Below are 57,671 nucleotides of genomic sequence, written 5' to 3'. Positions count from 1 at the left end.
CAACAATTAACCCGGTTTCTTCAGCAACAGGAATAAACTCAACAGGACTCACTAACCCGTTAACCGGGTGGTGCCAACGTACCAAAGCTTCGAAACCTTCAATCTTGCGAGAGTCAAGATTCACTAAGGGCTGATACACCAAATACAGCTGGTGATTGTCAACCGCATCACGTAAATCCCGCTCCATTTTCATTCGTTGGGTCACCAACATTTTTATGGTGGCATCAAAAAAGCAATAACGATTTTTACCTTGATTTTTCGCTTGATACATTGCGGCATCGGCATCACTCATAATCGTTTCTGCTGAGTTTTCACCGAGTGAGGCCAGTCGAACGCCTATACTGGCACTGGAAATTAACGAGTGTTTAGCAACAACAATGGGCTTTTTTAGCTCTTTTAAAATTCTTGAACATAAGTTCAATGCCACGCTATCACGTTGAATATCATACATTAAAATACAAAACTCATCGCCACCAAGACGAGCAATCAAATCATTTGCACGTAAACTTGTTTGGAGTTTTTTAGCCACTTCAATTAAAAACAAATCGCCAATATGATGACCCAGACTATCATTAATGACTTTAAATCGATCCAAATCTAAAAATAATAACGCCAGTTTTTTATCCGCTTTGTCAGGTTGATTGATCATGCGGTTCAGGTTTTTTATCAGATTCAAGCGATTAGGTAATCCGGTCAAAGCATCGTGTAAAGATTCATGCGCCAGTTTTTGCTCGACAACTTTGCGTCTTTCAATCGTATCTTCAAGCTCAGATGTTCGCTCACGTACTCTTTTTTCCAGCAACTCATGCGCCGCTCTTAAAGAATCAGCATCTTTTTTGCGTAAAATTGCAGTTGCAACCTGATGACCAATTGTTAGCAAAACATTTTGGTCATCATGGGTGTATAATTGATCCGGCTCATAACTTTGAATGGCTAACACACCAAACACATGCTGTTTATCTTTTAAAGGTACACCCAGCCAGCTATAGCATTCCCCCGTCCCGGCAATACCCTCTTCTTCTCGGGGTGACAAGTGTGCTCTGCCAGAAATAATGACTTTCTCGGTAACCCCTTTACAATACTCTCCTTGATTAAATAAGCGGCGTATTGGGGTTTTATCAAATTGATCGACAAAATAAGGAAACTCCAGATATTTTCGATCTTCCGTTAAAATAGCAATGTACTCATTTTTGGCATACATTACTTGCCCAATAATCTCATGCACATGTGCATAAAAATCGTCAAGACTTTCGGTAGTACTGACCAGTTCAGTAATTTGAAAAAGTGCCGATTGAATTTGCTGACTTTTTTTGCGTTCCAAAACTTCAGTTGCCAAAGCAGCATTCATTCGATGTAAATCTCGCGTACGCTCATCGACTCGCTTTTCTAGTGCAGTGTTCGCATCAATAAGAACTTTTTCTGATAGTCGACTCTTAAATACTAATGCAATTTGCCTGGCTACAAATTGCAAAATCCCTTTTTCTTTTTCACCATATTTAATGTCAGGCCGATAACTTTGCACAACAATCCCACCTAAAATTTGATTATCAAAAACCAGTGGAACGCCTAGCCAGTCATAAGCTAAGTGTCCGATTGAGTCTACGATATTTTTGGCAACCAGATTTCGAATACACTCACCAGATAGATGCTGAACTTTACCTGTGCGCAACATATAACCAGTTATCGTTCGGCGTAACTCCTGCTCGGACAGATTTTTAATCGTTGTTGCGATGGCTTCTTGATTATGCTCATCAGCAATATAAATAAAACTCATCGAACTTTGATCTTGTCGATAAAGCGCAACAAAAAAGTTTTCGGCATACATCAATTGTTTAATGATTAGATGGAGTTGTGAGGCGTACTCTTCCATTGAAGAAGTTTTGACTGAGCACTCGGTAATATGAAATAAAGCCGATTCAAGCGGCGTTAAAGCCAGTCCCTCACTAACGGGACCAACAGATTTATCTGGAGGTTGACGACTAGACTTACTCAATGCCTAATACCTGTCGCTCTATTTCCTCTGCCACACTTTGTTTGAGCACAATGATGGCTATTCTGCGATTAATGGGATTATATGGCTGTGTTTTATCAAACAAAATGGACGAAGCAAATCCTTCAACTCGCGCCACTTTAGTTTCTTTGATGCCGCCATAAAGTAGTTCGCGCCGAGCCGAATTGGCGCGGTCAGCAGACAGCTCCCAGTTACCATAATCATCTTTAGCAATATAAGGCGTTGCATCTGTATGACCGGTAATACTCAGTTTGTTAGGTACTTTTTTCAGCACCTCAGCCAGCCGGTGTAAAATAGTTTTGGAGTAGTACTTAGGCTCGGCACTGCCACTGTCAAACATTGGGCGTTTATCTTTATCAACAATTTGAATGCGCAATCCACTTTGAATAATATCGACCATAATTTGATCTTTAAACAGCTTAAATGCCTCACTGGTCTCAATTAAAGATTCCAGATTTTCTTTCAACAGCTCAAGTTGAGCAATTTCTTGTTCTTCAACTATTTTTGCGGCATCTTCTTCAGTGACCTTTGTGTCAACTTCACGCACTTCTGGCTTGACATGCTCCAATGAAATTACGCCTGAATTCACACCTTTATCATCAACAATCGCTTGCGTACTTCCCGTACTTTGCTTTTTACCAGCAGGATCAAGAAAATATCCAGAAATAGCGCGTTTTTGAGGTTCAGAAGTATTACCCATTAACCAAAGTAACAAAAAGAAAGCCATCATAGCCGTCGCAAAATCGGCAAATGCGACTTTCCAACTACCTCCATGCGCTTGATGACGACCGCGTTTTATGCGCTTGATAATAATTGGTTTACTTTTTTCAAACTCTTCAGCCATGATCGTTTTTTGAAAACTCCAGGGAAAACAAACTTAACTAACGGATCCCTTTGACACACTCTTCCAGCTCATAAAAGTCCGGGCGGACATCCGCAAAGAGCGTTTTACGCCCAAACTCAACAGCAACTTGTGGAGGCATACCATTAATTGAAGCCAGAATGCAGGTTTTCATGCATTCATAAAATTTAGCTTCCTCCAGAACCTTATGCTCCAATGCCTGTGATAGAGGAGCAACAAAACCATAAGCCAAGAGAATACCTAAAAATGTTCCGACCAATGCCGCTGCGACATGCAGCCCCAGTTGCTCAGGTGCCCCCCCTAAAAATTGCATCGTTATGACAATGCCCAACACCGCCGCCACTATTCCAAACCCAGGCAGTGCATCCGCAACCTTTCCCAATGCATGCGAAGGTGCCAGTTTTTCCGAAAGCTGTGTTTCCAACTCAATATCCATCAGATTCTCAAGCTCATAAGCGGTCATATCACCAATAACCATCAAGCGCAGATAATCACAAATAAACGCTAATGCTTCTTTATCTCGGGTAATCAAAGGAAAACGAGTAAAAATTTCGCTATCATCCGGGTCATCAATATGGCGTTCAATCGCTATCAACCCTTCACGCCTAATCACATTAAATATCTGAAAAAACAATGACAATAATTCCAGATAAAACGCTTTAGTATGTAAGTGTCTAAACAGTAAGGGTAGTTGCTTAAAGGTGGCCTTACTGACTTTGCCTGGATTAGCAATAATAAATGCGCCGAGCGCAGCGCCTCCAATAATCAGTAACTCAAAAGGTTGCCAAAGCGCAGCAATCTCTCCGTGAGACAAAACATACCCACCTAGAACAGCAGACAATACAATGATTACCCCAATCAATACTGTCATATTACTTTCTCGATCATTATAAGTTTCACTAATAAACTATAGTTAAAAATCAATTAACTCGCTTAAAACCTGACAAGTAATCACAAACTGGGTAAAATGCGCGCTTTTCGTCACCTGAAAGCCTTTATGTCGATCATCGAACAATTGCAAGTTACCGCTCAATATCTCATTCCTCAACATACCGTGTCAGTATTGGCAGGCAAGCTTGCCGAAAGCCAGACACCGTGGTTTAAAAACTGGTTTATTCAGCGATTTGCCAAGGCTTATCAAATTGATATGTCGATTGCGGTCGAACCCGAACTTACTCAGTATGCAAGCTTTAATGAATTTTTCACACGCCCCATTCGGCCCGAAACTCGACCGATTGATGCAGATATAAATAGTTTTTGTTCACCAGTTGATGGTTGTATGAGCCAGTTTGGACCAATTGAAAGCGGTCGCCTGATTCAAGCAAAAAATCATCATTTTACAACGCTGGAAGTATTAGGTGGTGATGAATCTCAAGCCGCGCATTTTGCTGAGGGAGAGTTTTGCACGATTTATCTGGCCCCCAAGGATTATCACCGAATTCATATGCCTTGTGACGGTAAACTGGTGAAAATGTCCCACATTCCAGGTCGATTGTTTTCGGTCAATCCACTAACAGCAAACAATGTGCCACACTTATTTGCACGTAATGAACGAGTGGTCAGTTATTTTGAGACTGATTTTGGCTTAATGGCCATGATCGCTGTTGGTGCAACGATAGTCGGCAGTATTGAAACAGTTTGGCAAGGAACCATAACCCCACCGACCGCCAAAAGTGTTACTCATTGGGACTACGCAGAACAAAATATTCACCTTGAAAAAGGAGCTGAAATGGGCCGCTTTAAGCTAGGTTCAACAGTCATCCTATTGATGCAAAAAGCTTCATGGCAATGGGCAGAAAAAATTGGTTTACAACAAGATATTCGCTTGGGTGAGAAGTTGATAACTCGTAAGCCTGACTAGTTTTTCTAATACCATTAGTGGTAATTTGCACAAGATAAATCGCTCATCACAGAATCAGTACCAATTTTAAATGAACAGAATTTACGTTAAGTAAGGTTGATATTAATTCTGCAAATTATCTTTTAACAAAACTCATTGGTAAAACTTGTTTAATGTCTTTGGCACCAGACTTTAGCATTAACAAGCGATCAAAACCTAATGCAACACCACAGCAGTCTGGCAAACCCTGTTCTAAGGCTTTAATCAATTCAAAATCGATTGTCATCGGCAGATAGCCAAGCTGTTGTCTGATTTGATTTTCTTGCTCAAAACGCAATAACTGCTCATTGGGATCACTAAGTTCATAAAATCCGTTAGCCAGTTCCAGACCTCCACTATAGGCCTCAAAACGACAGGCCACTTCACCGTAACGTGTGTATCTCTTACGCGCAAGGGCAGCCTGTGAGGCTGGAAAATCAGTTACCAAGGTCACTTTATCGGCAGGAAAAAGTGGTTCAATTTGTGTCGCAAATAATAAACTTAAATAATTATCAAATAGCATGTTTTGCGGTAAATCACCGAGCAAACGGTTAGCTTTAACCTCAAGTTCCGCTAAACTCAAATTAAACGGATCAATGGCCAGATATTGGATGAAAGCTTGTCTGTAACTCAGTATTTGATGGGCTAGCGGCCCCACTACCAACTGAATAATGTGCAAAACTTCGCTCATTAGCGCCTCAAGCGAGAAACTGCAGCGATACCATTCCAACATAGTAAATTCATTGCTATGACTGGGGCTATCTTCATCGGCTCGGAATACTTTTCCTAACTGAAAAATATCACCACTCCCCGCACATAACAGCTTTTTCATCGCATATTCGGGAGAAGTTTGTAAATAGCCCTGGGATTGTGCACGCGGGTTAATCACTTGCATTGCAGACATGTAGGGGTCGGTTACCGAGTAATCAGCGAGTAATGGCGTATCAACTTCAAGCACAGACTGATGCTTAAAATAATCACGAATTTGCCTGAGAGCAGTTGCTCGTTGCAGTAAAATATTGTTCACTGGTGCTGGAGATTGCATTCTAGGTGTATATTTCGAATTGATGATTGTTATTAAAACAGGCTGAATGAGTATTTGCCGAATTGTTCGATTTTAAATCTATGCAAAAGGTATATTTCAACAGGCCTCTTATGACAACTTTCTCATGCAAGGCATCGATTTCGTTCAACGAGACTGAGCAGGCTATCAACGAGTAAACAATATCGCATTGCCAAAGCCATTATCTAGGTGCGGGGCATCAAGCCCCAATCACCAATCAAGTTGCTCTGTATGATTGAGCCTTCAATTTATGCGCGAGAGGCATACTCACCAGAACGCGTATCAACTTTAATTTTATCGCCAATTTGAACAAATAAGGGGACACGAACTACCGCACCAGATTCGAGAGTAGCCGGTTTACCGCCGCTGCCAGAAGTATCTCCTTTAAGTCCAGGATCGGTTTCAACTACTTCTTGAACCACAAAATTGGGTGGTGTAATTGAAATTGGTGTGCCATTAAACAATGTAATTGAACATGACTCTTGCTCTTTTAGCCATTTGGCATTTTCACCAACAGCTTTTTCATCCGCAGCGAATTGCTCAAATGAACTAGGATCCATAAAGTGCCAGTATTCACCATCGGTATAGAGATACTCCATGTCAGTTTCCATAACATCAGCCACATCAAACGACTCACCAGACTTGAATGTTTTTTCAACAATTCGACCAGTCAGCAGGTAGTGAACTTTGGTTTTTGCAAAAGCCTGACCTTTTCCGGGTCTGACAAAATTATTTTCAACGATCGATACCGGCTCGCCATCCAGCATAAATTTCATTCCGGGTCGAAAATCGTTAGTTGTGTAACTCGCCATGAAAAATTCTCTCTATGTTTAAACACTAATGGGGTAAAATACCCGCCATGAAAAATACGACGCCAATAATACCCGTTTCCGAGCCTGAATGTCAGGTAAAATCATGGAAAAACCTGCTAAAAAACGCCATTACCACGACTGACGCACTATTAGCAGCAGTCGATCTGCAAGCAAACCAACTGGGCTATGAAATAACTGAGGATTCGGGTTTTAGTCTGCGAGTACCACAACCCTACATCGATAAAATCAAATCGGGCGATCCACTCGACCCTTTATTGCTGCAAGTACTTACCCAAAAGCAAGAGTTAGAGGAAGTAACAGGTTATAATCGGGATCCATTGCAAGAAAATAACAATCAGACACCCGGACTGCTCCACAAATACCAAGGACGAGTATTACTGATTTTGGCTTCAGCTTGTGCAGTTAATTGTCGTTACTGCTTCCGACGTCACTTTCCTTATCAGGATCAAATGGCCAGCGGCGATCAACTTTCTCAATCACTTCAATATATTGCAGCAGATACCAGTATTAGTGAAGTGATTTTAAGTGGTGGTGATCCGCTTATGGTAAGCGACAGAGCATTAGTTTCACTATTTGATCGTCTAGACGCCATTCCTCACTTAAAAAGAGTAAGGATTCACTCTCGTTTACCGGTAGTCATTCCTCAAAGATTAACGCCCACATTCGTTGACAGACTTAGTAGCAGTCGTCTGACAACCTCAATGGTTTTGCATATTAATCATGCAAATGAAATTGATAAATTACTGATTGAGCACCTGGCGCCACTGCGGCTTGCCGGTATTCAACTACTCAACCAGAGCGTTTTGCTCAAACAAGTTAATGATAATTTACCAACCTTGAAAGCACTGAGTGAGTCACTATTTGATGCGGGCATTTTACCCTACTATTTGCATTTACTGGATAAAGTAGCTGGTGCAGCTCACTTTGATGTTTCAACCCAGCAGGCGGTGGCATTAATTCAATCATTGAGAGAACAGCTCCCAGGATATCTAATTCCAAGACTTGCAGTTGAAGAAGCCGGCAAACCGTCAAAAACAGTCATCGCTTGAGTAGTTCGAGAAGTTAAAGCGGTTGGATTGAAATTCACTCAAATGACGAGAATGCCATTACTTGATATTTTAGTATTAATCAGAGTTTTAACATAAAGTTGCATTTTTTAATATCAAGTTGAATTAAGAAATCTCTATTATTATTGAGTTAGTATAAACAATTAGAGTAAAAAATTAACAATGCTCGCTAAGTCAATGACTTTTCAGCAATATCTATTCTATTATACTAAACTGACTTTAGGGTTGTATCAGTTTCGAAGCCAATCATCTTCGAGCTAATTCTCAAGCATTTACTGATACCAACCCCTTTAAAATGGGCAAAAGACCATTTTTGTCTAAATAAAAAATGGTTTTCGCGAGTTAATGTTTTAGAATTCAGAAAATATCATGTATTGTAGATATATTTTCAGAATTAAATTCAGGTTGTTTAGGAAGTAAAGCATGAAGCAAGGCAGCTCTGGATTAACCCTTAGGGAACTCCAGGCATACCACAAGACGGCTTTTGAGCTGACGCCCAAAAAAGTTGCTAACTGGGCGCAAAATCTGCCCATGGCAAATGTTGGGGAGAGCTCAACCAGTGTCTACCGTTTGCTGGTCGATACCAATCAGTCGATTATTGATGCGGACAAACGCCTGCAGATTTTATCATTGATTGAGCCAGTTGCCGGCAAATTAATCAGCTCGCTGGAGAAACAATTTCACAGCAATCATATTGCGCTGACGGACCGTCAAAAAAAAATCGCTGCATTAATTCAAGCCATCCACACAGAACTGGCTATTGGTTTTCATACCATTATTGAAACCATTGTCACTCAAGAGTTTAAACGAGCCAATAAAAAACCTCTAACTACCGCTTTAGTACACGCACTGCATTACCATGCTTTAGTGATGCTTCGATGTTTTCAGTTATATACAGTAATCCCACGCAGAATCTGGAAAGAAGTTTATTGCTTATACCAGATTGCCGCCAAAAATGAATTAGAGCACCTAAAAGTAACCATGGAGTATTTGCAGAGCGAGCAAACTATATTTGACTCCACTTTACGAATTTTATTGTTAAGTGTGGCTAACCCTTATCAACTCCATCAACGTGAAATCGAGTTACTCTGGCTATTACTCCCGGAACTAACAGCGCATGTTTCACTAAAATCTCATGCCTATAATAAACAACATTACGTAATCGATATTGCCGCCGCACTGCCACCAATTCATAAATCGTTGCACAAGTCGACAGAAAAAAAGAATTGTTTAAAACTGACCGTATCTACGGCTATCGACCATCTCAACGCAATGCTGGCTAATATTGACCACCATGGACAACAAAATACTCGCAAAATAATGTTGCTGCGCCACTTAATACAAACCTGGAATCACGGCACTCACCGCGCATTTGCCAGAACACCTTGTGAAGAAAATATCGAAATTTGTATTGGGCTTGGCGCGACACATTATCTATTGATGGAAAAAAATAAAAGTTCAAATGGCTTGTCGATAAATGACACCATCTCAAAAATGGAAGGCAGCTTAAAAGATGCACAACTATTAGATGTTGCCACACGCGAAGACTACCAATTTCAGCCAGGTGCTAACTATTTAAGCTCATCTGGCGTTCCTAAAGATGATGTATGGGACAAACTCTACCAGACAGACAAAGCTAGTTTTAAGCCGGTATTCCATCCACAAATGCGCTCTCGCGATACCATTGTGAGAGACAATTATAAGTTCCAAACCGTCAGCTTGCTGAATATGAGCCCTAATGGCTATTGCATTCAAATACCCGCAAACGAATTGCCTAAACATGCACAAACAGGCGAGATAATTGGATTTCTGGAGTTTGATCACCATCAACGTGAGCACTGGAGCGTTGGTGTGGTGCGCTGGGTCAGAAGGCATGCCAAAGGTGCATTAGTACAAATGGGTATCCAACTGCTCGCTCCCGGTGTAACAGCAATAAATATTAAGCGACGAAATTCAAAGAAAGAAGCAACTGACTTTTATCGTGGTTTATTACTGCCTGAATTAACCGGCATTGGTCAACCCGCCACCATCTTAACCAATCCGTTATACTTTTCATCCGACAATAAGGTTCGAATTGTTGAACCGGCACAAAGTTACAACGCCAGGCTACTCAAAGAAATCGCCACCACCACTAGCTATAGTCAATTTGCATTTGAAAAAACCGGTGAAATTTCTGGGTTAGCCGCAGAAACCAAAAACCCTTCGCTTTTTCCTGGTTCAGGAAAAGACGATGATATTGATGAAATCTGGGACATTTTTTAATCCGCTTGTTAAATAAAAATTTGCCTCAACAATGTCAAATTGCTTTAACCTATCGGAGATAATTTGAATTTGTTCACTTTTGAAAACTCGGAATCTCGGATACAATTAACCTAGAGACCGAGTCAGAATAACAAGCCAGGATAAACGCCACCGATGACTGCAAATATTCAGACAATACATTTGCTCCTGTTAGAACCTTCGTCAAATCAAGCGGAAGTTATTATCAACTCTTTGCGCAATCGCGGTTTTGCGGTTAGAGCCACTCAGGTTTTAACCACCGAAGAACTCGCGCAAGCTCTGGAAAAAGGCGTTTCTGATTTATTATTAGCCAATCTGGCCCACACTTCACTGCCAGCCAAACAGGCAATTGAGCAAATAGTGACTTATGGCCGCGATATTCCCTGCATTGTTATGATGGAAAGTCATGATGATAAAATCCTGACCGATGCGATGGGTTATGGTGCAGTCGATGGTGTTTCAGCGAATAACCTGCAATTGCTATGTCTTAAAGTTGAGCGCGAACTCAATAGTCTGCAAACCCGTCGCAAAAAAACACAGGCTGAACTTGCTTTAAAAGCAACAGAAAAGCGTTGCACCTTACTACTCGATAACTCTCAAGATGCCATTGCCTATGTTCATGATGGTATGCACGTTTATGCCAATAATGCCTATCTTGAATTATTTGGATTCAACGATCATGATGAGCTGATGTGTGTGCCCGCTTTGGATATGATTGCCAGAGAAAGCCAGGATGAATTTCGCCAATATTTAAAAACCATGGCAGCCACCAGCGACAATCAAAGCTTCACCTTCTCAGGTGTAAAGTCAGACATGAGTGAATTTGAAGCGATAATGACTTTATCAACCGCAAATTATGATGAAGAAGTGTGCACCCAATTGCTCATTCGCCCAGCAGCTGACAATGCCGAATTAGAAGAAAAACTCAAAGAATTGAGCGCTCAGGATACACTGACCGACTTATTTAATCGAAATTATTTAAATGAGCAATTGCACCTTGCAATCGAAACAGCTAACGAAAAAGGTGACATCTTTAACGTGCTTTATATTGAATATGATCAATATTCCAAAATACTCAGTGAATACGGTATAGCGGGCGTTGATCAAATCACCATTGATTGCGCCAAGTGGCTCTCGGAGCAAGTTCCTGATGAATTTAAACTGGCTCGAGTTGGCGATCATGCTTTTTGCTTTATCATGCCAAATAATTCACGTATTAAAGCCCGTGAAATGGCGGATAAACTTTGTCGGTCAATCAGTCAAGAACTATTTGATGTTGAAGGTCACACCATAAAAATAACCTTCAGTATTGGTATTTGCCCAATTGGCGAAGGCAGCGATGATGCAGCCCAAATTCTTTCTGATGCACACAGCGCGTGTAACCGCGTTGAAAGTAATGGTGTGAAGGTTTTCAATAAAGCCATTCGAGATGCCGGAAACGAGCAAGATATTAAATTACTGGAAAAAGTACAAGACGCCATTGATACTGGACGTGTTCAACTATTGTTTCAGCCGATTGTTAAGTTACATGGAGAAGAAAAAGCTATCTATCAGGTACAATTACGGCTGAAAGATGAGAACGGCAAAGTTATGGATTCAAGCAAAGTTTTTCCGTTAGCTAAAGCGGCTGGACTTGGAGAAAAACTCGATCGCTGGATAATCAAGCAGTCACTAAAATCAATACTCGTACAAAAAGTTGCCAATAATACACAGCTGATAATCAATTTAAGTAGTGTCTCGTTAATCGATCAAACTTTGGTTAGTTTTATTGAAAAAGCGGTTGCTGCCAGTCAATTACCGCGTTCAAGTATTATTTTCCAAATTGAAGAAAGCGATGCGGCTAATCACTTGAAGCGAGTTATCACTTTATGTGGCGAGCTTCGACAAAAAGGTTACACCTTATGTTTATCTGGCTTTGGTAATAACCCTGAACAACGCACGCTAATCGAACAACTCGATGTAGATTTTGTAAAAATAACAGAGAACAAAGCCAAAGATATTCCAAAAAATTCAGAGGTTGAAGAAGAAGTTATTCAATTGCTCGATGAAATTCATGCCCGAGACAAGCATAGCATTATTCCAATGGTAGAAGAGGCCGCCATGTTAGCTGCACTTTGGCCGATGAATGTAAAATATATTCAAGGATTTTATCTACAACGTCCAAGTGAAAAAATGGACTACGACTTCTCAGCCAGCGGTTTTTAAATTTAATGTAAATTAACACAAGTTATTTCATTTGCGCTGCAATTTTTGCAGCGCGCATTATCAATCACAGCAAAAGTGAAGTCATGCCGTCTTCAATTTTCACTTTGTCGAATTGATAGTATCAACGATTAACATTGATCAAATAGAAACTGAATCACTTGTAATACACTGCTATTTCCAATTAAAGGCCAGTGCCAACCAATTTAAATGGGTTTGGTTCATGCGGCCACTAGCGGCTTGTTGTACTTTTGGTTTTGCCCGATAAGCTAAATTAAATCCAGCCTTGGCCATCATTTTTAAATCATTCGCGCCATCACCAATAGCCATTGCCTGCTCTGGTAAAATATTTAACTGTTCACATAATTCAACTAAAAACTCAGCTTTTGCTTGCGCATCGACAATGTTACCAAGGACTTTACCTGTCAGTTGTTTTTTTTCAATTTCCAATAAATTAGCCTTTACAGCATAGAGCTTTTCTTGCTGTTTTAATTGTTCGACAAAAGGCATAAATCCACCAGAAACAATCGCAACCCGACAGTTATTTTCTTGTGCCACTTTCACTAACTGACTGACTCCTGGTGATAACGGCAAATTCGCTTTTAGTTGATGAATCGCGTTATCACCTAATCCTTGTAAACACGCCACTCTGGCTATCAGGCTTTGTGCAAAGTCCATTTCACCACGCATCGCCTTTTCGGTAACATCCGTCACCTTATCGGCAACGCCATGCAAGCGCGCCAGCTCATCTATCACTTCAATTTCAATAAAAGTAGAATCCATATCAAACAGCAACAGGCGCGGCGCTTGACGATTCTGCGCTGGCCATAACACATAATCAAAGACAGAATCCAGAATGTTTTTTTCAACCCAAAGTTTAAGTGTCTCAGGTTGCGCAAACACGTGCCAGCAGCATTGCTGTTGCGAACCACTTACTTTAATCAAAAGCGGCTGCTCACAGTTAGATGCCATGCGACCAATTAACTGTTGCTGTGATTGAAAATCAGTTGCGGAAAACAAACTAAGTTGACTCAAGTTTTCATCGAAAGTCGTTTGTTTTTGCCAGCGATTTTCTGTTATTTGGTAAACTTGGTTAAACTCAGGGAGGTAGGTATTTTCTGAAGACATCGTAAACAGTCCTCCAAAATTGAATAGCAATATTTTATTCTACCCTGATTTTTATGTGCCCCCTATCAAATATGTGAAAAAATCATCACTTTCACTTTTACACACGCTTTTTTAACTTGCTACAATGTCCTAATGACGACGAAAAAGCAAAAATATAATAAGCCACCTTCTCTACTTGGTGGCCTGTTCAGCCTGACGCTATTACTTACCGGTTTAATTCTGGTTTCTGGCTGGCTGATAATTAATTACCAAATAGAACAACTGGTTGCACAACGCACCAGTGAGTATGCCCATAGTATTGCTCAAATTGCAGCCAACTCTGCAGCCGATCCCTTAATGTCAGATGACAAGATTCAGCTAAAACTGCTGGTTGAAAACGTGGCTAAAGATCCCTACATCAGAAGTGCCACCGTATTTGCTGAAGATGGGCAAGTTGTCGCGCAGTATCCCGAAAATCTATTGCAGCCGATTAGCATTGATGACACATCAACCGAGCCGAGTATTACAACTACATCAGATGCCACCAGCCCTCAAAGTTCAGATAATAGCGAATCATTCAATGGCATCGATAACGCTCAAGAAATTACGAACTTATCCTCTAATTCAACATCAGCAGAAGAAGAATTACTCACAGAGCCCGCGGAAACCTCAGAGACAACAAAAAGGTCAGAGCAACAACTATTGGCAGAGGCAACCAGCGCTTACCTACAATCGCAAACAGATATTCCTTTTGTTGAGAAAATTACTTACCAGCAAGTCACTGCGGGCTGGTTTAAAATTACACTCAATCGTCAATTACTCGAAAGTAACTTTCGTGAAGCATTAACCCGATCACAGCAGATTATTCTGGCAATAGCAGTTGTCTTATTCTGTTTATTATTGTTATTAACGCTTAAGTATACCCGCCGTATCAAACAATTGACTCAGTATTGCCACCGACTCATTCAGATTAATGCGCCGCTTTTGCCTAACAATACGCAGCAATGGCTAGATGCAGTTAAAGCACTGGCAAATAATCATATTCATACTACTCAAGAAAAAATTATATTACCCGAAGCAAATCCCCAATGGTTAACCAGCAGAAGGGCCAAAGGTACATTGTTTTGTTTTTGTCAGTTCTCAATGGTTGAGCAAAACAACGAGCAAACCGCTAAAGCAATATCTTTAGGCGAACAATACTTAAAAGCAGCAATTCAAACTCACGGCTTACAGTCTCAAGGGAATATCCTCTCAGGTTGTCTCATTCCGTTTTTAGACGCAAAAGATAATGATGAAGCACTGGAAGAAGCCATTAATTTGGTCTATTTGATAAAAGAGCTGTTTGCCAGTATCGATGTAGAAATTAAACTACGTGCATTTATTGGCAAAGCGACAATTCTGGTATTGGAAAATGAACGAGCCGTCATTTCAGGTATTTCTTTATCTAACCGAATGCTTGAAAAAATCAATAAACTCTCTCCGCAGGTTGCCTACGGTGACATCATTTGCCTGGGCGTCGAGCAGCAGTCACTTAATCCGTTAGGGCAATTTGTTGAAAAACCACTCCCCAAAGAAGCAACGCCTTCGGTGTTTTACACTTTGCTGAGTGTCGATGAGTCGGTAAAACAGCAGACAGCGCGTCAACTCAACTATATCATCTCTAATTATTGCGCAAGCTGACTGGTAATTTTATAAATAATTGCTATTTTTTAATGTAGATAACGGTAAAAGCAAAATTACTTTGCGAGTTCAAAATTTAGGGCGGTAACACTCACTCAATGGCAATTTCTGTACTGATATGTGATGACTCCAGAATGGCAAGGAACCAGCTCGCACGCTGCTTACCTGAAGACTGGGACATCGAATTACACTTTGCTGAAGATGGCCGCCACTGCCTTGAAGTTGTCAGCGATATTCACCCAGATCTCATCTTTTTAGATCTCAATATGCCAGAGATGGATGGCTATGAAACCCTGGAAGAGTTTAGAGAGCAAGAAATTGACTGTGATGTGATTGTGGTATCGGGTGATATTCAACCTGATGCGCAAACTCGCGTGTTAGGACTAGGCGCAATTGATTTTATTAAAAAACCAATTAGTCGCGAAAAAATGATTCAGACATTAAGTTATCACGACCTTTATCATTCTCAAATAACAACACCGATTGAACCAGAAAGAGTCAAACTCGACAACCTAAATGATCACACCAACTTTATTGATGCCTGCCAAGAAATAGCCAATATTGCCATGGGCAGAGCCGGTGACTCACTGGCGCGATTTTTAGATGTTTTTGTTGAGCTGCCTGTTCCTATCGTCAATGAAATTGAACTCAACGAATTAATTATGGCATTACAGTTTGCCGAGCGAGAATCCACTGTGTCTTCAGTCTGTCAGGGCTTTATTGGTCCTGGCATTGCTGGCGAGGCACTTTTAATATTTAACGATTCGAGCTTTAAGAATATCGCAGAGCTAATGAAATATCATGGCCACATTGATGATAATATCGAACTTGAACTGTTGATGGATATTGCCAATATTTTGTTAGGTGCCTGCCTACAAGGCATTTCTGATCAATTGGATATTAGCCTTAGCCAAGGCCACCCGGTAGTACTTGGGCAACATATAAAAATTCCGGATCTTATTAATCATAATAAGCGCTGGAAAAAAACACTCGCTATAGAAATCAGTTACAGTATTGAAAATAAAGCAATCGATTGTGATTTATTAATTCTGTTAACCGAAGATTGTATCGATACACTAAGACAGCGCATTAGCTATATTATTTAAACTATCAACCTTATCTGGTATTCATGGAAACCAACATAGAACAACTTCGAGAATTTCACTGGATGGCCGATATGCTGCAAAATATCGATGCCGGCCTACTTGTCCTCAATCGTGAAAATGAAGTACAGGTATGGAATGCCTTTATGGAAAACCACAGTGGCATTTTGGCTCACAAAGTCAAAGGCAGAAACATCTTTGAGTTGTTTCCTGAAATTCCAGTGGACTGGTTTCAGCATAAAGTCGAATCGGTGTTTCAATTACACAGCCGGGCTTTCAGTATTTGGGAGCAGCGTCCTTATATTTTCAAATTCAGAAACTATCGCCCAATTACCGGTACCGCTGAGCATATGTACCAGAATATTTCAGTATTTCCGCTAACCTCCTCTTCTGGCGAGGTAACCAACATTTGTATCATTGTTTATGATGTTACTGATATCGCTACCAGTAAGCTGGCCCTTGAAAACGCCAACCAGCAACTGGAATTTCTCAGTCGGACTGACCGGCTCACGAATCTCAATAACCGTGGTTACTGGCAAGAAAGACAAGAGGAAGAGTTTGCCAAATATCAGCGCTATCGAGAAAGCTGCACACTGGTTATATTTGATATCGACCATTTTAAAAAGGTCAATGACACCTATGGACACCAGGCTGGTGACGAAGTAATTCGCGCTTGTGCGCAAACCTTACAAAAGGTTACCCGCGATATCGATGTTTGTGGTCGTTACGGCGGTGAGGAGTTTGTAGTCATGTTGACCAATACGAATATCAATGGCGCATTAAAATTCGCCGAGCGCTTACGCATGGCTATCGAAAAGCAAAGCATTACCTACGAATTACGTGTTATTCAGTTTACTATCAGTCTGGGTATTTGCGAATTATCAAAAAATATTGACTCACCAAAAGAATGGATTGAATTGGCCGATCAGGCACTCTACGCATCAAAAGAAAACGGACGAAATCAAACATCTATTAAAAACAAAACAGATGAACGCTAATCAATAGTCACCGTTGAGGGTGTAATGAACCGCATCCTCAAGATCTTCAAAGTCATATTCAGATAATCCTGAGAATTCCAGTACACGCGGGCTAATTTTTTCCCATTCGAAATCAACATCAGACTGCGCCAGTTTTTCGGGCAAATTCACTATATGTTCCGCCATTTTGAGCACACACAACAAGGTTTTCAAAGTAGGACTTTCAATAGAGCTATCATCTAGCACACGGGCAACCGAATGATGATTTTTGACCGCCAGACAGAGTACTTTAGGTAAATTCCAAACTCGGGCAATCCGATACCCGGCAGCCGCATGGTGTACACCAAAATTAGCAAATTCTTCACTGGTAATACGTCCATCTTCACGGCTATAGGCAAACTCCATCACTTGCTGGTAGTTACTATAGCGGGCGGCCATTACCGGTACTCCGCAGTTATGAAACAACCCCAGCGTATAGGCTTCATCTGCCATTGAAAGATTTAATTGACGACAAATCGTTGAAGCGACGCAAGCGACTGAAACCGAGCTTTGCCAAAAAAGCTGCATATCTAATCGAGAAGTAATATCGGACATCGATTTACGCAGTAACAAAGTTTTCAAAATGCTGGTGACTCTATCGACACCAAGCATGACTACGGCCTGAGGGATTGAGCCAATTTTATTAACTAAGCCGAATACGGGCGAATTGACAATTTTGATAATTGCAGCACTGACGCCAGGATCAATCGATATTACATCAGCAATTTTATCTAAATCTGCACCACATCTTTCCAGTTGTTCAATCAGCCCCGGTTGGGGAGGTATATAGATTCCTTCTAAAACCTGTTTGTCACTTATCGAAGAGTTCAATTGCAATAACCTACTACACATTTAGCCTACTAACCACAAGCCCTCATAAAAATATAGCGCAATTTTTTAACAAGGGCTGGCTTTTGGTAAAATTCCAGTTATTCAATTTGTAATGCGTCGACTTTCTGGAATCCTCTAGGCAATTTATTGCCTCGACGCCCACGTTCACCGCGATAATGTTCTAAATCGGATGGTTTTAAGCGCAAATAGCGCTTACCAGAGTAAACCAAGAGCGATTGCTCCGTTGTCACAACAGCAATGCTTACTACAAACTCCTCACGTGCCTGCAATTTTGCGGCTGGGATACCGATAATTTTATTACCTTTTCCCTTAGCCAATTGCGGCAAATCAGTCAGAGGAAAGACTAGCATTCGCCCTTCATTTGAAACAGCAACACACAACTGATTATTATAATCCTCCACGGCCTGTGGCAATAAAACCCGAGCACCTTTAGGTAAAGTTAACAAGGCTTTACCATTTTTAATGCGTGTCACAAAATCAGCAAATTGTGCAACAAATCCATACCCTGCATCGCTGGCAATCAAGAAGGTTTGTTCATCGCTGCCCATCAATGTACCAATAAAGGTTGCCCCTGCAACCGGATTAAGCTTACCGGTCAGCGGCTCCCCCTGGCCTCTGGCCGAAGGTAAGGTATGCGCAGGTAAAGCGTAACTTCGTCCAGTCGAATCAAGAAAAACAGCATTTTGATTGCTTTTACCTTTAGCTGCGGCGCAAAAATCATCGCCGGCTTTGTAATTTAGCGCTGTTGGATCAACATCGTGACCTTTAGCACAACGAACCCATCCCATTTTCGACAACACAACCGTTACCGCTTCACTTGGCATTAAGTCTGTCTCACTCAGCGCTTTGGCATCTTGTCGCTCGACAATTGGCGAACGTCGTTCATCACCAAACTCTTTAGCGGTATTTTTTATTTCTTTTTTTACTAAAGATTTTAAACGCGTTTTCGAGCCAAGTGTTTTTTCCAGGTCAGCTTTTTCTTTTGCCAGTTCATCCTGCTCACCTTTAATTTTCATTTCTTCCAGTTTCGCCAAATGCCGCAGCTTTAATTCCAGAATGGCTTCTGCTTGTACATCTGTCAGCGAAAACCTTTCCATTAAGACAGGTTTGGGCTTTTCTTCTTCACGAATAATTTTAATGACTTCGTCAATATTCAAATAAGCGATCAATAAACCATCTAAAATATGTAAACGATCATTGACTTTTTGCAATCGATGCTGCAAACGAGAACGGGTTGTTTCTGTACGAAACTCCAACCATTCAAGCAAAAAATTAACCAGACTTTTAACTTGCGGGCGACCATCAATGCCAATCACATTCATATTAACGCGGTAGCTTTTTTCTAAATCAGTCGTCGCGAACAAATGATTCATCACACCTTCAACATCAACCCGATTAGAGCGTGGCACAATTACCAGACGAGTCGGATTTTCATGGTCAGACTCATCACGTAAATCAGCAATCATCGGCAACTTTTTAGCCTGCATTTGTGAAGCAATCTGTTCAAGAACTTTTGCTCCCGATACTTGATGAGGCAACGCATGGACCACAATTTCGCCCTCTTCGCTACGATAAACTGCGCGCATTTTGATACTGCCGCGCCCCGTTTCATAAACCCGTTTAATTTCAGCCTTTGGCGTAATAATTTCAGCATGGGTTGGAAAATCAGGTCCAGGCACAATCGACATTATTTCATCAATGTCTGCTTTGGGGTTGTCTAATAAATGAATACTGGCTTGCGCGATTTCATTGAGATTGTGCGGCGGAATATCGGTTGCCATACCAACAGCGATTCCAGTGGTACCGTTAAGTAACAAATTAGGCAGTCTTGCCGGTAAAACTTTAGGCTCTTTCAAAGTACCATCAAAGTTTGGCACCCACTCTACTGTTCCTTGCCCCAACTCTGACAATAAGACAGCCGAGTATTTCGACAAACGCGACTCGGTATAACGCATTGCTGCAAATGACTTAGGATCATCGGGAGCCCCCCAGTTGCCTTGGCCGTCAATCAAAGGGTACCGATAAGAAAATGGCTGCGCCATCAATACCATGGCTTCATAACATGCACTATCGCCATGCGGATGAAATTTACCTAATACATCCCCGACCGTTCGAGCCGACTTTTTATACTTGGCACTCGCTTTTAAGCCCAACTCGCTCATCGCGTAAATGATTCGTCTTTGTACCGGTTTCAGGCCATCACCAATATGCGGTAACGCTCTATCCATAATGACGTACATGGAATAATTCAGATATGCCTGTTCGGTAAATTCAGAGAGAGTTTGTTGTTCTACACCGTCAAAATTTAATTCCATAGTTCTTTATTAGCTACTCAAAATATTGGTTTTAATTGGACTGGACCGTTAGCTATAGTTGTATTTAACAGAATCAGTCTCGTTGGATTTAAATTTAATTAATTAAACTTAAAGCATTTTATCAAGTGCTAAAGTTAATCAATTTCTGCCAGATTGCCTTTTTCTTCCAGCCAACTTTTACGATCACCAGAACGTTTTTTGGCTAACAGCATATCCATCACTTCATTGGTTGATTCGTGAGAGTCAATTGTCAGCTGCACCAATCGACGGGTTTCTGTTGCCATGGTTGTTTCGCGTAATTGCTTAGGATTCATTTCACCCAATCCTTTAAAACGTTGCACATTCACATTACCTCGTTTTTTCTCAGCCTTAATTCGGTCCAAAACACCGACTTTTTCAGCTTCATCGAGCGCATAGTAAACTTCTTTACCGATATCAATCCGGTATAGCGGCGGCATAGCAACATACACATGACCAGCTTCAACCAACGCGGTAAAATGGCGTACAAACAATGCACATAATAGTGTCGCAATGTGTAAACCGTCGGAGTCTGCATCAGCCAGAATACAAATTTTTCCATATCTTAAATTCGATAAATCAGTCGATCCAGGATCAAGTCCTAGTGCAACCGAAATGTCGTGTACTTCTTGAGAGGCAAGAATTTCACCCGAGTCTACTTCCCAAGTGTTCAAGATTTTTCCGCGTAGCGGCATGATTGCCTGAAACTCTTTATCACGCGCCTGCTTCGCCGATCCCCCCGCAGAATCACCCTCTACCAAAAACAGTTCACTGGCCATTGAATCCTGACCAACACAATCAGCCAATTTACCCGGTAAAGCTGGCCCACTCGTCACCTTTTTACGTACAACTTTTTTATTAGAACGCAAACGTTTATGTGCGTTGGCAATCGTAATCTCAGCCAGCCTATCGCCATAGTTTGGATTTTGATTTAACCATAACGAGAAGGCGTCTTTGACAATGCCAGAAACAAAGGCGGCTGACTGGCGCGATGACAATCGCTCTTTCGTTTGGCCAGAAAACTGTGGATCCTGCATTTTTACCGACAAGACAAATGACAACCCATGCCACAAATCATCTGCCGTTAATTTTACTCCTCGAGGCAGACTATTACGAAACTCACAAAACTCTTTCATCGCATCTAACAGGCCGTTTCTCAGGCCGTTAACATGGGTGCCACCCAAAGGTGTTGGAATCAGATTGACATAGCTCTCATTTAAAACCTCACCACCCTCCGGCAACCAAAACAGTGCCCAGTCAACCGCTTCGGTATCACCAGAAAAATTACCACAAAACGGCTCCTCTGGCAGGCATTCCACATCAACACTGGCGCCTTTTAAATAATCTCGCAACCCATCTTCATAGAGCCACTGTGTTTTTTCGCCATTCGTTTCGACCAGCGTTACACTCAAGCCAGGACATAATACAGCTTTAGCACGCAACAAATACTTAAGTTTGGCAACAGAATATTTTGGTGTATCGAAATATTGTGGATCCGGCCAAAATTTAACCGTTGTACCCGTATTTCGTTTGCCAACTTCACCAATCTCTTTTAGTGACTCACATACATCACCATTGGCAAAACTGATAGCAAACTGTTTGCCATCACGTTTGACATAAACTTCAACCCGAGATGAAAGCGCATTAACCACAGAAATACCAACGCCATGCAACCCACCAGAAAACTGATAGTTTTTATTAGAAAACTTACCGCCAGCATGTAGCTTGGTCAAAATCAATTCGACGCCACTAATACCTTCTTCAGGATGAATATCGACAGGCATACCACGACCATCATCCTGAACTTCGAGCGCCCCATCTTCATGCAGAATTACCTGTAAATTTTTACAATGGCCGGCTAATGCTTCGTCGACACTGTTATCGATAACTTCCTGGGCCAAATGATTTGGTCTGGCGGTATCGGTATACATTCCAGGACGTTTTTTAACAGGATCTAATCCACTGAGAACTTCTATTGAATCGGAATTATAAGAACTAGACATCGAATTCCTAAGCTTAAGTTAAGGTTGATCGGAGTAATTTGTTAACGGTGTATAATCGCGTCATTTAATTTTAAACGCAACACCTGTTGTTAAAATATTGAAAATACTGGTGATTATTTATTCAGCAACAACAAATAAACACCAGTCTGATGAGTGATACTTTTGCCCAGATAAGCTAGTAGCCTTTAATAGAATAGTCAACTTCAAATTCGACATTATTGATTCGGTGAACAACCGACTCAATACGTCCATCGGCATAAAGATTCAGATATCGATAGCCTGGCGCTTCGACACCAGCACTGAAATCAATCGATCCCGGCTCAAACTGAACACAACTAGAAGGTGTAGCAATCCATTGAACTCCATTAATTGAACGTTGAAACTCCTGGTGGATATGCCCCCACAACACCCCTTTGACCTGGTTGTGGCGAGCAATTAACGCAGCTAACTCATCGGCGTTATGCAAACCAATTTGATCCAGCCACTCACATCCCACATCCACGGGTTGATGATGTAGACAAATAAGGGCATGTTTTTCGGGGTAACGTTTTAACGCACGCGCCAAAAATGCCATCTGATAATTAGACAAGTGACCGTGCACCTTGCCTTTTACCGACGAATCCAGCATTAAGATTTGCCAGTCACCAATTAAAATCTGTTTTGCAGGAAAAACACTACTGTTGCTTAAGTACATTTCCATGGTATCGGAGTCGTCATGATTACCAGCAAGCCAAAAAGTCGCCAGTTGCATCGACTTAAAATAATCAGCTAAATATTTATAAGCTTGTGGAGATGCATCTTGTGATAAGTCACCTGTGGCAAGCAGGGCATCTGGACGCCATTCTTCGCGCTTAAGGCGATCGCAGACAGCTTCAAAACTATCGCGAGTATTCAAACCTAGCAGGCATCCCTCAGGATCAGCAAAAATATGGCAATCGGTAATTTGTGCCAAACGCACAACATCTGTTTGCGCTGGCTGTATCTCATAAGGGAGCATATCGATTTTATCAGCCATGATAAGGTTGTTCTCCTTGTGGTTGGGTGGTGTTGTGCACTTTCTTTTCAAAGCAGGCTTTCAGGCACTCCCCGACAAATTGATTAACTTGGCGTTTTTCATCAACATTTTTTCGTTGTGCATTTGCAGGGTATATTGCGGCCATAGCTGACGGTCCAGAACCTTCCATAACTTCCATCATTTTAACATCATGATACAGTCGAACAATTAGTGACAGTTCACGTTCAATACCGATTTCAGGTGTATTTATGGTAAGTTTAGTCGTTGTTGTATAAGGAGCCAAATCAGTTATTGTAAATACCAATTGAATTGCGGAAGTCTTCACAATAAAACGTTTTTCACAAACCTTGCTTGCCGATACGCCAGAGTAAGGTTGATTTGCCAATTCTCGGGGCTTATTACAAGCAGTCCCCACTGCTGAGTTTAAAGCACGCTGTTTACCAGACAGAGTTAACTCAGGTATTAATTGATTTAACAACCAGTAATTTATTTCGCACTGCGACAGCATCGCTGTTAAATCAGGCTTATATTGTTCACGTAGCTTATTTTTATTGCTAACGATTAAAGACTCACTCATCCACATTCCAAAACACCAAATACTGCAAGTGTCAGTTACTACATTTCGTTCAAATGACCAGAAACAGCTCAATTAACACAAACAACCTGACTTTTTGTCGGTTAACGGGTTGATTAAACTACTAAGATTATCTCAATAATCTTGTCGTTGTTTTAGTTTAGGTAACTTTTTCTAGTTTTTGTGTTCAATCTCACTATTTTCCCAAATATTTTCTCGGTTTGACCAATTTAATTTGAGCCATTGAATGGCAATTAGCATCATTGCATTATTAAATTCGCCACGGTCAAGACGTTGAAATGCTTCGTCAATAGAAATATTCACAATTCGAATATCTTCATTCTCATCATCTAAACCACCTAATTCCGGCAAAGTTGTGCTATCAATTTCTCCCAGATACAGACATACCGTTTCAGTACAACCACCAGGACTCACCAAATATTTATAAATTTGACGCAGTCGCTTAATCTCACATCCGGCTTCTTCAATTGATTCTCGGCGCACAACATTCCCTGGTGTTTCACCAGTCTCAATAATGCCCGCCACTGGCTCAGTTATCCAAGGATAAGCTTCTGTTTCCATGGCGCCAGGCCTAAATTGCTCTACCAATGCCAATCGTTCTTTCAGTGGATCAAGCAGCAACACGGCTGCGGCATGACCACGCTCAAATAATTCTCGTTGAAATGGTTCACTCCAACCACCGGCAAATAATTGCTGCCGAATAGTATACCGGTTGATTTTAAAATAACCGTTAAACCCGTTTTCAGTCTTTAAAATCTCATATTTTAGTTGCTCGGTATTTTTCATTCGTTGAAACTCGTAACAAGTAATTGAATATTTAATAGGATTTTTATAGCAGATCATTGCTAATATTAAGCTGTGTAGTACAAAATAACCAGAATCAATCACACTGAGAGTTGGCAGTAAATGAATATTGAAAAAGCGCGATTCAATATGATTGAACAGCAAATCAAACCCTGGAAAGTTTTTGATAAAAAACTGCTGGGGGCAATGGCAACGATTCCTCGCGAGCAGTTTGTCCCCGAAGAACATCGTAATTTAGCTTATGCCGATGTTGCAATACCTTTAGGGCATAACCAGTCAATGCTTGCACCACGCGAGTTGGCCCGCATGATCCAGGCTTTAACTCTGGAAGGACAAGAAAAAGTTTTGGAAATTGGCTGCGGTCATGGCTATGCCAGCGCCATACTTGGAAAACTGGCAAAACATGTCTATAGCGTCGATATCATCAGTGAATTCGTTGAGTTTTCACAACAAAAAGTAGGCGCGCTGGCGGTTGAAAATGTCACATTTGAAGAGTTTGATGCAACCGAAGGCTGGCTGGCACATGCGCCATACGATGCAATACTTATCACATCAGCAATGGAAAAACTGCCTGATGTAATGAAAAAAAACCTGTCTCACACCGGCAGAATTGCCGCAATTCTTGGCGATCATTTGGCACAAAATGCTTGTTTATGCAAACTGACAGACAATAAAGAGTGGGATATCGAGATTTTATTTCCAGTTGCAGCGCAACCCATGATAAACGCTGAGCGAGCTAACCGCTTTATCTTTTAACAACACGTTATTTCGCCGGTGAATACTCACTATCTGTAAAATTCATTTACAAATCAAATGATTTACTAATAACTTAAAGCTAAAATTTGGCAACGCAGGTGAGTTACAATGCTAACACACCTAAGTTCTGGCTCGCACAGATAATCGGGAAACTTGGAATATTGACAGGGCATTTCAGTTGGAGACTTTACCCTGATATTCATTGGTATTCTCACGCATAAGAAATTACCGCGTGACCAGGGGAAACTCTAATTTATTTTGACGACTTGCAGGTAAAAAAATGAATAAACCAACCAAAACGGCATTGAGCATTTGTCTACTTTTATCATCAGCGAGTGCTTGGGCTGATAATTTACTCGATATCTATAATCTGGCGAAAGACAATGATCCGGTCTTTCTGGCCAGTGAAGCAGGACGAAAAGCCTCTAATGAGCGCGTCAATCAAAGTCTGGCGGGCTTATTACCCCAATTAACTGCCAGTGCAGGATATGAACTGGCTGATAATGAGTCAACACGAACAACCAAAGGTATTTTTACGCCAATCGGCGACCCCAATAATCCTCAAAATATTGACGTTACTCAAAATAGTGAATCAGAAACTGATGGATATAGCTGGCGTATTCAGCTCAATCAAGAAATCTATAACCACACAACCTGGTTAACACTCTCTCGTTCTGAAAAAGAAGCACTGCGCTCAAATGTACAACACGAAGGTGCCCGGCATGAACTCATTATTCGAGTCGCTGAAGCTTATTTTAATGTATTAGCGGCAAAAGACAGCGTCGCCTTTTCAAAAGCAGAAACCGAAGCCGTATCGAAAGAACTGGCGCAAACCAAACAACGATTTGAAGTAGGTCTGATCGCAATGACCGATGTGCATGAAGCCCAATCTCGTCATGATAGAGCGGTTGCCAATCAGATCAGCGCACAAAACGCACTCGATAACGCACACGAAGCATTGCAACAAATAACCGGTCAATATCATTATGGTTTGCTATCGCTAAAATCTGATATCCCACTCAAAAATCCAGTACCCAGTGATATTAAAGCTTGGGTTAAAGAGTCAGAGTCAAATAACATATCAATTAAAGCATCAAAAATTGCTTTGGAAATTGCCAAGAAGAACATCGACATTTCACAATCAGGTCATTATCCGACAGTTGGACTTCAGGCAACTTACTCCGATTCTGATAGAGATACCACATCTCCAGCTTTTCCGCGTGAAAATGATGCTGGAGAGCTTATCGGTTTTGTTGATGCCACAACCAATTCTACTAATCCATCAACAACCATATCGCTTAACGTCAACATACCACTTTATTCAGGCGGCCAAACCAGCTCACGAACGAAAGAGTCACAAAGCTTATATGTACAAGCCTCGCATAATCTCGAAGCCGACCACCGACGCGCAGTTAGTGAAACCCGTAACGCCTATTTGGGTGTCGTTGCCGCAGTCAGTTCGGTCAACGCCCTGAAACAGGCTGTCATTTCGTCACAAAGTGCGCTGGAAGCCACTCAAGCCGGCTTTGAAGTGGGTACACGAACAATTGTTGATGTATTACTACAAACTCAACAACTCTTTGATGCTAAGCGACAACATGCGCGCGCACGATATGACTACATATTAAACACGCTAAAATTAAAGCAAGCAGCAGGTTTGCTCGATGAAAAAGATCTTGGACTGGTTAACAAAATGTTAAGATAATCCTTATAAAACAGCGCTTTAAATAAAAGCGCTGTTTATTTTTCTGGCTATTTGCAGACAAACCCCGCTGATTCACCTATAATTCTCTCCTATTAGATTCACCCCAGATTAAGAAGTCGATGGCTGCCAACAAGAAGAAAACGCCAGAAAATACTATCGTGCAAAATCGCAAAGCGAAGCATGACTATTTTATCGACCAGACCTACGAGGCAGGCTTGTCTTTGGAAGGCTGGGAGGTCAAAGCCATGCGCGAGAAAAAAGCCAACCTGACCGATGCTTATATTTACCTGCAAAATGGTGAAGCGTTTCTACAAGGTTGCCATATTTCGCCTTTAATTACAGCCTCGACTCATATTAAACCAACACCAACCCGCAACAGAAAATTACTTTTACATCGGGCAGAACTCAATAAACTTTTCGATGCTCAGCAAAAAGACGGTTACACCGTTGTTCCACTATCGCTTTACTGGATTAGAAACCGCATTAAATTAAAAATTGGTACGGCCAAAGGTAAAAAGTTGCATGATAAACGCGCAACTGAAAGAGCGAAGGAATGGGATCGTGATAAACAACGGTTAATGAAAAATAATTTTAACTAACCTTCACAATTTATGATGGCATTGCATAAAAAACTCGCGTTTTTATTAATTAGTATATCGTTACTGGCCAGTTGCCAGTGGCTGCCTACGAAAAAAACTCCACCGTCAGCAAATGACCCGCTAGAACATGCAACAACGCAAAATCAAGCTGTTGAAAAAGCCATTAAACTACTGGAACACGGTGATTTTCATGCCGCGAGTAGTCATCTAAAACAGGTATTAAACGTTAATCGGAATCACTCAACAGCGCAACTTTTATGGGATCAGTTAACTCAAACGCCACAACAACTTTTTAATACTGCTCGCTTAACCAATTACAAAATTAAACCTGGCGACAGTCTTGGAAAAATTGCAGAATCCTGGCTAGGCAATTCTTTATATTTTGTGACTCTAGCGAAAATAAATAAAATCACCAACCCGATGAAGTTGATGCCTGGGCAGTTAATTCAAGTTCCGGTAACACCAACCAGCAAACTCTATCAACAAGAACAGTTACGTGCCAAAGCCAATATCAATCTACTCAAAAAATATTTAGCTCAAAGCAACTATTATAAAGGCTTAGAAAAAGCCAACCGATTGTTTATCACCGAACAACACCACGCTGAACTGTATAAAATACAACAACAATTAATGCAAGCTATGGCGCAAAAGGCGGTTTCCCTTAGTGAACGCAGTAAAATGTTAGAAAAATTAAGTCAGCTGGCACAATCGAGTCGTAACACTGAGCAGCAAAAAATCTATCGACACTTTATAGAAAACCATACCATCGCCTTATATACCGATGAATTTGTACTGTTAGTTAACGATGAAAGTTATCTTGAAGCAGCAGAAAAGTTAATTCAAATAAAAGCTTTAAAATCACCAGCATCCCTATCACAAAGTGGTTACATGGAAAGTCAATTACTTGATAAATTACATGAACAAGCGGTGGTATTTTACCGTAACCACAAACTAAAAGAAGCAATGACTCGCTGGAATTTAATTTTACAAATTCAGCCTAATAATGAATTAGCTCAAAAGTATACCCAGCGGTCACAAAAATTATTAAAAAAACTCAATCAGTTTTAAGCCAGTGGGTAAAAAGGTAGTAGAAATCGAGTGGAAAAAATTAATCGACATGCATTAGTAATGTTTTCAGCAGAACAGATGTTTAGACTGGTTGATGATATCGCATCCTATCCCGAATTTGTTCCTTATTGTCAACAAGCCGAAATTATTTCTCGTACAGAAAATGAAGTCACTGCGCGTCTTGAAATTGCTAAAAGAGGTATTGCTAAATCTTTTTCTACTAAAAACACCTTGGTTCCTTTTCGGTCCATTCAAATGCAATTAATTGATGGTCCATTTGAATCATTTTCTGGGCATTGGCAATTTAACCCTTTAACAGAAGAAGCCTGTAAAATAGCGCTAAGCTTGGAATTTGAGTTTTCGAATAAATTGGCATCAATGGCATTTGCCGCCATATTTAACCAACTGACCCACTCAATGGTAAATGCCTTTACCGAAAGGGCTGTTCAGGTTTATGGAAAAAACTAATGTCTGCCGAAATGTCCAATCAAACAATAATCAATATTGAACTAATCTTTGCTCTACCTGATGAACAACAGCTACTAACTCAACAGGTCCCCGTAGGTACAACAGTGGAACAAGCAATTGTTCAATCTGGTATCTTGCAAAAGTATCCACAGATTGACCTGACAAAAAACAAAGTAGGCCTATTTAGTCAGGCCTGTAAACTCACCGATGAACTACGTGAAGGTGATAGAATTGAAATCTATCGTCCTTTGATTGCAGATCCTAAAGAGGCCAGAAAAAAGAAAGCTGTTAAGCAAAAAGAAAGTCTGCAAAAGGACAACCCCAAGCCTTCTTAAGTTGAATATTTAAGCCGTGACGATTAGTTACCGGCCCTCATCAGGACTATAAAACTGCTTTGACGGGACGAATAATTAAGCCACTTGAACTGACCAAAAGCTGATATTGCTGTGCTTGTTGGGCACTAACAAAGCTAGCAGAACCATGCTCAACATCCACTAAGAATGAAAGTGATTGATAATTTTTTCGCCATTCAGCCAGTCCCCCTCCGGCATGACTATTAAGAGCAAACACGGTTCGGGGTTTATTCTGCTCTTGCTGAATATCTTGATACCGACCGCTCACCCGCTCTAAACGATAAGCGGTATGTAGCCCCAGAATATTTGCCCAAGGTTTCCATTTCAAAATATAAGCGTCGACTAATAATTCATCACCATTTAATAGATAAACCTGCTGTGTTCCATCAAGAAACAACAATCGCGCATAGTAAGTTTGCTCACTGGTGGGGGTCACTTCGATGTTGGCGACCAGTTCTTCCTGAGTTAATGCCTGATATCCCTGAGTACCTAACATAAATAAAGTGATGCTGCCGGTAATCATCAGCAACATGAACAATACGGTAAGTTGTCGACAAAAAGCAAACAGCTTTAACTTGCGCAGACTTAATATTAGCGCCAACAAACTATACAGCGACAATAAGCCCGCTAAAATGGCAACAATAATAAAAGGCTCTATAAATTCAATAAATGTCATAAATTCTAGTTCTTGTGATTATGTGGCGCTTATCTAACTAATAATCGTTTTTCTAATTTAACATTAATCTTTATCTAACTCTGAAACGATATCAAGCTCGACCGTCTCCGCCACCTGACTGTCGGGTTGGTTAGAAATCTTTTTAAGTGAAACCTGTTTAATAGAACGACCTTTAGTTTTACTTGCTGTGTCAAACCTACCTTCTAAGAAATTTGCTAATCGATTAAATGCCGCAAATAATTGTCCAGCCTCATCATTTCGATCACTGATTAATCTAGCATCCACTCGTCCCAAAGCCATTTTATTTAATGCCTGAGTAACTCGCTGATAATCTCTGGAGGTTCGTCGAGCCAATACCAGTGTAATTATAAAAACCACAAATAACGTGATCATCATCACAATTAACATCGTTACTAACGTGCTCTTAGCGGCAGTAAACATTGAGTCAGCGCTAAAAGAAATATATAAATAGCCCAGTGATTTATTATCATATTTGATAGGCATCTCGACATCGAATAAGATATTTTTATTTTCCAGTTCGCGTTGATAAATTAAAATATCTTCTAAAGTATGTTCATGAGACCGATCATTCGGTGGCTTAAAAGCAGTACCGATAATATCCTTTTGAGTAGAAGCTAAAACGGTATTATTTTTATTCATCACCGCAACGCTTTTGACTTGATCATTTTTATTGGTTTCATTGACCAATGCATTCAATCCAACCAAATCATCAAGTAGTACAGAGTCGGCACTTTTATAAGCAATCATTCGAGCAATTGAACGGCCATAGTCAAAAGTAATTCCCGAAAGTGCTTGATACTGCATGTAGTAAACTATTGCCAACCCTAAACACATTGCAACAAATACAACACCTGCCATTGTTGCCGTCCAGCGGAAACGCAATGAAACATATTCATTATTTTGTTGCTGTTTTTTCTCTCCAAGCTTACCTTGAATAGTGCGCAATTCATTAGAGATTTGTCCCGCACTTTGGTAACGCTTGTTTGGCTGCTTTTGCAGCAATTTGCGCATAAAATCTTGTAAATCATCCTTAACTTTTTCTTCTACCACATAAATACGTGGTGGTTTATTTTTAATAATTTGTTTAAATAACTGCCCAAGATCATCACCAATAAAAGGTGGTAATCCCATTAACATGCGATAAATTAAAACCCCGAATGAATAAAGGTCTGAGCGGTTATCGGTGGGTTGCCCCAAAACCTGTTCTGGCGCCATATATTCGGGCGTACCAATAACTTTGTCTGAGCCCTTACCAACACTGTTTAAACTATCATCGAGTTGAGCAATACCAAAGTCAGTCAACTTGACGGTCTTTTTATCTTTCAACACAACAATATTGCCCGGCTTGATATCACGGTGAACAACACCTTGACGGTGTGCATAATCCAGTGCGCGTGCCAGTTGCACCGACATTGCTAAAACGGTACGTAAATTGAGCTTGCCTTGGGCCTTAAGGATTTGTTCCAGCGTCGCGCCTTCGAGTAACTCCATACCAATATAAGGTTTATTATCGGCAATGCCTACATCATAGATAGTAACAATACCCGGATGGGTGAGTTGTGCAGCCAATCTGGCTTCTTTAATAAACGCTTGACGATAATCTTCATCTTGCGCTAACTCTTCGCGCAAAACTTTAATGGCTAAAAACCGATCGAGCTGGGGATCATAAGCTTTATAAACAAATGCCGTCGCACCGCGACCAACTTCATTTAAGATGCGATAACGACCAACATTTTTAGGTAGCTCCTGTGTATCAGTCATTTTATTAACTGTTAGCGGAGGCTTTATGGGATTACTCGACATAACATTTATAAAAGATAAAACAGCAGACCGGCAAAGGCTAATGTGAGTAAAATTGCAGCCAGGTAAACCGCTCTGTTTTTAGAGGTACTTTTACTGGAGTCTCCTTCTTCAATTAACATAAAGACAAATTCAGTTGCAGCAAATGCAACTCGATCACCAGGAACCAAATATTTTTCGGCAACCTTTTCGCCATTCACAAAAGTACCATTAGAAGATAACAGATTTAATACTTTGCAATAAGTTCCTTCGCGAATGATATGTGCATGCATCGAAGAGACACTATTATCTGTTAAACGGATATCACTGTTTGGCCGTCGCCCAACTTCCATTTTATCTTTATTGAGTATGATTCTCATACCACTGACATTCTCACTGACCCCAATCAGGGCCGGAATGTCAGCTTCATCGGTCTGGGTTTGCGCAATTTCCTGAGCAATCATTTTGTTGACATCAGACAGCTCGAACATTTGCGTCCCTTGTGGTCCAACCGCTGACTCCTGAGATGGCTTGCCTTGTTCTTGTTGATTAGTCATTGAGTCCTCATTAGCTGCCATTATTATTGAATTTTAAGCAACATTTTTATCTTTTCAAACAGGGAGGGCTTTTTAACAATTGGTGAATCTATCAGTACGACGCTGATATTATCCCGCCCTCCAGCACTTTTGGCTGCCTCGATAAGTGCATTAATTTTATCCAACTTATCAGTATGAGTTTTTAAAATCCTAGCGATTTCCTGATCGCTAAGTTCGTCACTTAACCCATCGCTGCACAGTAATATTTGTTGATTGGCTTGCCATACATCCTGGTTGACATCAATTTTTATCTGTTCAATTTCAACTGACCCCAAACATTGAGTAATCATATGCCGTTGTGGATGCTTTTGCGCTTCTTCAACTGAAATTAACCCCGACTTAACCAAACGTACAATCAGCGAGTGATCTTCAGTCAACTGAGTTAATCTCGACCGGCAATGATCCCATAAATAAGCGCGACTATCCCCGACCCAAGCCACAAAATATTCATTTTGCTTACAAGTTAAAGCAACGACTGTTGTGCCCATACCTTGTTGATTAACTTTATCATTACTGGCCGCAAGAATGTTGCTATGAGCCAGCTCTATCGCTCTCACCAAATCTCCAGACCCCATAAATTCACGGGCAATCGTCTCTGCCGCAATTTGGCTGGCAATTTCACCGCAAGCATGTCCCCCCATGCCATCGGCAACCAGCCAGAGATTATTACTACAAAATAAAGAGTCTTCATTCAATTCGCGAACACAGCCAACATCAGTTGCATAGGCATATTTTATTTTTATTTCAGTATTTTCCATTGAAAGCTTGAATTAAGGCAATTAATTCATATATTTAGTGTATTATTATTTCATCTATACCGCTAAGTGTGGCATAATTTATCGGTTGTTTCGAGTATTAAATCCCAATGTTTTAAGGCTTTATCTTGGGGGCGACATTGGCTTCGACGAGGATTACAAAACTCAAGGTGCATGCCGAGGTGTCAGCGAACCTCGTACCCACTAGCTGAAAAAAAATAGTTGCAAACGACGACAACTACGCTTTAGCCGCTTAATAGGCTAACTGTTGCTTCTGAGCGTCACCGGTAGGAAGTTTAACAGTCATATACGGAGACTCGCGTGTAAGGGTGTTTGCCCCCCAAGCGCTAAACTTAAGCAAACTCGCCTAAAACATCCTGTCAGTCGGATCAGTTTCGGGTTAATTTAAAGACTAGACTAAGCATGTAGTACCACGAGCAGCGGATTCGCGGACGGGGGTTCGATTCCCCCCGCCTCCACCATTTTTTTAAGCCCTAATGAGCCCTTACTGGCCTTTAGGGCTTTTTATTAACCCGCAAATTGAGTATGGAAAAAATAAACGAGCCAATTTCAAGTTGATCACTCTATTGGCAAATGCCCCGTCTTGACCAAAATGACTGTCACCTCATGAACATAAGGGTGATGCTGGCTCATGTGAGGGTTGCGAATCCATGTTTGCTCCGGATACATGCCATGCTCATCTCTAAATGTTCCCGAGAGAACCAGAATTTCTTCTCCACCAAAGTGTCGGTGTGGCTCAAACACTTCCCCCGCTGGCCACTTAACCAAAGCGACATGTTCACCTTCAAAACGGTGCAAGGACATTACGTCTAGGCTACCTATACCCTGTTGCCAAGGAGATGTTTTTGTATCGACCCGAACTCGAATTGAATCTTTCTGATCGAATTGATTCAGTTTTACGAAAATAGTGCAGCCCTCTTTACTAAAAGGGGCGTGAACACTTCCTGGTGGATTACGAATATAAGTGCCCGGTCCGAAGTCGCCTGTTTCGTCCGAAAACACTCCCTCTAGCACATAGATTTCTTCACCCAAGGGATGTACATGCTCTGAAAAACTGGCGCCCGCTTCGTACCTCACAATACTTGTTGTATGCCCAGACTCTTTCGCCTCTCTTTCAAGTGGTTTGCGTAACACACCTGAAATTGGGCTTTCAGTCCAATTCATAGCTGCGGTTTCGATTACCAAGCGTCGAGAAAAATCCATATTGATCATTCTTCCCCCTCCTTATGCTTACCTAATAAAAAAACAAAAAACGGAACAATATAAGTAAGTGCAGCGGGCAACCAGCGAAAGGGCTGATCAGCAAAAATAGCATTAAATTGATTGATGATTAACAATATCGTTCCCACAATGAGAGCCACCTTAGCAGCCTTAAAACCGTGATTCCTAACTAGCTCTTGCAATTGAAATTTCATGGCTTACCTTTAATAAAATTTTCCGCCAGATAGCGCAAGTTCAACATCAGAGTTCAATAGAAATCCTAGCAACCTCTTCTCCTTCAACCCTAGCCGGAACCGCGCAGCACAATAAAACCTCTCCATCATCCACCCCCTCGGGATGTGCCGTTTCATAAGCGACTTTGCCTGACCTCAGTTTTACTTTGCATGCACCACATTGCCCGCTTCTACAACCAAAGTCAGGAGTAAACCCATGAGCTTCTGCAAATTCCAATAAGTTGCCATCTCCTTTCGACCAGGCCTGTTCAACTTTAGAACTGGAAAACTCAACAATAGCTTGATCGGCAACTGGTTGTGATACGGCGCTTTTCGCTGTCCCATCAGCACTTCGTTTCAATGACGCAGGGCCAAATGCTTCGGCATTAATACGAGAATCGCTGACACCTAACGAGCGCAACAAATCATAGCTTGCCTGCATAAATCCGGCCGGACCACAAAGATAACAATCGTATTCATCCAGTGGCAATATTGCTTGAAGCAGGTCTTTTGAAATATGACCGACGTGCTGAAAGTCTTTTCCGGGTTTTAAATCTGGACTGACTTCACTTAATGCCCAATAGGCTTGTATCTGATTTTGAGACGCCTCAGCAACCTTATTAAATTCGTCAAAGAATGCCCTGTGTTGATGACTGCGCGCGGCACCAATGAAGGTGATCGAGCGTATTTTTCGTGTTCGAAGCCCCTCACTCAATGCATGTCGCGCCATCGAGATCATCGGCGTAATGCCGACACCACCAGCAAGAAGCAGAGCCGGACGATCACTCTCTGGCTCATATTGAAATGCACCCGTGGGGGCTTTTGCGAGTATCGTATCTCCTACATTTATGCCTGAATGTAAGTAACTGGAAAAAGTCCCTTTAGGTCGTTTACCATCCAGTGAATCTTCGCGCTTTACACTGATTCGATACTGATGATCAGCAGGCGCACTCGACAAGGTGTAAGTACGTATTTGTTCTTTACCTTCAAGTTCAGCCTTCAGGGTAAGAAATTGCCCAGGGATAAACTTTAGTGCCTGATGTCCCACAGCAGAGAGATAAAAGGATTTGATGACACTGCTTTCCCGAACAATCTTTTCAACTTTGTAAGGCCGCCATTCGTCTTTAAGTCTCGCTGCATCTTCCGACGCTTTGGCTTCTTGCCAAGTACCTGTCAAAGAGGTGTTAGGAGAAAACGCCTGCAATTTCCATCTAAGTGGAAGTGCGTATTTGAGTTTTCGCCCATGATCAAGGTGGAATCTCCATAGCCGCTCTGCACCGTCAAAATACTTTATCTCAGGCGACTCCCACAGAATCTCTACGGTACCTGTCAGTGTAAGAAGATCACCCTTTTCAAAATCGAGAAAGAGTAATCCTGCCTTACCGTTTTCAATGAAGTTTCCAAAGGTATTGTAATGGTTGTTACCTAAGTAATCTGGAATGGTCAGCGTCTTGTCATCATCCACCCGGACAAAACCTGGCCGACCTCCTCGATGAGAAACATCTGCACCTTCGCTGGCTTCTCCGCTACCATTGGCAAGGTAGCTAGCCACAAAAAAGGTATCACTATTTGAGATCAGCGCCTGCGCATCCTGATCAAGCAATGTTATTTCTTGAACTTCTGGCTTGGGCATTGAACCAGCATCCAGCCACTCCAATTCACGAGTTTGAATATATTGTGGACAGTTGCCAAACGCTTGATCTACCTTCACCTCGAACCCCTGTTCCGTTTTACGCTCAATGTGTGCCGCTAATCGGTTCCTCCGCCGTGTTGGCAATTCTATTCCGAGTAAACCGAGTCGAGTCATAGGCTCAATGGCTTCCTGGAGAGGGTCGCCTTCTACAGGCAGGGCATTAATCGATAGCGAGCGTTCATTTTTCGAGTGCATAAAACCAGGTGAATTGAACAAGATGGAAGCCCACGGCCAACCTTCACCATCGGCATGCCCGACAAGGACAAACGGCAACTGATTATAGAACTCTCGATGCTGATCTGGCATAAAGTCTCGAATAACCTTTCTCCCAAAACGTTCCATTTTTTCCCTGACGCCCATGCGAGCCTGGATTTTTTGTTCGCCCGAATGAAAGGGTGAAGGTTTAATATACAGTATTGAGTTTGTCATAAGGTAATCCTCTCTACGCAGAATTTAACTGAATATGCACTTAACTGACCAAGCATATGTACAAGATTGTTATTGGGCCGAGCATCGGGGAACTACGCCTTAGCCCGACCCTTTGTGCAGTATTGGGTAAACCGTTTATCGGATAGGATTTATGTGAAAAGTGGAGCACCCACCATCACAATGCCTATGACGCCGGCAAACCATGCAAGCGTACGAATCCAAGGTACTCCAAGTGTATAGACCACCGCATGCACAATGCGACTCACCAGAAAAATCTGAGCACCCAAGGCACTGAGGTCATTATTTAATCCTAGCCCGTGCACTGCTAGCACAATGGGGGCAAATATCGCGATCGCTTCAATCAGGTTTCGAATGGCTCGATTCAGCCTATCATTCCAACCTGACCAAGGCGCAATATCGTGTTGATTTCCAGCAGCAACCGGAAGCCCTAAGAGTATAACGTTGCGAGTACCCTGAATTAGGGTCAACGCGAGTAAAAGTCCACCAGCAGCAGCAAGCATTTGAATTTCAGTGATCATAATTTCATCTCCTAATCGTTTCGATATTTTGATTGTCTTACTGATTGAGGCCAACGGCGGTTCTTTGCATTGGCACGAATCCTTCAAGCGCTTCAAATCTATTCAACCACGCGACGATATTCGGGTAAGACTCAAGTGACACATCACCTTCGGGTGCATGAGCGATATACGCATAGTTGGCAACGTCAGCAATAGTCGGCGTGCTACCCACTAACCAATCCTGCTCCGAAAGATGTGCATCAAGTAGCTCAAAAGTATGGTGTGCGATAGCTTTGGCGTTTTCATGATCCAAGCCAGCACCAAACACGTTAACCAGTCTTGCGGCTGCCGGACCAAAGGCGATCTTTCCTGCCGCTAGAGATAAGAAGCGTTGAACATCTGCGGCTGCCTTTGCGTCTTGAGGTAACCATTGGTGGTTAGCGTCGTACTTACTGGCCAAATAAACCAAGATGGCATTCGAATCTGAAATCGTGACATCTCCATCCTCGATTACCGGGACCTGACCAAAGCGATTCTTTTTCAAGAAGTCCGCTTGTTTGTGTGCGCCGTTTGCCAAATCCACATTCACTAATTCGGTCGGTAGACCAAGTAGTGACAAGAGCACCTCTACGCGATGTGAGTGACCAGAAAGTGGATGACGATGTAATTTGATTGTTGACATGTTTTAGCTCCTAAATGAGTTTGCGATTAAAAAGTTTTTACTTAAGTTTCTGTTGCAAGCGGCTTACTTTGCTTAGGCAATCTATTCTGCTGTTCAAGCTTTAAAAGGTCCTCAAACCCTCCTATGGCACGATCATCAACAAAAATTTGAGGAAAGGTTCGGGCTTGAGTGCGTCTACGTAACTCCTGGAATTTTTCCGGGTGTATGTAAGTGTCGTACTCGCTGTAATCCAAACCTTTGCTTTCAAGAAGGCGCTTAGCATGTGTGCAATAGCCACATCCTGGCCTTGTATAGATTTCAATTTTTCTCATATATCTGACCTCTTGTTGTTTCAGCACTCAACTTGTTGCTTACTGCTGATGAAAGTCAGTATCCAAAAAATCGACTTTAGGAAAAACAGCCTTGCTGTTGAATAATTATCAATGATATATTGACAATCATGGATACATTAGATGGATTAAAGACCATTGTAGCCGTGGTTGAAACCGGCTCTTTTACCGCAGCAAGCGACCGACTAGGGCTTTCGAAAGCCTTGGTCAGTAAATATGTCGGAGAGGTGGAAAAACAATTGGGGGTGAGGCTATTTAACCGGTCTACCCGTCGATTAGCGCTAACCGAAGCCGGGCAAAATTATTATGAAAACGCACTTCCCCTGATTGATAGCTTTAATGCACTTATCGACGATGTCACAGGAGAACAGAGATCACCAAGGGGGTTGCTTAGGGTTAGCGCCCCGCAAACCTTTGGCGAAATGAAGCTATCTCCTGCCCTCCCCCGTTTTCTCGATGAACATAAAGAGATGCAGGTCGACCTGCTTTTGGGTGACAAGGCGGTTGATATGCTTGAAGAAGGAATTGATGTCCGTATTCTGATCGGTGGCGTTGATGATTCCAGCATGGTGGCAAGATCCATCAACACCTTGCCTTTGATTCTATGTGCGTCACCCTCTTATTTAAAATCAAAAAAAGCACCAGATTCTCCAAGCGATCTGAAAAATCACACTTGCATCATCGACAGTAATTTCCGTATTGGTAAAAAGTGGCCTTTTATCTCATCAAACGGCGAAACGGCATCCATTGATGTGATGTCTCGCGCTTCAGCAAATAGCCCGAGAGCCGTGAAGGAAATGACGTTAGCGCATGGAGGCATTGGTATGATTCCTCGATTTATTGTCGAAGAAGAATTGAAGAGTGGCACGTTGACTCAAGTATTACCCAATTACAGAACACTTGAATTTGGTCTATTCGCCATCTACCCCCATAGGAAGTACCTATCGAAAAAAGTACGCAGTTTCATTGATTTTTTAATGGATGAATTCGGATAGTTAGCGTTCGGCTATAAAAGTAAACTCACACTCAAAATAGGCTATACCTATAAACAAGTTTTGTTCGGTTGTGTCAACCGAGTTTCTGCTAGCTTCTGAAAAGCAGGGTTCCGAAGCTCCTGCGTAAGCATAAACCCGCACTAGCTTACTAAAGCAATTGTGGAACTAATTCAGTTCCTATTATGGGAACCAAACCGGCGTCCCATTCCACCACCATCTTGTAAATAGCCCTAATGAGCCCTCACCAGCCATTAGGGCTTTTTATTAACCCGCAACTTTACTATCAGGAAGTTAGGGCTGATGCGGGCAATTGCGTACTATCCAACCTTTAAACAGCTTCAATCGTACTCCTTCTCAAGCAACTGGCCTCATACTCCAGTACATCTTCTCGCCTGTACCTAACTTGGCCGCCCAGTTTCACATAAATCGGGCCTATACCCTCTGAATGCCAGCGCTCCAGTGTCGCTTCGCTTACTTGCCAACGATTACATAGCTCTCTTTGCGTCATAAGTGCTTGATATTCATTCATATTGATTCTCCTGTATATTTTAGTTGAACAAGTCCCATTTTGGGACTATCATTAAATTTATGAGAATCATTGCCCTATCGACACTAAAAACTTTCTGGGAAGAAAGCTCAGAGTACATAGATGCTAAAGAACCTACGCTAGCCTGGTACCGCCATGCGTTAGCGGCTGACTGGAGCGCACCTGCCGATGTTAAGCAGGATTTCAGAAATGCCAGTATCCTCAAAGATGGTCGAGTGGTTTTCAATATTGCGGGTAACAAGTACCGTTTGGTCGTGTGGATCAACTATGTCTATCGCGTGGTCTATATCCGGTTCATCGGTACCCATGCGCAATACGACAAAATTGATGTACAAAATATTTAATTGCCGGAGGAAACATTATGGACATCAAACCGATTAAAACTGATGCCGACTACCGAGCGGCATTGCAAGAAATTGAAAGCCTGATGATGGCTGGCCCTGACACACCCGAAGGTGAAAAGCTGGATGTCATGGTCACGCTTATCGAAGCTTATGAGGCCAAGCATTTCCCTATGGAACTGCCTGACCCTGTTGAAGCCATCAAGTTTGAGATGGAGCGCAAAGGTTTAACAGTGAAAGACCTCGAGCCCATGATAGGTAAAAGCAACCGAGTCTATGAAATTCTCAATCACAAACGCTCGCTCACGCTAAAAATGATCTGGAAGCTGCATGAGGGCTTGGGTATTCCAGCTGAGTCTCTGATCAAACCACCACAAGCACATGCGTAAACATGAGGGTTTCCAGAGCATTGCCAAGATTGACTCTCGGCTTGTTGCGCTTGAGAAGGAGAAAAAGCAGCTTCTAGCCCTCAGAGAGCAACTCCAGCAACCTTCACCGAATACATCTGACTCGACCCTATATTCACCAGAACAAAAGATTGCTATTTTTAGAGGGTTGTTTAGAGGCCGAAACGATATTTTTGCAAACCGCTGGCAAAACAAGCAAGGTCGCAGTGGTTACTCTGTTGCCTGCAATAATGAGTGGGTACAAGGCATCTGTCACAAGCCGCGCATCAAATGTCAGGATTGCAATCACCGTCAGTTCACTGAGTTAAATGACCAGATCATTTATCGCCACTTAGCAGGGCAACAAGTGGTTGGCCTCTATCCTTTAATGCACGATAACACTTGCTACTTTCTTGCGGCCGATTTTGATAAAGGCCAATGGCAAGAAGAAATAAAAGCAATGTCGAAGGCTTGCCGTAAATTTGAAATACCACATACCATTGAGATTTCACGCTCCGGCAACGGCGCGCACCTTTGGATTTTCTTCAACGAGAAAGTCCCCGCCAAAGAAGCCCGGTTATTGGGATTTAGCCTGCTCGACAAAGCGATGGAGTGATTTTGAAAACAAGAGCATCCGAACCTATCGTTTGATTCCTATGATCGCCTTTTCCCCAACCAGGATATTTTACCCGAAGGCGGATTTGGAAATTTAATCGCTCTACCACTTCAGAAGGAACCGCGATTGTCTGGCAATAGCTCCTTTGTCGATAACGAACTTAATGTCATCCAAGACCAATGGCAGCACCTGGCTAATATCGAGTCTATTTCACACGGTAGACTGACAAAGCTATTGACACAGATTTCACCAAACTCAGCGCTATTTAAAGAACAAGAGGTTATAGAGAATCGTCCACCCTGGGAGATGACCGCCAAGGCAAAACCTCTGTTATTGGAAAACCCACCAGAAAAGATAACCATCACTCTCGCAAATCATGTTTATTTTGATTTAAGTGAGCTACCAACTGCGTTAGCCGCAAGGTTAAGGCGACTCGCGAGCTTTTCCAACCCTGTTTTCTTTAAAACACAGGCATTACGATTTTCAACTCATGGCATACCGCGATTTATCTCCTGCGCTCGTATTGAGCAAGGCTACTTGGCAATACCCCGCGGCTGCTTAGACGAAGCTCTAGAGTTATTAACCGAGAATCAGATTGAAGTTCAATTAGACGATCAACGTGACCCCGGAACTAAGCTTAAAGCCACCAAGTCACTCGTCAAGCTCAGAAAGAATCAGCAAGCAGCAGTGCGCGCAATGAGTAAGCACGATGCTGGTATTCTGCATGCGCCGACTGCATTTGGTAAAACAGTTACCGCTATTGGCATGATTACTAAACGCAAAGCCAATACGCTAATTTTGGTTCACAGTAGACAACTGCTCGACCAATGGAAAGAACGATTAAAATCGTTTTTACCTGATGTCGATGTAGGCATCATCGGCGGTGGCAAGAAAAAACCAACGGGCATCATCGACATCGCAACCTACCAAAGCCTCATTAACAAAAAAGACAATACGGTATCAGAGCTTGTTCAAGATTATGGACATGTGATCGTTGATGAGTGCCATCACGTTTCAGCACCGCGCTTTGAAATGGTGTTAAATGAAGTTCGAGCCAAATATGTACTCGGCTTGACAGCCACTCCCGAACGACAGGACGGCCACCAGAAAATCATCTTTATGGCCGCAGGGCCTATTCGTCACAAGGTCAAAAGCACAACAAAAGAAAAATTTGAGCAACAAGTCGTTGTTCATCAGCTTTATGACACCCCGCCAAGGGAGTTAGTCCACTCAGAAGAACGCCCAAAAATCTCTGACGCTTATCGATGGATCATGGAAAATGATCAACGAACACAACGAATCATCAGCGATGTTCTCGCCTGTACCTGACTTGGCCGCCCAGTTTCACATAAATCGGGCCTATACCCTCTGAACGCCAGCGCTCCAGTGTCGCTTCGCTTACTTGCCAACGATGGCGGCTGCCTATTATTTGCTGGCTAAAGACAATGCACCAAAGGCACTAGTTGAGCAAAAAGATACTGTATATTTAGGTAGATTATCTGAACAAGAAAGAAAAGATGCCGAGCAAATTGTTAAAGAGCTCAAAAGTCAATTGCGCTTACTCTAAGCCTTTATTCTTTGTATCCGTTTGTTTGTATACATTTCTTTGAATATTATCAAATAGTGGTTTGTCTGAATAATTATTAAGTGTCGGAGAATCAACAAAAGACCGTAAAACGTATTACCACAACCAAATCATAAGTTTTAAAACACTTAAAGGTTTTGACTTAAAAAATGATAACTAAGTCACACTAATCAAACCTAAAAATTTAGTCAAAACTTAAGTCAAATTAATTATTAATTTACATCCTTTTATCCCTAAATATTTAATCTTTGAAAATCAGAAAGATAGAGAAATATCTCAAACTGGCATGTATCGTGCTTTAAGAAGATTAATTAATTAATATTTGCTGTGGAGATGTATGATGTCAAGCAAAACAAAGCCATGGGTAAGAGCAAGATTGATACTCGCTTTATTAATCGTCATTTTGGTCTCAATCGGATGGGCAAACCGCCCAGCTAAAGAGGTCAATGATGTACTAAGCGAAGCACCACTAGTCGTGTCGGTGGCTAAAACCACTATCGAAACAGAGACTTCACCGGTTGTATCGAATGAAGAACTACCGAAAAGCTTCATTATTCAAGGAAAAGAAATAGCGATAATGGAGCAAATGGTTGTGGATGTTGGTGGCGAGGTAACCGATAAACTTGAGATCATCAATGCCATTGGTGCTGCGTTAACACGTGAGCAACATGATCGACTTGCCGTAGACAGCGAACTTAAAATTTTTGTTGACCAATCAGTTAAGACCAGCAGCGTTTATGATGGCATTACCCATATTTCTCGTCAAACAGGTGCAGCCATGTTGCATCAATATGGCATTAATGGTGATGGGATCACGATTGCCTTTGTAGATAGTGGAATATCAGTTGGCCCCTACAGTGAGGGTTATTTAAAGCAAAATGCTTTTGGTTATGGCCGTATTTTGGCTCAGTATGACGCTACAGCCGATGTTCAATACGCCCCCTATACTGACTTAGATTCACATGGTCACGGTAGCCATGTTGCAGGCGTCGCAGCCAGCAGTGTACGTGATATGTATGGCGACTATAATGGTATTGCACCCGCAGCAAACATTGTCGCGGTGAGAGCCATGGGTAGCTCAGGTATTGGTACTTATATCCACGCAATTCGCGGGCTTAACTGGATACTCAACAATAAGACTCGTTACAACATCAAAGTACTCAATTTATCTTTTGGTGCTAAACCACGTTCGCACTATTGGTTAGATCCACTCAATCAGGCAGTAATGAAAATTTGGCAATCAGGGATTGTCGTGGTCACATCGGCCGGGAATAAAGGACCAGATCCAATGTCAATTACTGTTCCAGGTAATGTCCCTTATATCATTACCGTAGGCGCACTGACAGACCATTACACACCCTACGATTATAGAGATGACCGAATGACAAGCTTTTCTTCTGCAGGTCCGACTCATGATGGCTTTGTAAAACCTGATGTTGTGGCTTGGGGTGGACATGTTTTAGGCAAAATGATCGACCATCACTACAATACCTTGAAAACCAACCATCCTGAATCTTACCGAGGTTTCAATTATTTTGAAGTGTCAGGCACTTCGCAGGCAGCCGCAGTGGTAACTGGTACGGTAGCTTTAATGCTTCAAATGGATCCAGGATTAAGCCCCGATGATGTTAAATGTCGCTTGATGTCTACCGCACGAACAGCAGTTGATGCAAATGGTAAAATTGCCTACAGTCCCTTTAGACAGGGCGCCGGAAGCATTGATGCCTGGAGAGCAGTAGTCAGTACAGAGCATGGGTGTGCCAATAAGGGGTTAGATATTAATGCTGATCTAGCCAATATCAAGCACTTTCAGGGTCCAACAAAGGTTGATGAAGACAATCAGTTTTATCTCGAAATGCCAAATGGAACCATCTGGAAAGAAGGTCTTACCTGGAATGAAGGGCTAACCTGGAACGAAGGAATTACCTGGAATGAAGGAATCACCTGGAACGAAGGCTTTACCTGGAATGAAGGACTGACCTGGAACGAAGGCTTTACTTGGAACGAAGGCTTCACCTGGAATGAAGGATTTACCTGGAATGAAGGGTTCACTTGGAACGAAGGACAGATAAAAAATGAATCAACGGTCAATGTTGAATCAGCTAACTGGGTTCCTCACGAATAATGACAAATTCAATAAAGCCCATTTTATTGGGCTTTATTGATATCCGACTCATTAACGACTTAATTTTAAATATTCGATTAGCTAGTCTCGTTCAAATAGAACATTTAGTTTGAATAGACTATCTTGTTTAAATACAGTTCGAGTTTAAGAAAGGATTAAGTATCTTGTTGATTAACAAAAAAATAGGACAACTTATTGTTCTTTTATTTTTGATACCAATTGTTGCGACTGCACAGCAACCCAATATTCGTTTTCAACAGATCACGTTAGAGCAAGGCTTATCTCAAGAAGCAGTCCTGACTATTTTTCAAGATAGCGATGGCTTTATGTGGTTTGGCACTCAAGAAGGGTTAAATCGCTATGACGGTTACTCTTTTAAAGTTTTTACAAAAGACGAATCAAATCCACATTCAATTGGCTCCGACATGATTTTTGCCCTAGCAGAAGATCACTTAGGAGAGCTTTGGATTGGTACAGAATATGGTGGACTCAATCGTTTTGATAAAACCACACAAAAGTTTGAACATTTTACCCATAATCCTGATGACTCAACAAGCATTAGTAACAACACGGTACGAGCAATTTTTAACGATATTAACGGAAAACTTTGGATAGGAACTGATGGTGGTTTAAATTTGTTTGATCACCAAAGCCAACAATTCGAGCGCTTTATTCACGACCCATTAAACGATAATAGCATCAGCAGTAACAAGATTCGAACACTGGTAGGTGACCGTCATGGCTATCTTTGGATTGGAACCGATGGTGGCGGCGTCGATCGCTTTGATCCACTCACAAAATCCTTTCGTCACTATCAACATGACGATAATAATCCTTTCAGTATTGTTAGTAACCGAATTAAATCATCATATGCAGATAGCCAAGGCAATCTTTGGTTTGGTAGTTACGACCAAGGCGTCAGTCTACTAACAAAAGACCGAAAAAAATTTATTCACTTTACTCATAGCGACAAAATAGCTAATAGTATTGGCAATAATTATATTAGAAATATAAAAGAAGATGACGAGGGAAATATTTGGTTTGCAACAGACAAAGGTTTATCACGTTGGCAAGCCAGCACAAGTGAGATGATCACTTTATTAAACGATCCATTAGATAAATATAGCATTGGTTCTAACAAAGTAACGAGCTTGTATTTTGACAATGGTGGAATTTTTTGGGTCGGAACATATAATGGTTTAAACAAATGGAATAGTGCAACCGCAGCCTTCAGACATTTGAGACACCAACCGAATTTATCAATAAGCTTAAGTAACAATGGTGTCAATGCTATTACTCAATCAACTGATGGAAATATCTGGATTGGTACCTATGGTGGTCTCAATAGGTTAAACAACGACGGTATTATTGCGTTTCATGCTCAGCCGGATGATAAAAACTCATTGAGTGAAGAACGGGTTATGTCGTTGTATAGTGACCAAAATAATCATTTATGGATCGGCACGCGCAATAGCGGTTTTGACCAATTCGATCCAGCCAATAACACCTTCATTAATTACCGTCATGATGCCAAAAATCCCAATAGTGTAAGCAGCAACGCAGTAACTACTATTAAACCCCATACAGACGGACGACTATGGATTGGAACTTTTGGTGGTGGCTTAAATTTGTTTGCCCCTAATAGTAATAAGTTCACCCATTTTGTCAGTGACGCTAACAATCAAAAAAGTCTGAGCAATAATAATATTGTCTGTTTAACCGACGAAGACGATGATCGATTGTGGGTAGGCACCTATGGCGGAGGATTAAATTTATTTGATCCGGCTTCAAATACATCAACAATTTACAAAAATGAAGCAGGCCAATTTGACTCTATTAGCAGCAATAATATTTTAGCTCTTTATAAGGATAAAAATAAAAATTTATGGATAGGTACACAAGGTGGTGGACTCAACAAGCTATCATTTTTAGATCGAATTAATGGCAAGTTAAAATTCACACGCTACAATCGGCATAATGGCCTGCCGAGCAATACGATTTACGGAATTTTAGAAGATAGCAATGGAAACTTATGGTTGAGTAGCAATCGTGGATTAACCAAGTTTAATCCAGACACAGGCAAAGTGCTTAATTTTGATTCTTCTCACGGCTTACAAGGTAATGAGTTTAATGCCGGTGCATCGTATAAAGACCAACAAGATAATTTCTACTTTGGCGGGACTAATGGTTTGACCATTTTTAATCCAGAGAAAATCAAAACAAACTCACATGTACCACCAGTAGTTTTGACAAAATTTTTAAAAATGAACGAGACACACCTGGAAAATTCGGGATTGCGTAATTTGAACGGAATAAAAATTCGCTATCAAGATTATTTTGTTGCCTTTGAGTTTGCCGGTCTTGATTTTGCGGAGCCAAGTAACAATCGGTATCGTTATATATTAGAAGGTTTTGACAAACATTGGATCGAAGCAGGTTCATTACGCAGAGCAACTTATACTAACCTTCCTGCTGGCCAATATACATTTAAAGTAAAGGCGGCAAATAATGATGGCGTTTGGAATGAACAAGGCGTTAGTTTAGTGGTCTCGGTACAACCACCAATGTGGAAATCCTGGTGGGCATATTTAATTTATACCTTAGCATTTATTGGCTTCATTTATATTCTAATCAAAATATATCTAAATAAACTTAAAAAGGAAGCAATATATCGAACAAAGCTAGAAGCTGAGGTGCAAAATAGAACTCGTGAATTACAAAATGTTAATCAGCAATTGCTCAATACCAGTGTCACTGATCAGCTAACCGGTCTACATAATCGTCGTTATCTGGATGATATTATCGATAAAGAAGTCGCCGATATTGATCGAGAATATTATAGTGAAAATGGACACATCGTTAATGATCAGCAAACAGGTCCTCGATTATTCTTCCTTATGTTTGATTTAGATGGTTTTAAACCCATTAATGATACTTACGGACATTCAGCTGGCGACAAAGTAATCGTTGATGTCAGCCTTTTACTCAAAGCTGCATGTCGCCGATCTGACACACTTATTCGTTGGGGAGGAGATGAGTTTTTAATGATGGGAAAAGTGAATAACACTCATGAAGTGAGCGCTATGGCAGAACGTTTGCGAAAAAGTATTCAAGAGTCTGCATTTGATATAGGTTTAAAACAAAAGTTACATTTATCATGTTCGATTGGATTTTCTTTTTATCCATTTTCCACAGCCTTTCCAAAGTCAGTAAACTGGGAGCAAGTGCAAGTAATTGCCGATAAAGCCTTATATCGTTCCAAAGAATTAGGGCGAAATTACTGGGTTGGCATATTAGACACCCCTGTTCGCCCACCCATTTCATTTATGTCAATGCTAACGCAAGACTTACATAAGGTCATTGAACTTGGCTTTGTTAAACTGATTGAACAATCAAGTGTAACGACTAATTCGGATGATTCAAATTGCACTCAGTAGAATGCCATAAGCCAAAACAGCTTAAAACGGCACTAGTCTGTCAAAATGATTTAACTGAAAGAGAGTTGACTTGTGACATGCTGCGGCAATATGGCATGATGGCGCTTGATGCAGAAAATGCTCAACAGGCCCTTAATTTAATCCATCAATATAACCCCGATATTATTTTGCTTGATGTCGACTTTCATGTTTCGATAAAGTGGCTGGATAATCGTAATCAAACACTCTCAACCGCCTTCGAGTTTTGTCAATATTTATCTCAGCAAAGCGTATTTAAAAATATTCCTGTAGTTATGTTAGCCGCCACTCAAACGATTAACGAACTCCGCATGGCCTATCAAAGTGGTGCTAGCGAATTAGCCTCAAAACCAATAAACCTGCCAATATTGCTTGAACGATTAAATCATTTTTTAATAACCCAAGAGAGCAACCGCAAAAGTAAAAAACAATTAAATTACTTAACTCAATTTGATCCGTTAACTGGCCTGATAAATCGCTCTCACCTGATTGAAAAGATTGAGTATTCGCTCTTAAATACACTTAAAATCAATCGTATTTCGGCAGTACTGGTTATTGACATCGATAATTTCAAGCGAATCAATAATGTTCATGGCCACAATTTTGGAGACAAAATCTTAAAAGTAATCAGCAAACGATTACGCAAAAGTATTTGCAAAAAGACATCATCAATTCACAACTTTTCAGGTATCAACTCATCCACTGAACTTGCTCGACTTGGGGGAGATGAGTTCACTCTATTTATTGATAACATTGACTCTGTGAGTACGGTAATTACATTAGCCAAACAACAGATTGAATCGATCAATGCGCCAATAATACTTAATGGAGAGCAAGTTGTTATGACAGCCAGTGTTGGCATTGCGATTTATTCGAATGATAAAGAAGAGGTCTATGATTTACTTCGTAATGCAGAAAAAGCAATGTATGCAGCTAAAAATAATGGTGGCAATACATACCGGCTGTACAACGAAGAAATGAATGCTTCGGCAAAAACGCAATTTCGCCTAGAGAATGAGTTAAGAAATGCGATTGAACAACAGCAATTACAATTGCACTATCAACCCCAAATAGACGCTGTGTCGGGTAAGGTTGTGAGTCTAGAAGCTCTGCTACGTTGGCATCATCCAGAACTGGGTTGGATTGATCCGGGAGTTTTTATTTCAATAGCAGAATCCTGCGGTCTAATTATCAGTATTGGTGACTGGGTGCTTAAAAATGCTTGCGAACAAGCACGCAGTTGGCTAGAAAAAGATGATTCACTTGAACGAATTGCGGTAAATGTTTCAACTTATCAGTTTCAACAACCTGACTTCTTTAGCAAAACATTAAGCATTTTAAAAGAGGTCAATTTGCCAGCACATTATTTGGAACTTGAGTTAACCGAAAGCATTATAATGAGTGATGCAAAGGAAAATATCAGTAAGTTAAAATGCTTTAAGGATGTTGGTGTAAGCTTGGCCATTGATGATTTTGGTACAGGTTATTCTTCCTTAAGCTATCTAAATAATCTTCCCATTGATACCTTAAAGATTGATCGTTCTTTTATTGCGAATATCACCAAAAAAAATAAAGAGTGTGTAATTGTCGGCACAATCTTAGCTTTGGCTAAACAGCTAAACTTAAAAGTAATAGCAGAAGGTGTTGAAAACCTAAATCAGGTAAACTTTCTTAAACATAATTTTTGTACTATATTACAAGGTTTTTATTATAGTCGAGCTATACCTGCTCATGAAGTAGATAAAATGTTAGCTTTAGAAAAAGTACAGACCAACATAAATTATCCTGCTAACAAAGTCACAATGCTTAATGGTTATGCGCGGACAAAACTCATTAAAACGCTAACTGACTAGCTTCTTTTTCCACTTATAAAAAGTCGGCTCACTCATCCCCATGAGCGCAGCTGAAAGCGTAATATTCCCATTCATTTCGTGTAAAACAATTTGTAGCAATTCAAGCTTTAATTTCTTAATTGTATCGTTCCCAAGAAAAAAATCACCATTTACAATGGGGCCAAGCGTCTCTATAACATGCTGCCAACCTTTCTCTCGATATTGCTCTTTTTCACTGGATATTTTATTAGCTCTTCGGCGCGCAGTACTATGTGGCAAACCGAGCCGCATTGCAACTTGATGAGTGTTTTTTTGACTTGCATGATAAGTCATTATTAATAAATCATCTTCTAACCAACGACCAATGGGAGAATTTTCTGATTTTGACTGTTGAACAATTTCTCGAACAAATTGTGCCATTGTCAGATTAAATTGTTTGAGAAAATTTTCATGTTGCTCTACGACTGAATAATCATTTTTTTCTAAATCGACATAAGCTTGTTCAGGGAGGCTTGTATTAATGCAGTTCGACATTAACGTTTGGCTGCTTCTAATACTGCTTTCCTGTTGGTTAATGCCTAATTCACTAAATTCGATATGCGATGACTCACACAGTAATGTCGCTTGAATTAGACAGTTTTCGAGTTCCCTTATATTACCTGGCCAAGTGTATTGCATCATTTTATCCAACGTGTCGGGCAGCAATGTCTTTGGTGACTCATCATGCAGTACCGCTGATTTTTTTAAAAAGTGTTTCGCCAGTAGAGGAATATCTTCAATTCTTTCTCTTAGTGGCGGTGGCTGCAATACAACGACATTAAGGCGGTAAAATAAATCTTGACGAAAGCGCCCTTGATTGACTTCGTGCTGTAAATCTCGGTTTGTCACTGCAATTATTTTCACATCCACTTGATTACTTTGCGTACCACCAACAGGCGTATATTGTTTTTCTTGTACAAAACGTAGTAATTTTGCCTGCACTCTCAGAGGGAGCTCACCTATTTCATCCAACATTAATGTGCCTCCGTCAGCATCAAAAATTCGTCCTTTAGAGTTTCGCTCAGCCCCGGTGAAAGCCCCCTTAACATAACCAAATAACTCTGACTCAATTAAAGTTTCTGGAATAGCACCACAGTCAACAATAACCAAAGGTCGATCGCTACGATTCCCTTTTTGATGAATGGCATGAACAAGCCTTTCTTTACCGGTTCCACTTTCACCGATAATTAACGTCGTCGTATCGGATTTTGCACTCCGATAAGCTTGCTTCATTAAATCTTGCATAACTTTAGAGTGATAAAGAATTTCGCTACTGTTCAACGTTTGTTTTAGTAGATTAAGTTCAGCTTGCAACTGCTCTTTTTGATTGAACAGTTGCAAGTTCAATTTTTGTTTTAAAATTTCTCTTGTATATGCGCGCCCTAGCTGCTTGACCAATGCAGTTAACAAGAGCAAGCTAGTACTTTCAAGATTAAAATTAGCAGTCGTACCGCGCAAATAAAATACACCTTTATCATGCTCATTAAATGGCGCGACAAATAGTGCTTCTGTCTCGTTAACAGTTAAATATTGAGGTTGAACATTTTGTGACGATTGAAGAGTAGTTAACAGCAGCTTATCATCATAGCTGTCTAATTGTTGAAGCCGATAAGCACGACCTTGTTCATCAACTTTTAAATGAATTACCATGCTTTGTTCATTGTCAGTTTTATTAAAGACTAAACCGCCCATATCGAAATCAAATGATTGAGCAAACCGTTGTATCACTTTATCAAACAATATATCGAACTGATTATAGGTTGATACCAGATTTGAAATATCCCAAAGCAGCGACATGTTACGATAATCAGTCGTCGTATCAGCGGTAAAAATTCCACTAATATAATCTTGTTGCTGTTGGTATTTTAGATGCAGTTGTGGATGCCAAATCACAATATTGGTTTGGTTTTCTGTTTTTGCTGCGTGCAAAGCTTGGTCGGCTTTTGTAATTAGTTCTGTCATATAGTCTGAAATACCGTCACTTTGACTGGCGACATTAATGACAGATGCGCCTAATTTAAATTGAGGTAAAAACGCTCCTTGTAAATATTCAAGTTGTTGTAATTCAAAATAGAGTTTGTTAGCAACATCAGTAATATCATCATTAGGTTTAAAGCGAAAGGCAATCGCGAATAACGTACCACCAAAGCGACTGATTAAATCTTGCTTTCTCAACGTTTGTGTCAAAATATTCGCAATTTTAGTAATTACCCGATCACCGACATCATGGCCAAACTTTTTATTAATTATCTGAAAATTAGCAAGATTAATCATTATCATTGCAACTTGTGATGCACTTTCAATTAGTTCACGAAGATTATTTTGAAAGCTAATTCGACTAGATAATGAAGTCACCGGATCTTGCAGCAATGTTGCAGTATTTTTTAGATGATTAACCAGTAAATATCCTAGGTTTAGCAGACTCTCCAATAATGGAAAAAACTGTCGATCCGAATGTTCAATTTCTTTGAGCGAGCCTTTTGATAGCCAAGCAGGTAGTTGACGTGTAAAAATTAATCCAAGCCAGAGTGAATTGGTTCTTTTATCTGCTTTTTTCAGATGATTTGTTTGCTTATCATTTGTTAATTTTTTATCGTCGGTCTCAAGAAATAACTCATCTCCTTCCTTAAAATTTAAGTGAATTAAAATAGAGTTATCTTCTTGCCCTTTAAAAATTGAAGTTAGCTTGTTTTTTAAATCTGAGAAAATTAATTTTTGATTATCTTTCAAATTTGGTAAGTAGATGTCTGGTCTCGAAGGGTCAAACTCGGGAAGCAAAGGTACACACTGTTCCCCAATAGTCGAATAGCACTCTACCCGCCCACTTTGACAGCAAGCAATATTGACAATCGAAGCCCCGGTTAAATGGGTAATCGCTTCTGCATAAAAATCGATCATCCTGTTGGCACTATTCATTAATACTCTCGTGGGCTTCAATCCGCAATTTGATAGTGGAAAAATACATAAAGCTCTTGAATTAATTAAAGATTTAAGAACTTTACGCATACCTTTCACTAACCATAGGATAACTAATATAAGCTGTCAATTTTCACTAGCGTCAATCGATATTCATCATCATGAGGATGTGATGGATTAATACCAATTTCGGTCAAGCTCACTTCTTAAGACATAACAGCCACTTTTGTCAGGTGGCCGATTTTGGGAGAGTATTACATGTTGCTATTGGATGGTTATTCAGGCGACTATTCGTCGGTTTATACCAGGCTTCAAAAAGCCATATATCAAATAAGCCAAACCATTCGAAAACCATTAACGAAATTGTGCTTCATAGGCTTCGCTGATTTTTTCGGCTTGCGCTTTGACCCTGTCTGGTGTCAACACAATGCCTTTGGCTTCTTGTTCATCAAACCAGGGTAAAATATCATTTTTAGGGTTGACAGGATAACAAAGGTCGGGCTGGTTCATATAAACATTGGGGGTCATCATGCTGACGTTAGAATAGTACCAGCAAAAATGATAGCCCTTACTTTCAACATAATGGCTCAGCCAAAAACCATAAAACGGGCGAGTCACTAAAAAGCAAACACCAAAAAAGACACCAATTTTTAGTGTTAATCTGCGGACTTTTTCAGTAACTCGATTAAACAATAGTAATGTACAACCGTAACCTATACTTAAAAGAAAAGGAAGACCAACTAAACCAGGAAGATCCCACGCAGAAATTTCGACGTAGTAACTCCCTCGATTCAAGCGCTCAAAACTATCGATCAGACCATAAAAACAAAAGTACACCAATAGTGCTGACACTGATAGCGCAATAAAAATTGCGCTAATAGCTAACAGCTTAGTTTTTAAGTCATTAGGCACTTCGACATATTGTGTTTTTTGAGTCGTCATTAAGTTATGGGACAAACTAAACCATTAACGAAATTGTGCTTCATACGCTTCGCTGATTTTATCCGCTTGCGCTTTCACCATGTCTGGTGTCAACACAATGCCTTTGGCCTCTTGTTCATCAAACCAGGGTAAAATATCACTTTTAGGATTGACCGGATAACAAAGGTCAGGCTGGTTCATATAGACATTGGGGGTCATCATACTCACATTAGAATAGTACCAACAAAAATGATAGCCTTTACTTTCAACATAATGGCTCAGCCAAAAACCATAAAACGGGCGGATAGCTAAAAAGCAAATACCAAAAAAGACACCAATTTTTAGTGTTAATCTGCGGGCTTTTTCGGTAACTCGATTAAATAATAGTAATATACAACCGTAACCTATGCTCAAAACACAGGGAATAGTAAATAAAATAGGAAGATCCCAAACAGAAACTTCCACATAGTAACTCACTCGATTTAGCCGTTCAAAGCCATCAACCAAATCATAAAAACTAGAGTGCCCTCCTAGTATTACAAGAAATAATACGATAAAAATCACGCTAATAGCCAACAACTTGGTTTTTAAGTCGGTAGGCACTTCCACATATTGTGTTTTTTGAGTCGTCATTAAATAATAGGACCAACTAGACTAATAACGAAACTGCGCTTCATAGGCTTCACTGATCTTATCCGCTTGCGCTTTCACCATGTCTGGTGTCAACACAATGCCTTTGGCTTCTTGTTCATCAAACCAGGGTAAAATATCACTTTTAGGATTGACCGGATAACAAAGGTCGGGCTGGTTCATATAAACATTGGGGGTCATCATGCTGACGTTAGAATAGTACCAACAAAAGTGATAGCCTTTACTTTCAACATAATGGCTCAGCCAAAAACCATAAAACAGGCGGGTAACTAAAAAGCAGCCGGTAAAAAATATCCAAACTTTCCAAAACTGCTCTCTGGCTTTTTGAGTCATTCGATTAAATAAAAACAAGAGCGTCAGGTAAACAAGAGAAATTAAACAAGGCATCAAAAATAATACAGGAAGATCCCAGACAGACACTTCCAAGTAATAACTTCCTCGACTTAATCGCTCAAAGCTATTTACCAATCCACCGATTGTAAAATATCCACTAATCGCTATAAATAATATAGTTAAAAGAATTCCACCGATAGCCAGCAATTTCGCTTTTATATCTGTCCGAACTTCAACATATTGTGTTTTTTGAGTTGTCATAGATCTAACTTAATATAGGGTAAACCAAATAAACGCGCCATAAACCCTCGTGGATCTTCCTCTGCATAATTGAGTAAACGCCGCGTTTGAGATTTAAACTCAGACTGACGCTCATTAAAACGTACTTCAGCTTGTTTCAGCAAAGCAGCGACTCGTTTGGCCAGCTCCCATTGATTGAATAATCTAAACAATGCTAAAGCCGTTATAGTCCCCGCAGCCACCACAATAATCATAGGACCTATGGCTAACATAGCGGTTCCAGTAAGAGCAGTTATACCAGCGGTTGCCGCATAAGTGACAGCAACTCCCGCTAATGCTGCCAAGATATCGGTCGAAATCCCCGCCACAAAATTATGCCAGGTGGCGGCATCATTGAGCAACTGATCTAATGAATGAAACGCGATTGAAAATACGACGGAAAAAATGCCGCCACCTTTCAATGCGTTTTTGACACCAGACAGACCAATCCCCATGCTGACCACCTTTGGATGGTTAGCCAGATAACGCGTTCCGGTCNACAAACTCCCGCTGCGGTGCATCTCTCGAGCCAGCAAAGTCAGCACCTTCATATCGAGCACTAAGGAGGGGGTCAAGGTGCCCATTAACTGAATGGTATCTTTGTGAGTTTGCCAGGATTGTTTGGTAGCCTGGGTAATATCGGCTGAGTTTTGGATAAGCTGATTAATCGCTTCAATCGCTTGTTGCTCTGTTAGCCTTAACTGGCGCTGGTAATTAACTGCATAAAAGTTAAAGTATTCTGCCGCAGTCATTACGACCAGAGTATGCTGATGATTTTTTAGGGAGTTTTCCAGTTGTTGCTGTTGAGTGCGTTCTTTCAGTTGAAGTTTGATAAAGTGTTTTTGCTGAATTTCAAAAATGCTATTCATTCCTCGAGCTCCTTGTTCCATTGCAAAAATGATACTGGATCATTTGAGGATTATTTGAGGATTATGTGTTCAATTCAATGAACAAGTTCACAAAAAATTAAAAAATTCAGCAAGTTTTTGATAATATCAATAATAGAAAGTTATCATAAAAAGCAATAATACAAGCCAATAAAATTTAAAGTAAAAAGACCTAGTAGTCACCTTAAATTAAAAAGAGGATCACTTCGCTTTAAAATCTACAAGCAATCACAAGCAACTAATACACATACCAACCAGTAACGTTAACATTGCCGCCCGAAGCAGAAGCAGAAGCATCACAACCATTGTAATAAGCCTGAATTTTTTTACCACTCGTCCAGGCGGTCATAAAAAGACTAACACTTGCTTGATAGTTTGGATTACTCTTGGATAATTGAAGATGATCAGGGAATGAACACGAAGCGTTAACATTTTCTGCGACTTGAACAATGAAGCTTGTCTCATAGGTTCTAACATTTTTAATTGTCAATTGTGGGCTACGCCCTGCTTGCACCAATGCAGCTGATAATGTGGCAATAACAGTACATATTGTTTTTTTCAATTTTATTTCCTTATCGTTAGTTTCTATTTAGCGACGATTAACAAACAGGTAAATTGTATCAAACAAATGCGCAAAAAATACATATAAAAAGCAAAAAGGAAATTATTATGAATTATTTTTTACTCACCTCAGCAACTTTATCCATTATTGTTGGTTTAGTTCATTCAATGTTAGGAGAACTACTCATTTTTAAACACTTTAGAAAAAACTCAATTGTTCCGACCATTACCAAACCACCATTACGTGAGAGAAACTTAAGAATTATTTGGGCCAGTTGGCACATTGCCAGTATTTTGGGATGGGCATTTGGGGCAATACTTTTTTATTTATCAATCAATGGTGAGATTACTACGCCAGTATTGATTCGAGTAATTATTATTTCTATGTTGGCAGCGGGCTCCCTGGTATTATTTGCCACTAAGGCGCGCCACCCTGGCTGGATTGGACTTTTTGGTGTTGCGATTTGTAGTTGGCTTGCTTAGTTAAAGCGACTCAAAAATCTTTGTCGCAATATATTATTTCCAATTGATCAATTCGCCTCATTCATGTGAGTAATGGAAACGTTTTTTGAATAGTTGACAAAAACTCGCTTTTTCATTACTCATTAATCATGAT

General features: G+C 40.8%; 50 protein-coding genes, 1 other RNA gene and 1 pseudogene (1 of these 52 only partly in view). 24 read left to right on the top strand and 28 right to left on the bottom strand.

Annotation, left to right across the window (positions count from 1 at the left end):
* The 3 genes in view from ABVT42_RS12715 to motA are tightly spaced (at most 37 nt apart) and all read right to left on the bottom strand, a layout consistent with a single transcriptional unit that may run on beyond the window.
* Positions 1 to 1,993, bottom strand: the 5' portion of a protein-coding gene (locus tag ABVT42_RS12715; protein ID WP_353897211.1) for a bifunctional diguanylate cyclase/phosphodiesterase. 605 nt of this gene lie to the left of the window's left edge; the window shows 1,993 of its 2,598 coding nt (coding positions 1-1,993); its start codon is at positions 1,991 to 1,993; its stop codon lies off the left edge, out of view.
* Positions 1,986 to 2,855 (bottom strand): flagellar motor protein MotB, encoded by an 870-nt coding sequence (gene motB, locus ABVT42_RS12710; protein WP_353897210.1) that lies wholly within the window; start codon positions 2,853 to 2,855, stop codon positions 1,986 to 1,988. Before motB ends, ABVT42_RS12715 begins: the two co-directional genes overlap by 8 nt.
* Before the next feature lie 37 nt (positions 2,856 to 2,892).
* Entirely contained in the window at positions 2,893 to 3,744 is an 852-nt protein-coding gene (gene motA, locus ABVT42_RS12705) for a flagellar motor stator protein MotA (protein ID WP_353897209.1), read from the bottom strand.
* 96 nt (positions 3,745 to 3,840) lie between these two features.
* On the opposite strand from motA, the gene asd reads away from it, so the two are divergent.
* Complete coding sequence (gene asd / locus ABVT42_RS12700; protein WP_367023879.1) at positions 3,841 to 4,734, top strand: archaetidylserine decarboxylase; 894 nt, start codon at positions 3,841 to 3,843, stop codon at positions 4,732 to 4,734.
* 115 nt (positions 4,735 to 4,849) lie between these two features.
* Here asd and epmA read toward each other — a convergent pair whose 3' ends face one another.
* Together epmA and efp are read right to left on the bottom strand one after the other, a co-directional pair.
* Positions 4,850 to 5,797: an EF-P lysine aminoacylase EpmA gene (gene epmA / locus ABVT42_RS12695; protein WP_353897207.1), complete on the bottom strand. Its 948-nt coding sequence runs from the start codon at positions 5,795 to 5,797 to the stop codon at positions 4,850 to 4,852.
* Between the two features lie 266 nt (positions 5,798 to 6,063).
* On the bottom strand, positions 6,064 to 6,627 hold the full coding sequence (efp, locus tag ABVT42_RS12690; RefSeq protein ID WP_353897206.1) for an elongation factor P: 564 nt from the start codon (positions 6,625 to 6,627) through the stop codon (positions 6,064 to 6,066).
* Positions 6,628 to 6,674: 47 nt separating this feature from the next.
* Between efp and epmB the strand changes: the two genes are divergently transcribed.
* From epmB to ABVT42_RS12675, 3 genes are all read left to right on the top strand, one after another.
* On the top strand, positions 6,675 to 7,697 hold the full coding sequence (gene epmB, locus ABVT42_RS12685) for an EF-P beta-lysylation protein EpmB (RefSeq protein WP_353897205.1): 1,023 nt from the start codon (positions 6,675 to 6,677) through the stop codon (positions 7,695 to 7,697).
* A gap of 441 nt (positions 7,698 to 8,138) precedes the next feature.
* On the top strand, positions 8,139 to 9,977 hold the full coding sequence (locus tag ABVT42_RS12680) for a hypothetical protein (RefSeq protein ID WP_353897204.1): 1,839 nt from the start codon (positions 8,139 to 8,141) through the stop codon (positions 9,975 to 9,977).
* Between the two features lie 153 nt (positions 9,978 to 10,130).
* Entirely contained in the window at positions 10,131 to 12,200 is a 2,070-nt protein-coding gene (locus tag ABVT42_RS12675; RefSeq protein ID WP_353897203.1) for an EAL domain-containing protein, read from the top strand.
* A 171-nt stretch (positions 12,201 to 12,371) separates the two neighbouring features.
* On the opposite strand, the gene serB is transcribed toward ABVT42_RS12675, so the two are convergent.
* Positions 12,372 to 13,325: a phosphoserine phosphatase SerB gene (serB, locus tag ABVT42_RS12670; protein ID WP_353897202.1), complete on the bottom strand. Its 954-nt coding sequence runs from the start codon at positions 13,323 to 13,325 to the stop codon at positions 12,372 to 12,374.
* A gap of 132 nt (positions 13,326 to 13,457) precedes the next feature.
* On the opposite strand from serB, the gene ABVT42_RS12665 reads away from it, so the two are divergent.
* The 3 genes from ABVT42_RS12665 (at position 13,458) to ABVT42_RS12655 (ending at position 17,085) form a co-directional block, all read left to right on the top strand.
* Positions 13,458 to 14,984: a hypothetical protein gene (locus ABVT42_RS12665; RefSeq protein ID WP_353897201.1), complete on the top strand. Its 1,527-nt coding sequence runs from the start codon at positions 13,458 to 13,460 to the stop codon at positions 14,982 to 14,984.
* Between the two features lie 98 nt (positions 14,985 to 15,082).
* The gene (locus ABVT42_RS12660; protein ID WP_353897200.1) at positions 15,083 to 16,090 is read left to right on the top strand and encodes a response regulator; all 1,008 of its coding nucleotides are present in this window, start codon (positions 15,083 to 15,085) and stop codon (positions 16,088 to 16,090) included.
* A gap of 23 nt (positions 16,091 to 16,113) precedes the next feature.
* Positions 16,114 to 17,085, top strand: coding sequence for a sensor domain-containing diguanylate cyclase (locus tag ABVT42_RS12655; RefSeq protein WP_353897199.1), 972 nt, complete (start codon positions 16,114 to 16,116; stop codon positions 17,083 to 17,085).
* Here ABVT42_RS12655 and ABVT42_RS12650 read toward each other — a convergent pair whose 3' ends face one another.
* The 6 genes from ABVT42_RS12650 to ABVT42_RS12625 all read right to left on the bottom strand — a co-directional run bounded on the left by ABVT42_RS12650 (position 17,086) and on the right by ABVT42_RS12625 (position 24,687).
* On the bottom strand, positions 17,086 to 17,934 hold the full coding sequence (locus tag ABVT42_RS12650) for an HDOD domain-containing protein (protein ID WP_353897198.1): 849 nt from the start codon (positions 17,932 to 17,934) through the stop codon (positions 17,086 to 17,088).
* A gap of 98 nt (positions 17,935 to 18,032) precedes the next feature.
* Positions 18,033 to 20,270, bottom strand: a complete 2,238-nt coding sequence (gene parC / locus ABVT42_RS12645) for a DNA topoisomerase IV subunit A (RefSeq protein WP_353897197.1) — start codon at positions 20,268 to 20,270, stop codon at positions 18,033 to 18,035.
* Positions 20,271 to 20,404: 134 nt separating this feature from the next.
* Positions 20,405 to 22,291, bottom strand: coding sequence for a DNA topoisomerase IV subunit B (gene parE, locus ABVT42_RS12640; RefSeq protein WP_353897196.1), 1,887 nt, complete (start codon positions 22,289 to 22,291; stop codon positions 20,405 to 20,407).
* Between the two features lie 175 nt (positions 22,292 to 22,466).
* Positions 22,467 to 23,306: a 3',5'-cyclic-AMP phosphodiesterase gene (gene cpdA / locus ABVT42_RS12635; RefSeq protein WP_353897195.1), complete on the bottom strand. Its 840-nt coding sequence runs from the start codon at positions 23,304 to 23,306 to the stop codon at positions 22,467 to 22,469.
* Positions 23,299 to 23,883 carry a DUF1249 domain-containing protein gene (locus ABVT42_RS12630; protein ID WP_353897194.1) on the bottom strand — a complete coding sequence of 195 codons (585 nt, stop codon included), beginning with the start codon at positions 23,881 to 23,883 and terminating at the stop codon, positions 23,299 to 23,301. The genes cpdA and ABVT42_RS12630 overlap by 8 nt, the downstream gene beginning before the upstream one ends.
* Positions 23,884 to 24,054: 171 nt before the next feature.
* Positions 24,055 to 24,687 (bottom strand): NUDIX domain-containing protein, encoded by a 633-nt coding sequence (locus tag ABVT42_RS12625; RefSeq protein WP_353897193.1) that lies wholly within the window; start codon positions 24,685 to 24,687, stop codon positions 24,055 to 24,057.
* Between the two features lie 120 nt (positions 24,688 to 24,807).
* Between ABVT42_RS12625 and ABVT42_RS12620 the strand changes: the two genes are divergently transcribed.
* The 6 genes from ABVT42_RS12620 to ABVT42_RS12595 all read left to right on the top strand — a co-directional run bounded on the left by ABVT42_RS12620 (position 24,808) and on the right by ABVT42_RS12595 (position 29,636).
* Positions 24,808 to 25,461, top strand: coding sequence for a protein-L-isoaspartate O-methyltransferase family protein (locus tag ABVT42_RS12620; protein ID WP_353897192.1), 654 nt, complete (start codon positions 24,808 to 24,810; stop codon positions 25,459 to 25,461).
* A 280-nt stretch (positions 25,462 to 25,741) separates the two neighbouring features.
* Positions 25,742 to 27,166, top strand: coding sequence for a TolC family outer membrane protein (locus ABVT42_RS12615; protein ID WP_353897191.1), 1,425 nt, complete (start codon positions 25,742 to 25,744; stop codon positions 27,164 to 27,166).
* 119 nt (positions 27,167 to 27,285) lie between these two features.
* On the top strand, positions 27,286 to 27,765 hold the full coding sequence (gene smpB, locus ABVT42_RS12610) for an SsrA-binding protein SmpB (RefSeq protein WP_353897190.1): 480 nt from the start codon (positions 27,286 to 27,288) through the stop codon (positions 27,763 to 27,765).
* 21 nt (positions 27,766 to 27,786) lie between these two features.
* Positions 27,787 to 28,833 (top strand): LysM peptidoglycan-binding domain-containing protein, encoded by a 1,047-nt coding sequence (locus ABVT42_RS12605; protein WP_353897189.1) that lies wholly within the window; start codon positions 27,787 to 27,789, stop codon positions 28,831 to 28,833.
* A gap of 30 nt (positions 28,834 to 28,863) precedes the next feature.
* Positions 28,864 to 29,301 carry a type II toxin-antitoxin system RatA family toxin gene (locus ABVT42_RS12600; RefSeq protein WP_353897188.1) on the top strand — a complete coding sequence of 146 codons (438 nt, stop codon included), beginning with the start codon at positions 28,864 to 28,866 and terminating at the stop codon, positions 29,299 to 29,301.
* Entirely contained in the window at positions 29,301 to 29,636 is a 336-nt protein-coding gene (locus ABVT42_RS12595; RefSeq protein WP_353897187.1) for an RnfH family protein, read from the top strand. Before ABVT42_RS12600 ends, ABVT42_RS12595 begins: the two co-directional genes overlap by 1 nt.
* 46 nt (positions 29,637 to 29,682) lie before the next feature.
* Here ABVT42_RS12595 and ABVT42_RS12590 read toward each other — a convergent pair whose 3' ends face one another.
* The 4 genes from ABVT42_RS12590 to ABVT42_RS12575 all read right to left on the bottom strand — a co-directional run bounded on the left by ABVT42_RS12590 (position 29,683) and on the right by ABVT42_RS12575 (position 33,484).
* Complete coding sequence (locus ABVT42_RS12590; protein ID WP_353897186.1) at positions 29,683 to 30,330, bottom strand: hypothetical protein; 648 nt, start codon at positions 30,328 to 30,330, stop codon at positions 29,683 to 29,685.
* Between the two features lie 63 nt (positions 30,331 to 30,393).
* The gene (locus ABVT42_RS12585) at positions 30,394 to 32,112 is read right to left on the bottom strand and encodes a serine/threonine protein kinase (RefSeq protein WP_353897185.1); all 1,719 of its coding nucleotides are present in this window, start codon (positions 32,110 to 32,112) and stop codon (positions 30,394 to 30,396) included.
* A gap of 47 nt (positions 32,113 to 32,159) precedes the next feature.
* A complete protein-coding gene (locus tag ABVT42_RS12580; protein ID WP_353897184.1) occupies positions 32,160 to 32,687 on the bottom strand; it encodes an FHA domain-containing protein in 528 nt (175 codons plus the stop codon).
* A gap of 23 nt (positions 32,688 to 32,710) precedes the next feature.
* On the bottom strand, positions 32,711 to 33,484 hold the full coding sequence (locus tag ABVT42_RS12575) for a PP2C family protein-serine/threonine phosphatase (RefSeq protein ID WP_353897183.1): 774 nt from the start codon (positions 33,482 to 33,484) through the stop codon (positions 32,711 to 32,713).
* A gap of 127 nt (positions 33,485 to 33,611) precedes the next feature.
* Between ABVT42_RS12575 and ssrA the strand changes: the two genes are divergently transcribed.
* Positions 33,612 to 33,963: a transfer-messenger RNA gene (gene ssrA, locus ABVT42_RS12570) on the top strand.
* A gap of 97 nt (positions 33,964 to 34,060) precedes the next feature.
* On the opposite strand, the gene ABVT42_RS12565 is transcribed toward ssrA, so the two are convergent.
* The 6 genes from ABVT42_RS12565 to ABVT42_RS12540 all read right to left on the bottom strand — a co-directional run bounded on the left by ABVT42_RS12565 (position 34,061) and on the right by ABVT42_RS12540 (position 38,568).
* Positions 34,061 to 34,714: a cupin domain-containing protein gene (locus ABVT42_RS12565; protein ID WP_353897182.1), complete on the bottom strand. Its 654-nt coding sequence runs from the start codon at positions 34,712 to 34,714 to the stop codon at positions 34,061 to 34,063.
* Positions 34,711 to 34,917: a nitrate/nitrite transporter NrtS gene (gene nrtS, locus ABVT42_RS12560; protein WP_015006284.1), complete on the bottom strand. Its 207-nt coding sequence runs from the start codon at positions 34,915 to 34,917 to the stop codon at positions 34,711 to 34,713. The genes ABVT42_RS12565 and nrtS overlap by 4 nt, the downstream gene beginning before the upstream one ends.
* Before the next feature lie 46 nt (positions 34,918 to 34,963).
* Positions 34,964 to 37,057 carry a pyridoxamine 5'-phosphate oxidase family protein gene (locus ABVT42_RS12555; protein ID WP_353897181.1) on the bottom strand — a complete coding sequence of 698 codons (2,094 nt, stop codon included), beginning with the start codon at positions 37,055 to 37,057 and terminating at the stop codon, positions 34,964 to 34,966.
* A gap of 149 nt (positions 37,058 to 37,206) precedes the next feature.
* Positions 37,207 to 37,650, bottom strand: a complete 444-nt coding sequence (locus ABVT42_RS12550; RefSeq protein WP_353897180.1) for an MAPEG family protein — start codon at positions 37,648 to 37,650, stop codon at positions 37,207 to 37,209.
* The gene (locus tag ABVT42_RS12545) at positions 37,634 to 38,257 is read right to left on the bottom strand and encodes a glutathione S-transferase family protein (RefSeq protein WP_015006287.1); all 624 of its coding nucleotides are present in this window, start codon (positions 38,255 to 38,257) and stop codon (positions 37,634 to 37,636) included. Before ABVT42_RS12545 ends, ABVT42_RS12550 begins: the two co-directional genes overlap by 17 nt.
* A gap of 41 nt (positions 38,258 to 38,298) precedes the next feature.
* Positions 38,299 to 38,568: a glutaredoxin gene (locus tag ABVT42_RS12540; RefSeq protein WP_353897179.1), complete on the bottom strand. Its 270-nt coding sequence runs from the start codon at positions 38,566 to 38,568 to the stop codon at positions 38,299 to 38,301.
* Between the two features lie 128 nt (positions 38,569 to 38,696).
* Between ABVT42_RS12540 and ABVT42_RS12535 the strand changes: the two genes are divergently transcribed.
* Positions 38,697 to 39,581 (top strand): LysR family transcriptional regulator, encoded by an 885-nt coding sequence (locus tag ABVT42_RS12535; protein WP_353897178.1) that lies wholly within the window; start codon positions 38,697 to 38,699, stop codon positions 39,579 to 39,581.
* Positions 39,582 to 39,909: 328 nt separating this feature from the next.
* Here the strand turns inward: ABVT42_RS12535 and ABVT42_RS12530 are convergent, their stop codons facing one another.
* Complete coding sequence (locus ABVT42_RS12530; RefSeq protein WP_353897177.1) at positions 39,910 to 40,089, bottom strand: helix-turn-helix transcriptional regulator; 180 nt, start codon at positions 40,087 to 40,089, stop codon at positions 39,910 to 39,912.
* An 80-nt stretch (positions 40,090 to 40,169) separates the two neighbouring features.
* Between ABVT42_RS12530 and ABVT42_RS12525 the strand changes: the two genes are divergently transcribed.
* The 8 genes and pseudogenes from ABVT42_RS12525 (at position 40,170) to ABVT42_RS12490 (ending at position 50,489) form a co-directional block, all read left to right on the top strand.
* Complete coding sequence (locus tag ABVT42_RS12525; RefSeq protein ID WP_353897176.1) at positions 40,170 to 40,472, top strand: type II toxin-antitoxin system HigB family toxin; 303 nt, start codon at positions 40,170 to 40,172, stop codon at positions 40,470 to 40,472.
* A gap of 17 nt (positions 40,473 to 40,489) precedes the next feature.
* Positions 40,490 to 40,858, top strand: a complete 369-nt coding sequence (locus tag ABVT42_RS12520; protein WP_353897175.1) for a helix-turn-helix domain-containing protein — start codon at positions 40,490 to 40,492, stop codon at positions 40,856 to 40,858.
* Positions 40,851 to 41,690 (top strand): annotated as a pseudogene (locus ABVT42_RS12515) (TOTE conflict system archaeo-eukaryotic primase domain-containing protein); the annotation flags it as partial. The gene ABVT42_RS12520 and the pseudogene ABVT42_RS12515, both read left to right, overlap by 8 nt.
* A gap of 87 nt (positions 41,691 to 41,777) precedes the next feature.
* Positions 41,778 to 42,800 carry a DEAD/DEAH box helicase family protein gene (locus ABVT42_RS12510; protein WP_417281483.1) on the top strand — a complete coding sequence of 341 codons (1,023 nt, stop codon included), beginning with the start codon at positions 41,778 to 41,780 and terminating at the stop codon, positions 42,798 to 42,800.
* Between the two features lie 82 nt (positions 42,801 to 42,882).
* Positions 42,883 to 43,038, top strand: a complete 156-nt coding sequence (locus ABVT42_RS12505) for a hypothetical protein (protein WP_353897172.1) — start codon at positions 42,883 to 42,885, stop codon at positions 43,036 to 43,038.
* 358 nt (positions 43,039 to 43,396) lie between these two features.
* Positions 43,397 to 45,181 carry a S8 family peptidase gene (locus tag ABVT42_RS12500; protein ID WP_353897171.1) on the top strand — a complete coding sequence of 595 codons (1,785 nt, stop codon included), beginning with the start codon at positions 43,397 to 43,399 and terminating at the stop codon, positions 45,179 to 45,181.
* Between the two features lie 164 nt (positions 45,182 to 45,345).
* Positions 45,346 to 48,618 (top strand): two-component regulator propeller domain-containing protein, encoded by a 3,273-nt coding sequence (locus ABVT42_RS12495; protein ID WP_353897170.1) that lies wholly within the window; start codon positions 45,346 to 45,348, stop codon positions 48,616 to 48,618.
* On the top strand, positions 48,606 to 50,489 hold the full coding sequence (locus tag ABVT42_RS12490) for a two-component system response regulator (protein WP_353897169.1): 1,884 nt from the start codon (positions 48,606 to 48,608) through the stop codon (positions 50,487 to 50,489). Before ABVT42_RS12495 ends, ABVT42_RS12490 begins: the two co-directional genes overlap by 13 nt.
* Here ABVT42_RS12490 and ABVT42_RS12485 read toward each other — a convergent pair.
* The 5 genes from ABVT42_RS12485 to ABVT42_RS12465 form a co-directional block, all read right to left on the bottom strand.
* Positions 50,478 to 53,423 carry a sigma 54-interacting transcriptional regulator gene (locus tag ABVT42_RS12485; protein ID WP_353897168.1) on the bottom strand — a complete coding sequence of 982 codons (2,946 nt, stop codon included), beginning with the start codon at positions 53,421 to 53,423 and terminating at the stop codon, positions 50,478 to 50,480. The two genes, ABVT42_RS12490 and ABVT42_RS12485, sit on opposite strands and share 12 nt — an antisense overlap.
* A gap of 354 nt (positions 53,424 to 53,777) precedes the next feature.
* The gene (locus ABVT42_RS12480) at positions 53,778 to 54,365 is read right to left on the bottom strand and encodes a hypothetical protein (protein WP_353897167.1); all 588 of its coding nucleotides are present in this window, start codon (positions 54,363 to 54,365) and stop codon (positions 53,778 to 53,780) included.
* Positions 54,366 to 54,389: 24 nt separating this feature from the next.
* Positions 54,390 to 54,977: a hypothetical protein gene (locus ABVT42_RS12475; protein ID WP_353897166.1), complete on the bottom strand. Its 588-nt coding sequence runs from the start codon at positions 54,975 to 54,977 to the stop codon at positions 54,390 to 54,392.
* A gap of 21 nt (positions 54,978 to 54,998) precedes the next feature.
* The gene (locus ABVT42_RS12470; protein ID WP_353897165.1) at positions 54,999 to 55,589 is read right to left on the bottom strand and encodes a hypothetical protein; all 591 of its coding nucleotides are present in this window, start codon (positions 55,587 to 55,589) and stop codon (positions 54,999 to 55,001) included.
* A gap of 1,143 nt (positions 55,590 to 56,732) precedes the next feature.
* Positions 56,733 to 57,056 (bottom strand): hypothetical protein, encoded by a 324-nt coding sequence (locus ABVT42_RS12465; RefSeq protein WP_353897376.1) that lies wholly within the window; start codon positions 57,054 to 57,056, stop codon positions 56,733 to 56,735.
* 107 nt (positions 57,057 to 57,163) lie between these two features.
* On the opposite strand from ABVT42_RS12465, the gene ABVT42_RS12460 reads away from it, so the two are divergent.
* Positions 57,164 to 57,538: a hypothetical protein gene (locus ABVT42_RS12460; protein ID WP_353897377.1), complete on the top strand. Its 375-nt coding sequence runs from the start codon at positions 57,164 to 57,166 to the stop codon at positions 57,536 to 57,538.
* The last annotated feature ends 133 nt before the right edge of the window (positions 57,539 to 57,671 follow it).

This window comes from Aliikangiella maris, assembly GCF_040719265.1.
Taxonomy (GTDB): Bacteria; Pseudomonadota; Gammaproteobacteria; order Enterobacterales; family Kangiellaceae; genus Aliikangiella; species Aliikangiella maris.
The sequence above is the reverse complement of the archived record's forward strand: the minus strand, read 5'-3'. Positions and strand labels throughout refer to the sequence as shown.

Excerpts from the sequence above, each read along its gene's own strand:
- motB (WP_353897210.1), bottom strand. The coding sequence starts at position 2,855 with ATGGCTGAAGAGTTTGAAAAAAGTAAACCAATTATTATCAAGCGCATA.
- motA (WP_353897209.1), bottom strand. The coding sequence starts at position 3,744 with ATGACAGTATTGATTGGGGTAATCATTGTATTGTCTGCTGTTCTAGGT.
- asd (WP_367023879.1), top strand. The coding sequence starts at position 3,841 with ATGCGCGCTTTTCGTCACCTGAAAGCCTTTATGTCGATCATCGAACAA.
- epmA (WP_353897207.1), bottom strand. The coding sequence starts at position 5,797 with ATGCAATCTCCAGCACCAGTGAACAATATTTTACTGCAACGAGCAACT.
- efp (WP_353897206.1), bottom strand. The coding sequence starts at position 6,627 with ATGGCGAGTTACACAACTAACGATTTTCGACCCGGAATGAAATTTATG.
- epmB (WP_353897205.1), top strand. The coding sequence starts at position 6,675 with ATGAAAAATACGACGCCAATAATACCCGTTTCCGAGCCTGAATGTCAG.
- ABVT42_RS12680 (WP_353897204.1), top strand. The coding sequence starts at position 8,139 with ATGAAGCAAGGCAGCTCTGGATTAACCCTTAGGGAACTCCAGGCATAC.
- ABVT42_RS12675 (WP_353897203.1), top strand. The coding sequence starts at position 10,131 with ATGACTGCAAATATTCAGACAATACATTTGCTCCTGTTAGAACCTTCG.
- serB (WP_353897202.1), bottom strand. The coding sequence starts at position 13,325 with ATGTCTTCAGAAAATACCTACCTCCCTGAGTTTAACCAAGTTTACCAA.
- ABVT42_RS12665 (WP_353897201.1), top strand. The coding sequence starts at position 13,458 with ATGACGACGAAAAAGCAAAAATATAATAAGCCACCTTCTCTACTTGGT.
- ABVT42_RS12660 (WP_353897200.1), top strand. The coding sequence starts at position 15,083 with ATGGCAATTTCTGTACTGATATGTGATGACTCCAGAATGGCAAGGAAC.
- ABVT42_RS12655 (WP_353897199.1), top strand. The coding sequence starts at position 16,114 with ATGGAAACCAACATAGAACAACTTCGAGAATTTCACTGGATGGCCGAT.
- parC (WP_353897197.1), bottom strand. The coding sequence starts at position 20,270 with ATGGAATTAAATTTTGACGGTGTAGAACAACAAACTCTCTCTGAATTT.
- parE (WP_353897196.1), bottom strand. The coding sequence starts at position 22,291 with ATGTCTAGTTCTTATAATTCCGATTCAATAGAAGTTCTCAGTGGATTA.
- cpdA (WP_353897195.1), bottom strand. The coding sequence starts at position 23,306 with ATGGCTGATAAAATCGATATGCTCCCTTATGAGATACAGCCAGCGCAA.
- ABVT42_RS12630 (WP_353897194.1), bottom strand. The coding sequence starts at position 23,883 with ATGAGTGAGTCTTTAATCGTTAGCAATAAAAATAAGCTACGTGAACAA.
- ABVT42_RS12625 (WP_353897193.1), bottom strand. The coding sequence starts at position 24,687 with ATGAAAAATACCGAGCAACTAAAATATGAGATTTTAAAGACTGAAAAC.
- ABVT42_RS12620 (WP_353897192.1), top strand. The coding sequence starts at position 24,808 with ATGAATATTGAAAAAGCGCGATTCAATATGATTGAACAGCAAATCAAA.
- ABVT42_RS12615 (WP_353897191.1), top strand. The coding sequence starts at position 25,742 with ATGAATAAACCAACCAAAACGGCATTGAGCATTTGTCTACTTTTATCA.
- smpB (WP_353897190.1), top strand. The coding sequence starts at position 27,286 with ATGGCTGCCAACAAGAAGAAAACGCCAGAAAATACTATCGTGCAAAAT.
- ABVT42_RS12595 (WP_353897187.1), top strand. The coding sequence starts at position 29,301 with ATGTCTGCCGAAATGTCCAATCAAACAATAATCAATATTGAACTAATC.
- ABVT42_RS12590 (WP_353897186.1), bottom strand. The coding sequence starts at position 30,330 with ATGACATTTATTGAATTTATAGAGCCTTTTATTATTGTTGCCATTTTA.
- ABVT42_RS12585 (WP_353897185.1), bottom strand. The coding sequence starts at position 32,112 with ATGACTGATACACAGGAGCTACCTAAAAATGTTGGTCGTTATCGCATC.
- ABVT42_RS12580 (WP_353897184.1), bottom strand. The coding sequence starts at position 32,687 with ATGACTAATCAACAAGAACAAGGCAAGCCATCTCAGGAGTCAGCGGTT.
- ABVT42_RS12575 (WP_353897183.1), bottom strand. The coding sequence starts at position 33,484 with ATGGAAAATACTGAAATAAAAATAAAATATGCCTATGCAACTGATGTT.
- ABVT42_RS12565 (WP_353897182.1), bottom strand. The coding sequence starts at position 34,714 with ATGATCAATATGGATTTTTCTCGACGCTTGGTAATCGAAACCGCAGCT.
- nrtS (WP_015006284.1), bottom strand. The coding sequence starts at position 34,917 with ATGAAATTTCAATTGCAAGAGCTAGTTAGGAATCACGGTTTTAAGGCT.
- ABVT42_RS12555 (WP_353897181.1), bottom strand. The coding sequence starts at position 37,057 with ATGACAAACTCAATACTGTATATTAAACCTTCACCCTTTCATTCGGGC.
- ABVT42_RS12545 (WP_015006287.1), bottom strand. The coding sequence starts at position 38,257 with ATGTCAACAATCAAATTACATCGTCATCCACTTTCTGGTCACTCACAT.
- ABVT42_RS12540 (WP_353897179.1), bottom strand. The coding sequence starts at position 38,568 with ATGAGAAAAATTGAAATCTATACAAGGCCAGGATGTGGCTATTGCACA.
- ABVT42_RS12535 (WP_353897178.1), top strand. The coding sequence starts at position 38,697 with ATGGATACATTAGATGGATTAAAGACCATTGTAGCCGTGGTTGAAACC.
- ABVT42_RS12530 (WP_353897177.1), bottom strand. The coding sequence starts at position 40,089 with ATGACGCAAAGAGAGCTATGTAATCGTTGGCAAGTAAGCGAAGCGACA.
- ABVT42_RS12525 (WP_353897176.1), top strand. The coding sequence starts at position 40,170 with ATGAGAATCATTGCCCTATCGACACTAAAAACTTTCTGGGAAGAAAGC.
- ABVT42_RS12520 (WP_353897175.1), top strand. The coding sequence starts at position 40,490 with ATGGACATCAAACCGATTAAAACTGATGCCGACTACCGAGCGGCATTG.
- ABVT42_RS12510 (WP_417281483.1), top strand. The coding sequence starts at position 41,778 with ATGACCGCCAAGGCAAAACCTCTGTTATTGGAAAACCCACCAGAAAAG.
- ABVT42_RS12505 (WP_353897172.1), top strand. The coding sequence starts at position 42,883 with ATGGCGGCTGCCTATTATTTGCTGGCTAAAGACAATGCACCAAAGGCA.
- ABVT42_RS12500 (WP_353897171.1), top strand. The coding sequence starts at position 43,397 with ATGTCAAGCAAAACAAAGCCATGGGTAAGAGCAAGATTGATACTCGCT.
- ABVT42_RS12485 (WP_353897168.1), bottom strand. The coding sequence starts at position 53,423 with ATGAATAGTGCCAACAGGATGATCGATTTTTATGCAGAAGCGATTACC.
- ABVT42_RS12480 (WP_353897167.1), bottom strand. The coding sequence starts at position 54,365 with ATGACGACTCAAAAAACACAATATGTCGAAGTGCCTAATGACTTAAAA.
- ABVT42_RS12475 (WP_353897166.1), bottom strand. The coding sequence starts at position 54,977 with ATGACGACTCAAAAAACACAATATGTGGAAGTGCCTACCGACTTAAAA.
- ABVT42_RS12470 (WP_353897165.1), bottom strand. The coding sequence starts at position 55,589 with ATGACAACTCAAAAAACACAATATGTTGAAGTTCGGACAGATATAAAA.
- ABVT42_RS12460 (WP_353897377.1), top strand. The coding sequence starts at position 57,164 with ATGAATTATTTTTTACTCACCTCAGCAACTTTATCCATTATTGTTGGT.